Origin of the sequence: Roseateles sp., assembly GCF_039595595.1 — a bacterium.
GTDB lineage: Bacteria > Pseudomonadota > Gammaproteobacteria > Burkholderiales > Burkholderiaceae_C > Roseateles.
Window position 1 is genome coordinate 113371 of the sequence record NZ_JBCNLG010000006.1, and the last position, 55203, is coordinate 168573.

The window sequence follows — 55203 nt, forward strand, 5'->3', positions numbered from 1 at the left end:
GCGGATCGACGATCAGGACGCTGTCGAACAGTTGCCCGTGCGGCAGCGACAGGCTCAGCAGCGTCTCGCAGCCTTGCGCCTTGGCGGCGGCGACGATCAGCGCGTCGGCATAGGGCAGCGCGAAGCGGCTCTCGAGCGACCATGCCGACTCGACCGTCGCGTGATCGGTCGACCACGGCGCCCAGCGCTGGTAGCGGCGGACCTCGGCACGGGCATCGCCGTTGGGCATGGGCGGCGCGATGCGGGTGGTCACCGCGCGGTAGAAATCATTCAGCACCTGGCTCGAGGTGCGGCCCAGCCGCTGCTGCCACAGCACGCGCAGCCAGAGCATCGCCTGCGCGCGTCGCGCGGGCTCGGCGCCGTCCTCGCTCAGGATCAGCACCGAGGTGTCGACGAACACCGGGCAGGTCAGTTCGATGGACACGCCAGGGAGGGGGCCGGCCGAGGGGCTCACAGCAGCTCCCGGCCCGGGTAGGGCTGGCCGTCGGAAGACCAGGTGCGCTCGCGGTGCAGCCAGTCCTGCAGCGCGCGCTCGTAGGCGTCGTCGTGGCGCATCTTCTCGGCGAGCAGCTCGCCGACCAGGCGTGACACGCTCGTGTTGCGCCGCGCCGCCTCCAGCCTCGCCCACTCGGCGACGCTGTCTTCCATGGTGACGGTGACGTTCTTCATGAGGGCCGCAGCCTAACACGAAGTTCGTGTTGCACGAACTTCGTGTTCCGTGAAGCCCCTGATGCGCTCCTGCGCTCCTGGGCTTCAGCCGTGCAGGCGGAACTGGCCGACCACCTGCTGCAGGCTCCCCGCCTGCTCGCGCAGCGATTCGGACGCGGCCGAGGACTCCTCGACCAGCGCGGCATTCTGCTGCGTGACCTCGTCCAGGCGGCGCACGGCCTGACCGACCTCCATGAGGCTGGTGCTCTGTTCCTGCGTGGCTGACGAGATCTCTTGAATGATGTCCGTGACCCGTTGCACCGCGCCGACGATGTCGCGCATGGTCTCGCCGGCATCGCCGACCAGGCGCGCGCCCGCCTCGACCCGCTCGACCGAGGAGCCGATCAGCGCCTTGATCTCGCGCGCGGCCTCGGCGCTGCGCTGCGCCAGCGAGCGGACTTCGCCGGCGACGACCGCGAAGCCGCGGCCCTGCTCGCCGGCCCGGGCCGCCTCGACGGCCGCGTTCAGCGCCAGGATGTTGGTCTGGAAGGCGATGCCGTCGATGGTGCCGATGATGTCGGCGATCTTGCGCGAGGACGCGTTGATCTGGTCCATCGTGCTGACGACCTCGGACACCACCACGCCACCGCGATCCGCGACCTGGCTGGCGTTCAGCGCCAGCTGGCTGGCCTGGCGCGTGGCATCGGCGTTCATGCGGACGGTGTCCGTCAGCGCCTGCATCGTGGCCGAAGTCTGCTCCAGGCTCGACGCCATCTGCTCGGTGCGGGCCGACAGGTCGCTGCTGCCGGCGGCCACTTCGCTGCTCGACATGGCGATGCTCTCGGCGCTGGCGCGCACTGTCGACAGCGAGCGGCTGAGCGCGCCCTGCATTGCCGACAAGGCTTGCGCCAGCTGGCCCAGCTCATCGCGGCGGGAGGTGTCGATCTCGACGGTCAGGTCGCCCTCGGCGACGCGGCTGGCGGCGCCGACCATGTCGGTCAGCGGCTTGACGGTGCTGCGCGTCAGGTAGATCGCGATGACGATGCCAGCGGTCAGCGCGGCCGCGATCAGCACGATCATCGTCGTCAGGACCGCCTTGTAGGCACGGCGCGATTCCTCGACGCTCCGCTGACCGCCTTCGGTGTTGATGTCGACCAGCTTCTGCACCGCGCCGACCACCTCGGCGAAGGCGGCGCCGGACTCGCCGGAAACAGTCGCGAGGTACTCGCCGCGATTGCCGGCCTTGCGCGCGGCGATCAGCTTGTCCTGGATGGCGAGGAAGGCCGCGTACTTGTCCTTGGCCACCTTCCACTGGGCGCCTTCCTCCGGCGTGGAGATCATGGCCTCGTAGTCCTTGGCCAGCCCGGGCAGGACCTTCTCGCGCAGGTTCTTGATGCGGTCCTGCTCCTGTTCGACCTCCAGGATCACGTCCTTGAGGCACATGGACATCTCGGCGCGGCGCAACTCGTTGAGCTGGCCGCGCAAGGCATTGATCGAGTTGATGGAAGGAATCCAGTCAGAGCCCATCTCCTCGACGTTGCCCTGGATCACCTGGATGCGGGTGATCGCGACCACGCCCACCAGCACGGTCGCCAGCAGCACCGCCGCGAACCCCAACGAAATGCGTACGCCGACGCGCAGGTCAGAAATCTTCATGCTTCGCCGTCCTTGTCTTGAGCAAGCAGCAGCGATGCTAGATCGGCGCGCAAAAGGGCGAGCAGCGAAACAGCGGCGAAAGTGGCGGTTTATCCACGAGCCAGGGTTTGCCCCCAGTCACCGCGTGAAATCTGCGCGAGCCGGGCGGCGCGCGGCCGCCCGGTGCGGCCGGGTCAGCGCTTGAGCCGGAACTCCGCCGCCTGCGCATGCGCCTGCAGGCCCTCGCCGTATGCGAGCGTCGCGGCGATCGGCCCCAGCAGCTGCGCGCCGGCCTCGCTGACCTCGATCAGGCTGGAGCGCTTCTGGAAGTCGTAGACGCCCAGCGGCGAGGAGAAGCGCGCCGTCCCCGAGGTGGGCAGCACATGGTTCGGCCCGGCGCAGTAGTCGCCCAGCGATTCACTGGTGTAGGCGCCCAGGAAGATCGCGCCGGCATGGCGCAGCAGCGGCTCCCAGCGGTGCGGATCGGCGCTGGAGACCTCGAGGTGTTCCGGCGCGATGCGGTTGCTGATCTCACAGGCCTCCTCCATCGAGCGCGTCTGGATCAGCGCGCCCCGCCCTTCCAGCGACGCCCGGATCACGTCACGCCGCGGCATGCCCGGCAGCAGGCGCTCGATGGCGTCGCGCACCTGCGCGATGTAGGCCGCGTCGGGACACAGCAGGATGCTCTGCGCGAGCTCGTCGTGCTCGGCCTGGCTGAACAGGTCCATCGCGACCCAGTCCGGCGGCGTCGTGCCGTCGGCGAGCACGAGGATCTCGCTCGGCCCGGCGATCATGTCGATGCCGACCTGGCCGAAGACATGCTTCTTCGCGCTGGCGACGTAGGCATTGCCCGGGCCGGTGATCTTGTCCACGCGCGGCACGGTCGCCGTGCCGTAGGCCAGCGCCGCCACCGCCTGCGCGCCCCCGATCGTGAAGGCGCGGTGCACGCCGGCGACATAGGCCGCGGCAAGCACCAGCGGATTCTTCTCGCCGCGCGGGGTGGGCACGACCATCACGATCTCGGGCACGCCGGCGACCTGCGCCGGGATCGCGTTCATCAGCACGCTCGACGGATACGCGGCCTTGCCGCCCGGCACGTAGATGCCCACGCGATCCAGCGGCGTGACCTTCTGGCCCAGCAGCGTGCCGTCCTCGTCCCGGTAGCTCCAGCTTTCGCCGCAGGCCTGCTTCTGGCGCTCGTGATAGCGGCGCACGCGCTCGGCGGCCTGGGTCAGGGCCTGGGCCTGCGCCGCGGGCAGGCCATCGAAGGCGGCCTTCAGTTCGTCGCGGGTCAGCTCCAGCGCCGCGAGCGAAGCGGCCTGCAGCTGATCGAAGCGGGCCGTGTACTCGAGCACCGCCACGTCGCCGCGCTCGCGCACGTCGGCCAGGATCTCGGCCACGCGCGTCTCGATCGCGGCGTCGGTCTCGGCGGACCAGTGCAGCACGCGCTGGAACTGCGCGTCGAAGTCCGCGTCGGTGGTGTTCAGGGTGCGAAGGGTGGTCGTCATGGCGAACTCCGGATCTGTGCTCAAGCGGCGGGGATGGCCGAGCCGATCGCGTCGATCAGCGGCTTGAGGGCCTCGCGCTTGAGCTTGAGCGCCGCCTGGTTGACGACCAGCCGCGAGGAGATGTCCATGATCCGCTCGACCTCGACCAGCCGGTTCGCCTTGAGCGTGCTCCCGGTGGACACCAGATCGACGATGGCCTCGGCCAGCCCGGTCAGCGGCGCCAGCTCCATCGAGCCATAGAGCTTGATGAGGTCCACGTGCACGCCCTTGTCGGCGAAGTGCTGGCGCGCGATCGAGGTGTACTTCGTCGCCACGCGCAGCCGCGAGCCCTGGCGCACGGCGTTCTCGTAGTCGAAGTCGTCGCGCACCGCGACGCTCATGCGGCACTGCGCGATGCGCAGGTCCAGCGGCTGGTACAGGCCCTGGCCGCCATGCTCGATCAACACGTCGCGGCCGGCCACGCCGAGGTCGGCGCCGCCGTACTCGACATAGGTCGGGACGTCGGTCGCGCGCACGAGCACGACGCGCACCTGAGCCTGGTTGGTGGGGAGGATCAGCTTGCGGGAGCTGTCCGGGTCTTCCAGCACGGAGATGCCCGCGGCCGCCAGCAGCGGCAGGGTCTCTTCGAAGATGCGGCCCTTGGAAAGTGCCAGGGTGATCATGCGATGTCCTCGGTGAACGCGCGCCTCGCGACGAAGCGCTTCGGGCTGTTCAGCGGGACGGCAGCGGGGTTCACCGGACGGGCCACACCGCCACCCGCCTCACGGCCGGGTGGCTGTCAGTGATGGTGAGGCGCGCTGCCTTGCTGCGCGAACTCGGCGGGGGTCAGCGTCTTCATCGACAGCGCGTGGATCTGCTCGCGCATGCGATCGCCCAGCGCCTGGTACACGCGCTGGTGGCGCTTGATCCGGCTCAGGCCCTCGAACTCGGCCGACACGATCGTCGCGAAGAAATGGCGCCCGTCGCCCTCGACCTGGAGCTCGCTGCAAGCGAGACCCTGGGCGATGTAGCTCTGGACTTCTGCGGGGGTCGGATCGGCCATGATGGGGCGGGATTCTACCCGGGCGCTTTCAGTGACGGATCTTGTAGCCGCGGCGCAGCAGTTCCAGCGCGAAGGCCGAGACGATCGCCAGCGCGATCGCCACCACGCCCAGGCTGATCCAGGGCGAGGCGTCGCTGACACCGAAGAAGCCATGGCGGAAGCCGTCGATCATGTAGAAGAACGGGTTCAGGTGGCTCACGCCCTGCCAGAACGCGGGCAGCGAATGCACCGAGTAGAAGACGCCCGACAGGAAGGTCATCGGCATCACGATGAAGTTCTGGAAGGCGGCCATCTGGTCGAACTTCTCCGCCCACAGCCCGGCGATCAGCCCCAGCGAGCCCATCAGTCCGGCGCCCAGCACCGCGAAGGCCAGCACCCACAGCGGGTTGGCCATGCCCGGCGGCGAGAACCACACGGTGGCGATGAACACGCCCGCACCCACCATCAGCCCGCGGATCACGGACGCGCCGACATAGGCCAGGAACCAGGCCCAGTGCGACAGCGGCGACACCAGCAGGAACACCAGGTTGCCGGTGATCTTGCTCTGGATCAGCGACGAGGAGCTGTTCGCGAACGCGTTCTGCAGCACGCTCATCATCACCAGGCCGGGGATCAGGAAGCTGGTGTAGCCGACGCTGCCGTAGACCTTGACGTGGTCCTCGAGCACATGGCCGAACACCAGCAGGTACAGCACGGCAGTGAGCACCGGCGCGCCGACGGTCTGGAAGGCGACCTTCCAGAAGCGCAGCACCTCCTTGTAGAACAGCGTGCGCGCGCCTTCGAGGCGGATCGGGAAGTGGCTGGCACTCATGCGCGGCCCCCTTGCATGATGTCGATGAAGACGTCCTCGAGGTCGGCGCGGCCGATCTCCAGGTCCTCGATCGGGACGGCGGCCTCGCGCAGCGTGGCGAGGATGCCCTCGACCTCCGCCGCGTCGTGCGCGGTGATCTGGACGATGCGCCCGGTGCTGCGCGCGCGCCCGGCCAGCGCCAGCGGCAGCGCCGAGTCGGTCTTGAACTGCAGCATCGTCGACGCGGTGCCGGCCAGCAGCTCCGAGGTGCGGTTGAGGGCCACGATCTTTCCCTGCTTCAGCATCGCGATGCGGTGGCAGAGCGCCTCGGCCTCTTCCAGGTAATGCGTGGTCAGCAGCACGGTGTGGCCCTCGCGGTTCAGGCGCGCGATGAACTGCCACAGCGTCTGGCGCAGTTCGACGTCGACGCCGGCGGTGGGCTCGTCCAGCACGATGACCGGCGGGCGATGCACCAGCGCCTGCGCGACCAGCACGCGGCGCTTCATGCCGCCCGAGAGCTGGCGCATGTTGTTGTGGGCCTTGTCGGCCAGGCCGAGGTTGAGCAGCAGCTCGTCGATCCAGTCGTCGTTGTTGCGAACACCGAAGTAGCCGGACTGGATGCGCAGCGTCTCGCGCACGCTGAAGAACGGGTCGAAGACCAGCTCCTGCGGCACGATGCCGAGCTTCTTGCGGGCATTGGCGTAATCGTCGACGACGTCATGGCCCAGCACCGACACCTGTCCGCCGCTGGCGCGCGACAGGCCGGCCAGGATGCTGATCAGGCTGGTCTTGCCGGCCCCGTTGGGACCGAGCAGGCCGAAGAATTCGCCGGGCTGGATGTCGAAGCTGACGCCATCCAGCGCGCGGAGCTGTCCGGCGCGGTAGGTCTTGCTGACGTTGTGGAATCGCAGGGCGGGCGGACCGCCGGCCGGCGCAGGCGTGGCGGCCGGCTGTTGTGGGGGGCTTGCGGGCATGGGCGGCGATTGTAGGCAGCGCCCCTGTCCCGCGCCCGCCTGGGGTCATGACAGAATGCGGCCACTCGCCCCCACCACGCCCACGGGCCCATGGCCACCAAGAAGCCGCGCCGAACCGCCGAACGCATCCTCGAAGTCACGCTGGACCTCTTCAATCGCTTCGGCGAGCCGAACGTCTCGACCACGCTGATTTCGGCGGAGCTCGGTATCTCGCCCGGCAACCTGTACTACCACTACCCGGCCAAGGACGAGCTCATCAACGCGCTCTTCAACCGCTACGACAAGGCCCTGTCGGAGCTGCTGGCCGCGGTGCACAACGTGCGCAACGTGGAGGACGCCTGGCTGTTCTTCCACATGCTGTTCGAGCTGATCTGGCAGCACCGCTTCCTGTATCGCGACCTCAACGACCTGCTGTCCAAGAACCGCAAGCTGGAGACGCACTTCCAGCACGTGCTGGAGCAGAAGACCCAGGCGATGGCCGGTCTGCTGGGCGGGCTGCAGGCCAGCGGCGCGCTGACGATGCAGGTGCGCGAGGCCGTGCCGACCGCCAACGCGATGGTGGTGCTGCTCAGCTACTGGCTGAGCTACGAGTACGTGCGCGACCCGCGCAATGCGCTGGAGCCTGAACGCGCCGGCGAGGCGCTGATGCGCGGCGCCTTCCACGTGCTGGGGCTGCTGCTGCCGTATCTGGAGCCGGGCTCGCGGGATCACCTGTTCCAGCTCGCCGGCAAGTACCAGCCGGCCGGCGCGGGCACGGCCTGACCCCGGCGCGGGGCATCGGTAGCATCGCGGCCACTGGCGGGCCTCCGCAGAAACCCTGGATTCGTGCGAAGCCGGCCCCCCTGGTCGCGGTTGGCGCTGGAAAACGACACCCTATAAATTAGGGATATCGCATTCACCGACATCGAGGGACCGACTCCATGAAGCGCATCCTGATCTCCGCCGCCGTGCTGGCCCTGATCGCTCCGCTGGCGCAAGCCGCCACCGCCGAGAACGCGGACGCCAAGGCGCTGCGCGCCGAATGCGCGAGCCAGCACGCGGTGAAGTTCGAGCAGCCGGCCGACGCCAACGAGTACCGCTTCGTCTACAACCGCGGCGAGTACCGCGGCGAGGCCACCTCGGGCCAGGCAGTGGCCTGCGGCCAGACGCAGTACGCCGAGTACCTGGCCAGCGCCGATCCGGTCCGCGTGATGAATGCCTATCCCACCGCCGCCGGCCGTCCGCAGCCGGCGAAGAAGGCCGCCAGGTAAGGCGTCCCGCCGCAGCGACGAACGCCGCCTTCGGGCGGCGTTTTCCATGGCGCGGACAACAACGGTTGGACGGATGACGCGGACGCAGTGCCGGCGCTCAGTCCTTCGCCTCCCACGGGAGCATCAGCGCCAGCGTCAGCAGCTGCTGGAACTCGGGCTCGAAGTGGGCCACGATGCGCTCCGGATCGGGGCACAGGCCGGCATCGGCGATGAGCCCGAACTGCACTTGGCCGGCGTAGGTCAGGATGCTGATGCCCAGGCTCATGTCGCCGGCCTGCGGGGCCCAGAACATGACGCGCTCGACGGCCGCGCCGCACAGTTGCAGCGCCTGCGCGGGGCCCGGCACGTTGGTCATCAGCGCGGTTGCCTTGCGCGACAGCGTCTTGAGCATCGCGCGCTGCGCGGCCTTCTCGACCGCGCCGGAGGTCGCCATCAAGCCCAGCGACAGCGCCGGCTGCAGGCTGTTCTTCACCGCCTGCGTCCGCGCGTGGACCGCGTAGAGCCGCTTGACCGGGTTGGCGATGCCCACCGGCATCGGCAGCGGCACCATGCCGAAGCGATTGCCCAGTTGCCAGGCCGTCTCCAGCGGACGCAGATTGACGGGGACCAGCGCGCGGATCTCCTGGTCCTGGAGTTCATCGCCCTGCTCGCGCAGATACAGGCCGATCGCGCCGGCGACGCAGCTCAGCAGCACGTCGTTGACCGACACGTTCATCGACTTGCCCACCGCCTTGACCGCGTCCAGCGACAGCGGTGCCGCCCAGGCGACGCGCTTGTCGCGGCCGGCCTTGCCCTTGAGGCGGGTCTTGGCGTCGTCGGGCGCTTCGGTCAGCGCGGCGGCGTCCTGGAGCACCTGCCGGCCGAGCCGCTCGGCCGGCGAGCCGCCCTTGGCACCCTTGGCGCCCGGCACCGAGTGCTCCTGGATCTCGCGCACCGTCCAGGCGTTGATCGGCTTGACCATGGCATCGGCGAGCCATTCGGGCTCGGCGGCGTCGACGCCGTCAGCCGGCGGCGTGGATCTGCCGGCTTTCGGGCTGCCCGTCTTGCGGCCCTTCTCTTTGCCGCTCGTCTCCTTGGGCGCGAGCGGCGGCGCGCTCCCGCCATCGGTGATCGACAGCAGCACCGCGATCAGCGCGATGCCGTCCGCGATGCAGTGATGGACACGGGCGATCAGCGCGCTGCTGCCGTCGTAATGCTCGATCAGATGGAGCTGCCACAGCGGGCGCGAGGGATCGAGCGGCTCGGCGGCGAGTTCGGCGAGCCGGTCCTGCAGCGCGCCCTCGAGCGGCCGCCCGCGACGGCGCTTGAGCGTCTCGGGGACGACGTGGCGGGCGATGTCGACCTCGGTGTCCTCGACCCACCAGGCGCTGTCACCGGACTCGACGACGCGCTGCCGGAAACGCGGGAAGCGCAGCAGCCGCTCGGCCACGCGGGCGCGCAGGTCGTCGAGGGCGATGGCGGGCTTCAGGAACAGCACGCCGTGGATGACCATCCGGTTGGCCTCGGTGTCCAGTCGCAGCCAGGCGGTGTCGACCTTGGACATGGGCTCGGCGCCGCGGGGCAGTCCAGCAGCGGCCGGCCGCGGGGACCGGACGGTCCTGGCGGCCTGGACGGGCTTCGGTGCGGGCGCGGCGGATGTGGGCAATGCGGTCTCCTGGTCGGCGGGGGCGGCTGTCGCGGCGATGCAGCCCTGATGATGCGTCATCTAGAGAGGCGGCCCCAGTCCGGGTCGGGGGATGGGGTGGGTAACATCGCGGCGATCCGTCCTGATTGTCGCCAACGGGACGCCCTGCTCATCGCCACGGGAGACACACATGAGCCTCAAGGACCAGTTCGACGCGGCCGTCGCCGATTCCAAGACCCTGCCCGAGCGGCCGGACAACCAGACCCTGTTGCAGCTGTACGCGCTGTTCAAGCAGGCCACGGCCGGCGATGTCGAGGGTGACCGCCCCGGCATGACGGACTTCGTCAACCGCGCCAAGTGGGACGCCTGGAAGGCGCATGAGGGAAAGTCCAGCGATGACGCGATGCAGGCGTACATCGATCTGGTGGAAGGGCTGAAGTAAGCCGTCAAGCGCCGGCGCCAGCGCCGGCACCGGAGATTTCGGAAGGCCGCCCGAACAGGACGGCCTTTTTGCTTCTCGGCACAGGCACCGGAGGCCTTGACCGAGGCGCTACGGCTTGCGGGTCAGCCAGGCCTTCTGGGGCGGGGGGAGAGCCGTCATCTATGCGTCAGCTGCGCTCGCCGCTCATCCTTCGGCAGCCCGGCCAGGCGCTTCACCTCGGCATAGAAGCGCTCCCAGTCCTCGCCCTGCCGCTCGAACAGGCGCACGAAGTCCGGCACCAGGTCCGTGTAGCTGCCCTGGATCGCCAGCGCCGGCGTGTTCAGGCCCGCCACCCAGCGGTCGAAACGCGTGTCGCCGCCCCACTGGTCGCGCTTCATCGCCGCATAGTCGGCGCGCAGCTTCGCGAACGCCGCGGCCTTGCCCGCACGCTTCTCGTCGTCGCTGGCCGTGCTGCGGAAGACCTCCTGCAACTGCTCGCGCGTGGCCTTCAGCAAGGCCTGGACCTGGTCCTGCCGCTGTCTCGACAGCTCATCCTCCCGCAGCGCCTGCGGCCGGTCCTTCATCCAGCGCGCCACGCCGATCTGCTCGACCGCCGTGGCGAAGCTCTCGTTGAAGGCCGTGTCATCGCTCGCGTAAGCCACCTGGTGCGCGAGCTCGTGGAAGATCATTCGCGCCAACTGCCCTTCCGGATACCGGATGAAGGTGTTGAGCAGCGGATCCCCGCCCAGCCAGTTGCTCCATCCCAGCGACGAGTAGGCCGGCACGCCGTACACGTAGGGCTCGAGCCCCTCCTTGCGCAGCGATTGCGCCTCCTCCCGCGCCGCATCCGGCGAGAAGTAGCCGCGATAGCCCGCGCAGCCCATGACCGGATAGCACCAGGTCGTGAGCTGCAGGCTCAGTTCCGGCGTGGCCACGACGTTCCACACCGCCGCGCCGCGCTTGAGATCGGCATAGCGGCGGTAGCTGCCGTTGTCAGGCAGCTTCAACGCCGAGGAGGCGTAATCGCGGATCGACTGCGACAGCATCAGTTGCCGCCGCACCTCCGGATCGAGGTCCGGCTGCGCGAGCCACTCGTCGACCGGCTTGGCCGCGCGCACCAGCGACAAATGCCCCGACAGCGACTGCCCGTAGTACGACAGCTGCGCGCACCCGCCGAGCATCAGCAGCGGCGCGGCCAGCAGCGCCAGCCATGTCCACCGCGTCCACGCCGCCCGCCGTCCGGTCATCGCGCCTCCGCTCGCCGCAGGCCGCTCAGGCTGCGGCCACCTCGACCAGGCAGTCGTAGAAGCACGGCGCGCGGCCCATGTCGGTGAGCCGCTGATGCGTGACCTCGTTGACGTTGCGCCCGTCCGCGCCCAGCTTGCGCCACCAGATGCCCAGCCCATGCACGACGCCCTCGCGCGCGCGGCCGCTCACGTCCAGCCGGCACACGTAGCTGCCGCGATCGTTGAACACGCGCACCGCCTGGCCATCGGTCAGCCCTCGCGAGGCCGCGTCGCTGGCATTCATCTCCAGCACCTGCTCGCCCTCGATGTCGCGCAGACTCTTCACGTTCACGAAGGTGCTGTTGAGGTGGTTGCGCGCCGGCGGCGAGATCATCGCCAGCGGATAGCGCGCGGCCAGCGCCGGCGCGCTCGCGCGGCTCTCGTAGTTGGGCACGTAGTCCGCGCCGCGCGCGTCGGCCTTGCCATCCTGGGACGGGAATCCGCCTTCGGCGAACGGCGCCTCGGCCAGCGGCAGCTTGAACCAGCCGCGCTCGCGCAGCGCCCTCAGGTCGATGTCGTCGCGGAAGGCCTGCCGCAGCAGCGCCTCATCGTCGTCCTGGAAGGCCGGTTCGTCGAACCCCATCGCCGCCGCCAGGTCGCGGAAGATTCGCGTGTTGGGCCGCGCCTCACCCAGCGGTGCCACCGCGGGCTCGTTCACCAGCACGTCGGTGTGGCCGTAGCTGGTGTGGATGTCCAGGTGCTCCAGCTGCGTCGTCGCCGGCAGCACGTAGTCGGCCAGGTCGGCCGTGTCGGTCATGAAGTGCTCCAGCACCACCGTCAGCAGGTCCTCGCGCTGGAAGCCGGCCACCACCTTGGGCGACTCCGGCGCCACCGCGACCGGATTGCTGTTGTAGACGATCAGCGCCTCCACTTTCGGTCCGAATCCGGGCGAGGCCTCGCGCAGCAGGTCATCGCCGATCGTGCTCATGTTGATGGTCCGCGAAGGCCGGCCGCCGCGCAGCTCGGGGCGCTCCAGCGCCGGGTTCTTGAACGGCGCGAACCAGCCCGAGCTCGACAGCAGCATCCCGCCCGCCCGATGCCGCCACGCGCCCGTCAGGCACGGCAGCAGCGCGATCAGCCGCACCGCATTGCCGCCGCCGCGCACGCGTTGCATGCCGTAGTTCAGCCGGATCGCCGCCGGCGCCGCGGTGGCGTAGTCGCGCGCCAGGCCGCGCACCTCCTCGGGCGTCAGACCGCATTCGGCGGCCGTGCGCTCCGGCGTCCAGGCCAGCGCCCGCGCCTTCAACTCCTCCCAGCCCTGGACATGACGGGCGACGTAATCGTGATCGATCCAGTCGTGGGCGATCAGTTCGTGCATCAGGCCCAGCGCCAGCGCGCCGTCGGTGCCAGGCAGCAGCGCCAGGTGCTGGTGGCACTTGTCGGCGGTCTCGGTCTTGCGCGGGTCGATGCAGATCAGCTTCGCGCCGCTGCGCTTGGCCTGGTTCGCGAAGGTCCAGAAATGCAGGTTGGAGGCGATCGAGTTGCTGCCCCAGATCAGGATCAGTTTCGACTCGGCGAAGAACGGCAGATGCATGCCGACCTTGTGCCCGTAGGTCGCCGCCAGTGCCGCGCCACCGGCCGAGGCGCAGATGGTGCGGTCCAGGCAGGACGCGCCCAGCCGGTTGAAGAAGCGCCCCGCCATCGCCTCGCCCTGCAGCAGGCCCATGGTGCCGGCGTAGCTGTACGGCAGGATCGCCTGCGGATCGCGCGCCGCGATCGCGCGCAGCCGGCCGGCGATCTCCGCGATCGCCTGGTCCCAGCCGATGCGCTCGAAGCGCGGCGGCTCGTGCTTGGCGCTGACGCGCTTGAGCGGATGCAGCACGCGCTCGGCGTGGTAGGTGCGCTCGGGATAGCGCGACACCTTCGTGCACAGCGCGCCGTGGGTGCTCGGATGCTCCGGCTGCCCCTGCACCTTGACCACCTTGCCGTCCTCGACGGTGATGCGCAGGGCGCAGGTGTCGGGGCAGTCGTGGGGACAGGCGCCCTTCACCACCCGGGAGGGCGCATCGGTGCGCGATGAAGGCGTCCGGACGAGGGCCGGATCATCATGGCCGAGGGCCTGTGGCGGGGGGGTCACGGTCGGTTCTCAGAGGGGGGACAACGGGCGTCAACTATTGCACAAGCGCCACACCTTGCGTTTTCTTACGGAGCATCCCGACAACGCTGGACTCACGAAACGCTAAGCTCGCGCGTTGGGGGGCCGGAATAGGTCGTGTCGAGCCCCCTGGCGCCTGCCGTCCGGCGCGCCACAACATCTATCGCACCCTCTGGGAGCCTCTCTTGGATCGCCGCCAACTCCTCGCCTCCGCCAGCGCCCTGGGCGCGCTCGCCACCCTTCCGATCCCCGCTGCCGTCCGCGCCCAAGGCAAGCGCCTGGTGCTGGGCCAGTCCGCGCCGCTGACCGGCCCCGCCGCCCAGTTGGGCCTGCAGATGCAGGCGGGCGCCAAGCTCTTCTTCGACGCGCAGAACGCCGCCGGCGGCATCAACGGCACCACCATCGAACTGCGCACGCTGGACGACGGCTACGAGCCCGACCGCTGCAAGGCCAACACCGAGAAGCTGATCGCCGACGACGTGTTCGCGCTGTTCGGCTATGTCGGCACCCCGACCTCGCTGGCCGCGCTGCCGCTGGTCAACCAGGCCAAGATCCCCTTCGTCGCCCCCTTCACCGGCGCCGAGGCGCTGCGCGACCCCTTCAGCCCCTGGGTCTATCACGTGCGGGCCTCGTATTACGACGAGACCGCCCTGATCGTGAAGCAGCTGACCCACCTCGGCCTGATGCGGATTTCGGTCTTCCACCAGAACGACGCCTACGGCAAGGCCGGCCTGGACGGCGTGCTGCGCGCGATGAAGCCGCTGTCGCTCCAGCCGCAGGCCACGTCCACCGTCGAGCGCAACAGCGTCGACGTCGCCAAGGCCGTCAAGGACCTGGTGCAGACCGGCGCGCCACCGGAAGCGATCGTCATGATCAGCGCCTACAAGAGCTGCGCCGCCTTCATCCGCGCCGCCCGCAAGGCCGGCTACGGCGGCGTGTTCTACAACGTGTCCTTCGTCGGCACCCAGGCGCTGCAGGACGAACTGGGCCCCGACGCGATGGGCGTGGTCGTCAGCCAGGTCATGCCCTATCCGTTCGGCACGCAGGTCGGCGTGGTCCACGACTACCAGCAGGCCGCCACCAAGGCCGGCCAGAAGTTCAACTACACCGCCATCGAGGGCTACATCGGCGCCAAGGTCATCAGCGAAGGCCTGCGCCGCATGACCCGCCCGACCCGCGAAGGCCTGGCCGCCGCGCTGGACACGCTGCAGAACTTCAACGTCGGCGGCTTCAACGTGAATTTCCGGCCCAACCGGCACGTGGGATCGAGCTTCGTCGAGATGACGCTGCTGACCAGCGACGGACGCGTCAAGCGCTGATCGCCCCCGCCGCTGCCCCACCATTGGGCGCGCGGGTACACTGCTCCGACATCAGCGGCGCCGCCGTGAGCGGCGCCGCGGCTTTTCTGGCGGCGCCTCCTTGTCTCGACCGGACGGCGCCGCGGCCCTCGCGGCAAGCCCGACGCGCTGTCGCGACGACATCGGAGTGCCCGCACCATGAAGCTGATCGAACCCATCCTGGCCGACGCGCCTGCCATCGCCAAGCTGCGACGCGACCTGCACGCCCATCCCGAACTCTGCTTCCACGAGGATCGCACCTCGGACCTGATCGCCCAGGCGCTGAGCGAATGGGGCATCCCGGTCCACCGCGGGCTGGGCAAGACCGGCGTGGTGGGCACCATCCACGGCCGCGACGGCGGCGCCAGCGGCCGCGCGCTGGGCCTGCGCGCCGACATCGACGCGCTCCCGATCACCGAGCACAACACCTTCCCCCACGCCAGCAAGCACCCCGGCAAGATGCATGCGTGCGGCCATGACGGCCACACCGCGATGCTGCTGGCGGCGGCCAAGCACCTGGCCGCGCACCGCGACTTCGACGGCACCGTCCATGTCGTGTTCCAGCCGGCCGAGGAAGGCGGCGGCGGCGCCCGCGAGATGATCAAGGACGGCCTGTTCAGGCAGTTCCCGGTCGAGGCGATGTTCGGCATCCACAACTGGCCCGGCATGGCGGCCGGCCAGTTCGCGCTCAAGACCGGACCGGTCTTCGCCTCGAGCAACGAATTCAAGATCGTGATCAAGGGCAAGGGCGCGCATGGCGCGATGCCGCACCTGGGCACCGACCCGGTGGTCGTCGCGGCGCACCTGGTGCAGGCCTTCCAGACCATCATCACCCGCAACAAGCGGCCCATCGACGCGGGCGTGATCTCGGTGACGATGATCCATGCCGGCGAGGCCACCAACGTGATCCCGGAGCGCTGCGAGCTTCAGGGCACGGTCCGCACCTTCACGCTGGAGACGCTGGACCTGATCGAGCGCCGCATGCAGCAGATCACCGCCGCCACCGGCGACGCCTTCGAAGTGCAGTGCGAGTTCTCCTTCCACCGCAACTACCCGCCAACCATCAACCACCCCGCCGAGACCGAGTTCGTGCGCGGCGTGCTGACCGAGATGCTGGGCGCGCCCAACGTCCAGGAGTTCGAGCCCACGATGGGCGCCGAGGACTTCAGCTACTACCTGCAGGAAGTGCCGGGCTGCTACTTCCTGATCGGCAACGGCGACGGCAGCCATCGCGAGGGCGGGCACGGTCTGGGGCCCTGCATGCTGCACAACCCGAGCTACGACTTCAACGACGAGCTGATCCCGCTGGGCGGCTCGATGTGGGTGCGGCTGGTCGACGCCTGGTTCAAGCAGCCGCGGCCCGCGCGAGGCTGAACACCCCTTGCGACCACGCCGACGCGACAACCGCGACTCGACCACGACGACTTCCAGCACCACGCCCGATGACCGCACCGATTCAGCCCGACCAGGAAAAGACCGTCCGCGACGACACCCAGCGCTGGCTGCAGCGGGCGGTGATCGGGCTGAACCTGTGCCCGTTCGCCAAGAGCGTCGAGGTCAACCAGCGCCTGCGCACCGTGGTCAGCGCCGCCCGCACGCCCGAGGAGCTGCTGAAGGACCTGGCGCATGAGCTGCTGGCGCTCAACCGCGCCGATCCGGAGGAGACCGAGACCACGCTGCTGGTCCATCCCTGGGTACTGAACGACTTCCTGGACTTCAACGACTTCCTCGGCGCCGCGGACGCGCTGGTCGAGGACCTGGACCTGGACGGCGTGCTGCAGGTCGCCAGCTTCCATCCGGACTACCAGTTCGAGGGCACCGAGGCCGGCGACGTCGACAACTTCAGCAACCGCTCGCCCTACCCCACGCTGCACCTGCTGCGCGAGGAGAGCATCGAGCGCGCCGTCGAGACCATGCCCGACACCGACGCGATCTACGAGGCCAACATCGACACGCTGCGCCGCATCGGCCGCAAGGGTTGGGAGGCGCTGGACGTCGAGGCCAGGCTGCCGCTGGCGCAGCGCGCGCCGCGCGACGAGTGACGGTCCGGGGCGATGTCCTGATTTGACCGTGACCGGTCCGTCGGCGGCGCGACGGACCGCGCCGCCGACGGCACGATGGACCCCATCAACCACCCGATGGAGTCCTCGATGACCACCGCCTCTCACGCCGTCCCTCACGCTGCCTCTCACGCCTCCCCCGCCACCGCCGTCCTGCTCATCGACGTGCAGGAGTCGTTCCGCCACCGCCCCTACTGGAACGACACCGACTGGCTGCCCTTCCTCGAGCGCACCAACGCGCTGCTCGACGGCGCGGCCGCCCGCGGCCTGCCGATCGTGCGCATCCTCCACACCGATGGGCCGGCCACGGCCGACAACCCGTTCTCGCTGGTCAGCGGCCACGTCCGTCCGATGGACGAGCTGGCGCAAGTGCCGATCGCGGCGGAGTTCCTCAAGCGCCGCCACAGCGCGCTGGTCGGCACCGGCCTGCCGGTCTGGCTGACCGAGCAGGGCATCCGGCGCCTGATCGTCGCCGGCATCCGCACCGAGCAATGCTGCGAGACCACCACCCGCCACGCCAGCGACGAGGGCTGGACCGTCGACTACGTGACCGAGGCCACGCTGACCTTCCCGATCCCGCACGCCAGCGGCGCGGTCGTCGGCGTGGACGACATCAAGCTGCGCACCGAGGTGGCGCTGCAAGGCCGCTTCGCCGACATCGTGACCGTCGAGCAGGCGCTCGCCCGCGCTGTCTGAGCTTCGCTGCCGGCTCCGGCGCATACTGCGGCGATGTCCATTTCCGACGCCCTTCCCCTCGACGTCTGGATCCTGGTCGAGCGGCACACGCTGCTGCTCGACCTGGCCGGCGCCGCCGAAGCCCTGCGCCTGGCCAACCAGGCGCTGCGCCGGCGCGGCGAGCCGGAGGCGTTCCGGCTGCGCTTCTGCGGCGCCCGCGCGTCGGCGCCGAGCTCGGTCGGGCTGATGCTCACGGCGCTCGAGCCGCTGCCGTCGCTGGGCGAGCGCGACTGGCTGATCCTCAGCGGGCGCCGCCATCCGCATCCCGATGACAGACCGGATGGCGTCTCGGAGCGCGAGGAGGACCTGCGCATCGAGCGCTGGCTGCACCGCGAAGGAAGCGCGCTGCTGGCCGGTGGCCAGGGCCGGCTGCTCAGCATCTGCGCCGGCGCGCTGCTGGCGGCGCGCGCCGGGCTGCTCGACGGGCGCCAATGCACGACCCACCACGAGTCGCTCGATGCCTTGCGGGCGGCCGCCCCGCGCGCCGATGTGCAGGCGAACCGCGTCTTCGTGCTCGACGGCCCGCTCGCCAGCAGCGCCGGCATCACGGCCGGCATCGATCTGGTCCTCGCGCTGATCGCCGAGCACTGCGGCGAGGCGATCGCCGCCTCGGTCGCGCAGGTGATGGTGGTCTACCTGCGCCGCGGCCCGCAGGATCCCGAGCTCTCGCCGATGCTGGCGCACCGCCATCACCTGCATCCGGCGCTGCACCGCGCGCAGGACGCCGTCTGCGCCGATCCGCGCGCCGACTGGACCCTGGCCCGCATGGCCGAAGCCGCGCACGTCACGCCGCGGCACCTCACGCGGCTGTTCGCGCAGCACGGCGGCACCACGCCGCTGGACTACCTGCGCGCGATCCGCCTGGAACTCGCCCGGCGTGAAATCGCACGAGGGGTACGTCCCGCGCAGGCCGCGCTGGCGGCCGGTTTCAGCTCGGATCAACAGCTGCGCCGGACCCGCCGGCGCCTAACACAATCCGCATAACGCCCAGACGAGCGGGTTTCACCGAGTTCTGTTAACTTGCGCGCCCACAGTGAACGAGGAGCGGCTTTTGAACGATTGGCTGAAGCGACTGGAGGCCCTGGATCCGGCCCGTCTGGCGGGCATGCGCCGCGGGGTCGAGAAGGAGAGCCTGCGCGCCCTGCCGACCGGCGCCTCGCTGGCGCTCACGCCGCATCCGACGGCGCTGGGCTCGGCGCTGACGCATGAGACCGTCACCACGGACTTCAGCGAATCCCAGCTCGAACTCATCACCGGCGTGCATGCGTCCGCCGAGGCCTGCGAGCGCGAGCTCACTGAAATCCACCAGGCCGTCGTGCGCAGCCTGGGCGATGAATTGATGTGGGCGTCCAGCATGCCCTGCCTGCTGCCCGCCGACGAGACCATCCCCATCGGCCGCTATGGCGCCTCCAACATCGGCCGCGCCAAGAGCGTCTACCGCATGGGCCTGAGCCACCGCTACGGCCGGCGCATGCAGACGATCTCCGGCATCCACTACAACTGGTCGATGCCAGGGCTGAACAACGCGGACCACTTCGCGCTGATCCGCAACTTCCGCCGCCACTCCTTCCTGCTGCTGACGCTGTTCGGCGCCTCGCCGGCGCTGTGCGCGAGCTTCGTCGCCGGCCGCGAGCACGGCCTGCAGACCCTGACCGACGGCACGCTGCACATGCCTTTCGGCACCTCGCTGCGCATGGGACGGCTCGGCTATCAGAGCGATGCGCAAGCCTCGCTCTCGGTCAGCTACAACAGCCTGGACGGCTATGCCGCCTCGCTGCAGGACGCGCTGACGCGCCCGTACGCCGCCTATGAGAAGGTCGGCATCATGAGCCCGGGCGGCGAGTACAACCAGCTCTCGACCACGTTGCTGCAGATCGAGAACGAGTTCTACGGCACGATCCGCCCCAAGCGCACGATCCGCTCCGGCGAGCGGCCGCTGCATGCGCTGCGCGAGCGCGGCGTCGAATACATCGAGGTCCGCTGCATGGACCTGGATCCGTTCGAGCCGGTCGGCATCGCGGCCAGCACGATGCGCTTCCTGGACGTCTTCCTGCTGCACTGCTGGCTGACCGACAGTCCCAACGACACGCCGGACGAACTGGGCGCGCTGGCGCGCAACCAGAACCGCACGGCTTCGGCCGGCCGTGAGCCGGGTCTGAAGCTGGAGCGCCGCGGCGGCGAAGTGCTGCTGCGCGACTGGGGCCGCGAGCTGCTGGGCGAGTTCGCGCCGATCGCGGCCAAGGTGGATGCGGCGTTGGGCGGCTCGCTGTACCGCGAGGCGCTGGCGCAGGCCGTCGAGCGCTGGGACCGCCCGGATGAACTGCCGTCGGCCCGCGTGCTCGCGGCGATGCGCGAGCGGCACGACAACTCCCACCTCGGTTTCGTCGCGGCGCAGTCCGAGACGGCACGCCGCCATGTGCTGGAGCAACCCTTGCCCGACGGCCTGATGACGCGTTTCGAGCAATCGGCGCGCGCGTCGCTCGAGGCGCAGGCCGCGATCGAGGCGGCCGACACGGTCGACTTCGAGACCTTCCGCCAGCAGTACCTGGATCCGGCGCAGTTGCAGGGCTGATCAGCCGGGCAGCGTCGAGCTGCGCAGCTCGTCGTGCCGGCGCTGCAGCTCCTGGCGCAGCTTCTTGCGTTCGAGCGCCGCCTCCCAGCGGCGCTTCTCGTCCGGGGTCGTCGGCGTCAGCGGCGGCACCGGCACCGGACGGCTGTCCTCGCCCACCGCCACCATCGTGAAGAAGCAGCTGTTGGCGTGCCGCACGACCTGGTCGCGGATGTTCTCGGTCACGACCTTGATGCCGATCTCCATCGACGAGGTGCCGGTGTAGTTCACCGAAGCCAGGAAGCTGACCAGCTCGCCGACGTGGATGGGCTGGCGGAACATCACCTGGTCCACCGACAGCGTCACCGTGTAGCGCCCCGCATAGCGGCTCGCGCAGGCATAGGCGACCTGGTCGAGCAGCTTCAGGATGGTGCCGCCGTGGACATTGCCGGAGAAATTGGCCATGTCCGGCGTCATCAGCACCGTCATCGTCAGTTGATGCGAGGGGAGGTCCATGGCGCGCGATCCTACTCTCCCTTGTGGCGCTTGCCGCTGACACGCGCGTCGGTTAGGGTGGGCGCCAGGAGGTTCCATGGCCCAGGTCCAGCAGCCCAACATCGCGGAGACCCGCGGTGCCCAGATGTTTCCCGCGCTCGGCGTCGCCGACATCGCGCGGGTCGCGCGTTTCGGCCGCTTCCGGCGGTATTCCCAAGGCGAATGGGTGGTCCGCGCCGGCGACGCCGGCATGGGCATGCTGCTGATCCTCAGCGGCGAGATCACCGTCTCACAGCGCGACAGCCTGGGCCACGTGACGCCCATCCATCGCCATGGCCCCGGCGGCTTCCTGGGCGAGGTCGGGCAGCTCAGCGGCCGGCCCTCCTTCATCGACGCGATCGCCGAGACCGAGGTCGAAGCCGTCGACGTCAGCCCGCCGCAGCTGCGCGCGCTGCTGATCGCCGAGGCGGACCTGGGCGAGCGCCTGACCCGCGCCTTCATCCTGCGCCGCGTCGGTCTGATCGAGGCCGGCGCCAGCGGCGCGACGCTGATCGGCCGCGCGAAGGCCGCGCCGGTGATGCGGCTGCGCAGCTTTCTCGGCCGCAACGGCTATCCGCACCAGCAGCTCGAACCCGACCAGAACGACGACGCCCGGGCGCTGGCCGAGCAGTACATGACCGAGGGCGTGCAGATGCTGGTCATCTGCCCCGGCGGCGAGGTGCTGGTCGACCCGAGCGACGAGGAGGTCGCGCGCTGCATGGGCATCGTCGACATGCGCGAGCGCACCGAGCTGTATGACGTCGCCATCATCGGCGCCGGCCCGGCCGGCCTGTCGTCGGCGGTGTACGCCGCGTCGGAGGGGCTGTCGGTGCTGGTGATGGACTGCCGCTCGTTCGGCGGACAGGCCGGGGCGAGTTCCCGGATCGAGAACTACCTCGGCTTCCCGACCGGCATCTCCGGCCAGGCGCTGGCGGGGCGGGCCTTTGTCCAGGCCCAGAAATTCGGCGCCGACATGCTGATCCCGGCCAAGGTCACGTCGATGAGCTGCGAGCGCCACGGCGTGGACGACGAGTTGCGCCTGTCGCTCGAGGACGGCCGCACCGTGCGCGCCCGCACCGCGGTGATCGCCACCGGCGCGCGCTACAGACGGCCGGAACTCGAGGCGCTCAGCCGCTTCGAAGGCCGCGGCGTCTGGTACTGGGCCTCGCCGATCGAGGCCCGCATCTGCAGCCGGCAGACGGTGGTCATCGTCGGCGGCGGCAACTCGGCCGGCCAGGCGGCGGTGTTCCTCGCGAACCACGCGGCCAAGGTGATCATGCTGATCCGCGGGCCAGGCCTGGCGGCCACCATGTCCCGCTACCTGATCGACCGCATCCAGGGCACCGCCAACATCGAACTGCAGCCGCATCAGGAGCTGTGCGGGCTGGAGGGCGGCGACTCGCTGGAGGCCGTCTCCTGGCGCGACCGCCGCAACGGCAAAGAGCACCGGCTCTCGCTGCAGCATCTGTTCATGTTCATCGGCGCCGAGCCGGAAACCGGCTTGATCGCCGATTGCGGGCTCGAACTCGACCAGGCTGGCTTCATCATCACCGGGCGAGCCTGCGCCTGCCCACTGTCCGAGTACAAGCCGGAGTTGCTCGAATCCAGCATCCCGGGCGTGTTCGCCGTCGGCGACGTGCGCTCGGGCTCGGTCAAGCGGGTCGGTGGCGCGATCGGCGAAGGCGCGCAGGTCGTGGCCAGCATCCACCAGTACCTCGCCCGGCAGGACGCGGCGCGCGCTGAGCGCGTCAGCCAGCCCGCCGGCGTCCGCTCGCCGGCCTGAGCGGAGTTGCGGGCGCGGCGCCGCGCGCGCCTTCCGCGCCTTCCTTTCCTCGCCCCGGCGCGCGACTGGTCGGGTGCCGCCTCCCTCGGCTTGGCTCTAGAATGCGAATAATTGTTATTTGCAGGAAAGCCGCGCCATGCTTTCTCCCGAATCCCGCCGCCTCTGGACCTGGCCGATCGCGCTGGGCGTGCTGAGCACGTCCGGGCTGCTCACGGCGCTGGTCTCCGACGACTGGGGCGACACCTGGTCCTGGGTCGGGCTGGGCGTGCCGGTGCTGGTGATCGCCTGGTTTGCCTGGCGGCCCCAGCGGGCGGACTGAACTCCTGAGGACCCGACGATGCTGAGCTCGCGCGCCATCCGGATCTGGACCTGGCTTCACAAGTGGACCAGCCTGATCTGCACCCTTTTCATGCTGCTGCTGTGCCTGACGGGCCTGCCGCTGATCTTCCACCACGAGATCGGTCACCTGTTGGGCGATGAAATCGAGGCGCCCGAACTGCCCGCCGCGATGGACCGGCAGCGCGTCTCGCTGGACACCATGGCTCAGGCGGCCAAGGCGCAGCATCCGCAGCTGATCATCCAGTACGCCGGCGAGAACGAGGACGATCCGCGCCTGTGGTGGTTCACGCTCGCCGCGACGCCGGAGCCCACCTCGGACTACAAGTCCGTCGCCGTCGACGCGCGCACCGGCCTGGTCGTGCGTGAGTACCGCATCGGCGAAGGCTTCATGGACCTGATGTTCCGGCTGCACGTGGACATGTTCGCGGGCCTGCCGGGCAAGCTCTTCCTCGGCTTCATGGGCCTGCTGCTGCTGATCGCGCTGGTCAGCGGCGTGGTGCTCTACGCGCCGTTCATGCGCAAGCTCGACTTCGGCGCCGTGCGCAAGGACCGCTCCACGCGCGTGAAATGGCTGGACCTGCACAACCTGATCGGCATCGTGACGCTGGTGTGGTGCTTCGTCGTCGGCGCGACCGGGATGATCAACACCTGGGCCGAGCTGCTGGTCCAGTACTGGCAGTACGACAAGGTCAGCGCGCTGCTGGCGCCCTACAAGAACCAGCCGCTGCTCAAGGCCGAGGAACGCGCACCGCTGCAGGCCTCGCTGGACACGGCGATGCATGCGGGCGACAAGCGCAAGGTGTCGTTCATCGCCTTCCCGGGGACGGCGTTCTCCAGCCCGCACCACAACACCTTCTTCCTGAAGGGTTCGACGCCGCTGACCTCCAAGTTGCTGCAGCCGCTGCTGATCGATGCCCGCAGCTCGCAGCTGACGGCCGCGCCCGAGCTGCCGTGGTATTTGACGGCGCTGCTGGTGTCGCAGCCGCTGCATTTCGGCGACTACGGCGGCATGCCGATGAAGATCCTCTGGGCCTTGCTGGACGTGGCGACCATCGTGGTGCTGGGCAGCGGCCTGTACCTGTGGCTGCGCAAGCCGCAGGGTGCCCGCAAGAGCGCCAAGGGCGTGGCTGCCGGCGGCCTGGACGAGGCCAAATCTCCTGAAACCGCGGCCGCCTGATCGCCAGTCCGCACGATCATTTCCCCGCAATGCCTGAATCGCACAAGCCCGACTCTCCCAAGCACCAGATCGAGAGCCTGCAATCGAGCGGCCTGAAGGCGACGCTGCCGCGCATCAAGGTGCTACAGATCTTCGAGCAATCGAACCAGCGCCACCTCAGCGCCGAGGACGTCTACCGCCTGCTGCTGCAGGAGGGCGCCGACATCGGCCTGGCGACGGTGTACCGGGTGCTGATGCAGTTCGTCGAGGCGGGGCTGCTGGCGCGGCAGCACTTCGAGTCCGGCAAGGCGGTGTTCGAGCTCAACTCGGCGCAGCATCACGACCACATGGTCTGCCTGGCCTGCGGGCGGGTCGAGGAGTTCTACGACGCCGGCATCGAGCAGCGTCAGCGCGAGATCGCCGAGGAGCGCGGCTACGAGCTGGTCGAGCACGCGCTGGCGCTGTACGGGCTATGTTCGGATCCGGCGTGCCAGGCCAAGCGCCGGCGCTGAGCGGCGCGAAGGCCGGCGATGCGAATCCGCACAATCCGGCAGATCCCTGTTGAACACTGGATGGGCATACAGTACATTTCCACCCATCGCAGCCATTCACGGCTGCCACAGGAGATGGCAATGCAAATGCTCAAGCAAACGGTCTGGTCTTCGTTGAACAACGCGGATGCCTGGGTGGTGTGCATCGGCGTCATGTCCTGTCTGGGATTGGCGACGGGCCTGCTGGGTTGAGACCCTGGCGAGCCGGCGCCTCCGGAGTTCCGTTCGCGGAGCCGCGGTCCCCGCTCGAGGGGACCTGTCTTTTTCAGTTCTCAAGTCTTGGTCCGCTGCCCCTCACCGGGGCAGCGGATTTTTTTCGTCCGCGGCGTCCAACCCAGCGCTCTTCACGAACTCGACGAACGCGCGCAGCGGCGCCGGCAGGTAGCGCCGACCGGGGTAGTAGAGGAACGGACCGCTGAAGGACGTCCACCAGTCCTGGAGCACCGGCACCAGCGCGCCACTGTCCAGATGCGGGCGCAGCCAGTCCTCGAAGGTCTGGATCACGCCGCCGCCCGCGACCGCCACGTCGATGGCCAGGTCCAGCCCGCCGCCCAGCCGCACCACCAGCGGACCCGCGGGATCGACGCTGATGATCTCGCCATCGCGCTCGAACTCGTAGGCGGGCATCGCCCCGCTCGGGAAACGCCCCCGCAGACAGCGGTGGCCCAGCAGGTCGCGAGGATGCGCCGGCTCGCCGTGCGCCGCCAGATAGGCCGGGGACGCCACCGTCGCCACGCGCTGCCGCCGCGGGCCGATCGGGAGGGCGATCGTGTCCTGCTCCAGCCGTTCCTCATAGCGGATGCCGGCATCGCAGCCCGCTGCGAGCACAGCAACTGGCCGGCCCCGGTGTCTTCGGGCCGCCCAAGGACCGCGCCGCCGCTGTCGCGCTGCTGCGCGAGGCGATCGAACTGGGCGTCGACCACATCGACACCAGCGATTTCTATGGTCCGCACATCACCAACCAGATCATTCGCGAGGCGCTGCATCCCTACCGCGACGGTCTCACGATCGTGACCAAGGTCGGCGCCCGGCGCGGCGACGACGCTTCCTGGCTGCCGGCGCAGTCGGCGGCGGAACTCAGGGCGCAGGTGCACGACAACCTGCGCCACCTCGGCCTGGAGGTGCTCGATGTGGTGAATCTGCGCAGCATGCTCGATGTGCATGGACCGGCCGAAGGCTCGCTGGAACCGCAGGTCACGGCGCTGGCGGAGCTGCAGCGCCAGGGGCTGATTGCCGGCTCGACGCGCTCACAGCGGCGTGAGCACCGGCTCACCCGCTTCCCAGCGCCGGGCGTTCTCCAGGAACAGATCGATGGTCGCCTGGACCGACTCCGGCGACCAGCCGGCGATGTGCGGCGTGAGGATGACGTTGGGGAAACCCAGCAGCGCCTCTGGCGGCTTCGGTTCCGATTCGTAGACGTCGAGCGCGGCGCCGCCCAACTCGCCCGCCGCGAGCGCCGCTGCGAGGGCGGCCGTGTCGACCAGGCTGCCGCGCGCGATGTTGACGACATGCCCCTGCGGCCCGAGCGCCTTCAGCACCTCGGCGTTGACTAGGTGCTTCGTCGCGGGGCCGCCGGGAGCGGCCACCACGATGAAATCGGCCCATTGGGCCAGCGCCACCGGCGTGGCGAAGTACGGGCAGCCCAGCGCGTCATGGCGCTCGCGGCGGTTGTGATAGCCGACCTCCATGTCGAAGGCCAGCGCGCGGCGGGCAATGCGCAGCCCGATGGTGCCCATGCCGAGGATCCCGAGCCGGCGTCCGTTGACGCTGGGTCGCAGCGGCAGCGCGTCGCGCCAGATGCCGGCGCGCAGCGCCTGCTCCTGCTGCGGCAGCGCCCGCACCGAGGCCAGCAGCAAGGCCATCGCGTGATCGGCCACGCAGGAGTCATTGGTGCCGGCGCCATTCCACAGCGTGATGCCGCGCGCCTTGGCCGCGGCCACGTCGATCGCCTCGTAACCGGCGCCGAGCGCGGCAGCCGCGCGCAGCCGGGGCATCGCGGCGATCTCGTCGGCGCGCAGGCCGATCGCGCCGATCGTCAGGACGATCTCGACCTCCGCGCCCTGCTCGGCGACGGCCTTTGCGCGCGCCTCGGCGTCCGGCGCGTAGATCACGTCGTGGTGGGCGCGAAGCTGCGACAAATGGATTTCCGCCGTCGGCATCAGGACGAGCAGCTTGCGGCGGGGAGCGGGGGAAGGCGTGGCGGACACGGGAACCTCGGAAGCGAAGACACGGAAGGCGGAGGGCTCGCCGGCCATGATAGGAGCGGCCTCCGCCCTGACCACAGGGGCAGGCGCGCGTTTCGCACGAAGCGGCCTCTCGTGCCATGTTGATCTCCCACCTCCATGGCCTGAAGGAGCGCCGCGACAGGCTGCGGCCAGACCCCGGACAGGTTTCTGAAGGGCGGGGCGGGCATCCTGCGCAGCTCCGCGCGGGAGGCCTTCGAGGCAGGTCATCCCGCGCGCACTGCAGAACGAGAAAGCGACGCTCATGGACCGCCGCCACTACTATCCGCGCCCGGCCGTCGAGGCCGGCACCAACCGCTGGGACTGGGCCCTGCTGCCGCTGGTGCTCGCGCTGCTGGTCCTGCTGGCCTATGGCGCCGCGCAGATGGCCCGCCCGTTCGCGCTCGGCGATCCGCTGCCGCTGTCGCTGGACCCCTCGCACCTGCCCTACTACCTGCTGCGCACCAACCTGCGCATGCTGGCCGCCATGGTGCTGGCGCTGCTCTTCAGCGCGGTCTTCGCGGTGCTCGCCGCCAAGGTCCGCGCGGCCGAGAAGGTGCTGGTGCCCATGCTCGACATCCTGCAGTCCATCCCCATCCTGGGCTTCCTGTCGATCACGGTCACCGGCTTCATCGCGCTCTTCCCCGGCAACCTGCTGGGCGTCGAATGCGCGGCCATCTTCGCGATCTTCACCTCGCAGGCCTGGAACATGGCCTTCAGCCTCTACCAGTCGCTGCGCACCGTGCCGTCCGAGCTCGACGAGGCCGCGCGCGTGTTCCAGCTCTCCGGCTGGCAGCGCTTCTGGCGCCTGGAGCTGCCCTTCGCGATGCCCGGACTGCTGTGGAACATGATGATGTCCATGTCCGGCGGCTGGTTCTTCGTCGTGGCTTCCGAGGCGATCGCGGTCTCCGACCAGAGCATCAAGCTGCCCGGCGTGGGTTCCTACATCGCGCTGGCGATCGAGGCGCGCGACCTCGGCGCCATCGGCTGGGCCATCGTGGCGATGCTGGTGGGCATCCTGCTCTACGACCAGCTGGTGTTCCGGCCGCTGGTGGCCTGGGCGGACAAGTTCCGCTTCGAGGACAGCGGCGCCGACGCCGCGCCCAACTCGTGGATGCTGAACTGGCTGCGCCGCACCTCGCTGACGCGGCGCGTCGCGGCCTGGATCGTGGACCGGCTCGAGGGCAGCCTGATCTGGTTCCGCCGCCACCATGACGGCACCTCGATCCGCGCGTGGCCGCGCATCGCCAGCGCCACCTGGCAGCGCGCCTGGGACGCGGTGATCGCCGCGGCGGTGATGGTGGCGCTCTACCACCTGATCCGCTTCGTCCACACCGAGGTCGGCTGGGGCGAGGCCGGCCATGTCTTCGGCCTGGGCATGCTGACGCTGATCCGCGTGATGGTGCTGATCGCGCTGGCGGCGCTGGTGTGGGTGCCGGTGGGGATCTGGATCGGCATGAATCCGCGCTGGTCCGGCCGGCTGCAGGCGGTGGCGCAGTTCCTGGCGGCCTTCCCGGCCAACCTGCTGTTCCCGGTGGTGGTGGTGCTGATCGTGCGTTGGAAGCTCAATCCGGACGTGTGGCTGTCGCCGCTGATGATCTTCGGCACGCAGTGGTACCTGCTGTTCAACGTCATCGCGGGCGCCTCCAGCATTCCCGCCGAGCTGCGCCACGCGGCGCGCAACCTCGGACTGAGCGGCTGGCTCAAGTGGCGGCGCTACCTGCTGCCGGCGGTGTTCCCCAGCTTCGTCACCGGCGCGATCACCGCCAGCGGCGGTTCCTGGAACGCCAGCATCGTGGCCGAGTACGTCTCCTGGGGCGACACCACGCTGCAGGCCCATGGCCTGGGCAGCTACATCGCCGAGATGACCGCCAAGGGCGACTTCCCGCGGATCGCGCTGGGCATCGGCGTGATGTGCATCTTCGTGATGAGCCTGAACCATTTCGTCTGGCGGCGCCTGTACCGGCTGGCCGAAGACCGCATGCACCTGTGAGGACACCGGCATGACCGCATCCATCATCGAACTCCATGGCGTGGGCAAGCGCTTCCGCTCCGCCGACGGCCATCCGCGGCCCGTGCTGGAGGACGTGGACTTCCATCTGCGCGAGGGCGAGATCGTGGCACTGCTGGGGCAGTCGGGCTCGGGCAAGAGCACGCTGCTGCGGATCATGGCTGGGCTGGTGCCGGCCGACGCGGGCCAGGTGCGCTATCGCGGCCAGCCGCTGTCGGGGCCGGCGCGGGGCGTGAGCATGGTGTTCCAGTCGTTCGCGCTCTTCCCGTGGCTGACGGTGCAGCAGAACGTCGAGCTGGGTCTGGAGGCGCGCGGCGTCGCCAAGGCCGAGCGCGAGGCCAGGGCCGAGGCGGCGATCGCGCTGATCGGGCTGGGCGGCTTCGAAGGCGCGCTGCCGCGCGAGCTGTCGGGCGGGATGCGCCAGCGGGTGGGCATCGCGCGGGCGCTGGTGACCGATCCGGACGTGCTGCTGATGGACGAGGCCTTCTCGGCGCTGGACGTGCTGACCGGCGAGCGGCTGCGCGAGGACATCCTGGAGCTGTGGGAGGGCGGGCACATGCCGACGCGGGCGATGCTGGTGGTGTCGCACAACATCGAGGAGGCCGTGATGATGGCCGACCGCGTGCTGATCTTCGCGAGCGACCCGGGGCGGATCCGCTGCCAGCTGTCGGTGCAGCTGCCGCGGCCGCGCGATCCGGAGAGCGCCGACGTGCGCGCGCTGATCGACGAGGTCTATGCGCTGATGACAGCCGGCGCGGCGCGCCCGGCGCGCACGGCTGGCGCGGTGGACGCGGCGACGGCACCGGCCCCGCTGGCCGAGCGCCTGCCGGCGGCGGATGTGGCGCGGATGGACGGGCTGCTGGAGCTGCTCGCCGAATCGCCTTTCGACGGCCGGGCGGACCTGCCGCAGCTGTGCGAGGAGGCGGGCCTGCCGGACTCGGAGCTGCTGCCGGTCGCGCACGCGCTGGCGCTGCTGGGGCTGGCGCAGCTCGACAGCGGCGACCTGCAGTTGACGCCGCTGGGCCGGCGCTACGTCGAGGGCTCGCACGGCCTGCGGCGCGACCTCTTCGGCCAGCAGCTGATGGCGCACGTGCCGCTGATCGCGCACATCCGCCACAGCCTGGAGCAGGAGCCCAGCGGCGTGATGCCGGACAAGCCGGTGCTGCGCCTGCTCAGCGAGCACCTGGACGACGCCGAAGCCGATGCGGTGCTGCAGACCGCGGTGACGTGGGCGCGGCACGGCGAGGTGTTCGAGTACGACTACAACACTGGCGCGCTTCGGCTGCCAACGGGCGAGGACGACACGGCGACGCGTTGACGTGCTGGGCGGTGCGCGTGACGCGTGGCGGGTGCGAAACCGTGAAGGGGATGGGTAGAGTCGAGGCTTCGCGTCCTCCTCGAGCCTGCTCCGATGAAACGCCTTGCCCATTCCCGGCTGAAGTCCCACAGCACTGACCGCCTGCTGCGACAGGCTCTGCGGCACTGGCATGCCGACGCGGGCTGGCGCGCCATCCAGGAGCTCCAGCTGAGAGGCTCGCCGTCGCTGCTGGCGACGCTCACCGCGATGAGCGCGAGCCCGCGCGCACGTCGCCGGGCGGTGGCCTTGTCGATCGCCAGCCAGCTGACGCGCCGGGTGCAAGGCGAATGCACCATGTTCGCGGAGGCCGAGACCCAGCAACTGCTTCTGCGGGGTCTTTCGGACCCGCATCACGATGTCGTGCGCGCGGCGGTGAGCGGATTGGGGCACCGGCCGCATGCGGCCAGCGTGGAGGCGCTGCTGCGGCTCGCGACGAGCGCGGACAGCCAGATGCGCTGGCAGGTCGCCGTGGCGCTGGGTTCCTACGAAGAGCCAGAGGCGATCGAGGGCTTGATCCGGCTGTCCTCCGATCCATCGAACGAGGTGCGGGACTGGGCCACCTTCGGCCTGGGCACACTGCGCGACGACGACACGCCGGAGATCCGCGCGGCGCTGCGCCGCAATCTGAGCGATGACGATCTCGATGTGCGCGGGGAAGCGCTGGTCGGGCTCGCGCGGCGCGGAGACGACGGCATCGTCGAAGCGCTGATCAAGCTGCTCACGCCCGATTGCCATGTCTACGAGCTGGATGCCGCGGAGGCGCTCGCCGATCCACGGCTCGTCGAGCCGCTGCAGGCGCTGACCAAGGCCGCCGGCCGGTCATCCACGAACGCGTACTGGCAGGCGCGGCTGGATGATGCGCTGGAGGCCTGTTCGGGTCAGGCGGTGCCTGTTGGGATCCAGCAAAGCAATGACTCCTGACTGTCTGCCGCAGTTTGCACATCGGGGTCGACTCGCGCCAAGGTTGCACCTTCGTAGGGCTCATGCAACGGACCAAGGACAAAGCGAGCCCGCAGTTCACGCAGCATGATGTAAGGCTTGATGCAGCGGACATTGAAATCCTTGCAAACATCCGGGATCTTGACCTTCCTCTTCGACCCGGATGAACGCTCCATCGTCACCACGGCGTGCCCGTGCGCGACGGCAAAGGCGATGAGTGCGCTGTCGGCAGACTTCATGAATCCTCGCACGGCCTCACGGGTGAACTGCATGTCACGGGCCCATAGCTCGATCGAATGGCGTGCGCCAACAACCTCGGGATCCGTAGGCAAGAAGAAGCCTGGAGACTGGACCGCGACCCAAGGCGATATCTCCGGATCGGTTAGTTCATCACGCACCTCGACGACGCTGAACACCTGCCCGTCCGCGTGGCTATCGCTCAGCCATCGCCAGAAGGCGGGACAGAAGTCCATGCCGTAATGTTGGTTCTTTGCTTCGATGAGCACGTTTGCGTCAAGCAGGTAGGCCATGTCAGATCTCGATGTCCAGTGACCGACCGATCGCGTTGAAGGCGTCGGTGGAGTTGATGCCCAGCAGGCGGAAGGCCTCGGTGAAAGTTGTCTGTCCTTCCAGCGTGTGATTGATCAAGGACCACGCGAATCGCCGGCTCGCCCGGGCGGCCACTCGCGCGCAGAAGTCGGCGTCCGGTGGTCGCTCGAGCACCAATTGCCGGTCGGTCACCAGTGCGCTCAGCAGGTCGATTGCCTCGTCAGCCACGCCATCGCACCAGCGGGCAACCACGTCACCAGCCGCAGATGCGCGGTTGGGACGCGTGACGGCGGAGGCCCCCAACCACAACAGGGCGAGGTGCCGAGCCAATACGCGGAGCTGGGCGGCGGGTGCGAGCGCTTCGTTGATGAAGATCGCCGGCGCCCAACCATCGGCCAGCGTGATGCCATGGACGGCGTCCGTCTCGGGCCCGTCTTCCGGATCGTCTGACGCCACGGGGCCGACCATCACGAGGATGCCCGCCGACTCGGCCAGTTCTACGGCTGCCTCGACCAGGCTTGCGCGCCGTTGTGGTCCGTGGAACGAGCGCCCCGACGCTCCCAACAAGGCGCGTATTGATCCGGCCGCGAATCCATGCCTCGCTCCCAGTGGCACGCTGCCTACAAAGCCAAGACGATCCTCCTGCGTCTCGGCCAGGTAGTCTCGGTACCACTCCTGGCGCACTTCGCAGCGATGCAGGGTGGCTGCCAGGCGTCGGTCCGCATTCGGGCGAACGCCAATCAGCGCCTGCTCCGGCAAAGGTCCCAGCGGACTTGTTGGGCCGTGAGGGGCCCAGAGAAATGAGCCCATGTATTGATCGCATTGCATGGTGCGCATTGCACTGCGTCATTCGCCGAGGCGCGATCCTCAATTCATTGAGAGATTGGCCTCGCTCGAAACATGCAGCTTCAGGTGGAAGACGTCACCGCCCCTCCTCGATCGATGTCGTCTCGGCTGCCTTGGAATCGCCACTGGACGGCGTCGCCTGGCGCGGTTCAGCGAAGACTCTTGAGCGCCAGCATGTGGGAGCAGCGCCGGTCCGGCTCCGCAATATCTGCACCCCGCCTTCGCCAGCCGCACAATGAGCGCCTTCCCCCACTGCGCCGCAGCCTGCCCATGCTCCCCCGCATCAGCGAAGAGATCACCTTCCGCAAGCTCGAGATCCTGATCACCTTCCTGGAGAGCGGCAGCCTCGCGCGCGCGGCGGAGAAGCTGGGCACCAGCGCCGTCAGCGTGCACCGCGCGCTGCATTCGCTGGAGGCCGGCACGCGCTGCGCGCTGTTCCGGCTCGAGGGCCGCAACCTGCAGCCCACCGACGCCGCCCACGCGCTCGCCGACGTCGGCCGCGAGATCCTGCAGCGCATGGACGAGGGCATCAACGCCACCCGCGCCCTCGCCGGCTACGCGGCCGAGCGCATCCGCATCGGCTCGCTGTACTCGCTGACCAGCGGCACCGTGCCGTCGATGATCATGGCGCTCAAGACCCGCAAGCCCGACGTGCAGGCCGAGTTGATCCTGGGCTCCAACGCCGACCTCACCCAGCGCCTGCGCGACGGCACCCTCGACGCGGCCGTCATGGGCCTGCCCGATGGCGCCACCGACATCGAGACCCACGCCCTCTTCGAGGACACGCTCTACTTCGCCGCCCCGGCCAGCTCGCCCTACGCGCGCCGCGAGGCGATCGACCTGCAGGACTGCACCGAAGAGCGCTTCGTCAGCCTGCAGGACGGCTTCGTCACCTACAGCCGCTTCCTCGACGCCTTCCGCATCGCCGGCTTCGAGCCGCAGATCGTGATGAAGACCAACGACATCTTCTCGCTGATGAACCTGGTGGGCGGCGGCATCGGCTGCACGCTGCTGCCCGGCCGCGTGCGCGCCGTGCTCCCGCCCAGCGTCCGCCTGATTCCGCTGCAGGACCGCTACGCCGTGCGCCAGACCATCGCGCTGTGCTTCCTGCGCGCCCGCGAGCGCGATCCCAACCTGCTGGCGCTGCTCGCCGCCAGCCGCACGCTGCGCCTGAGCGGCAGCTGAAGCGCCCCCGCCCGCTCCGGACCGCTCCGGACCGCTCCGGACCGTTCCGCTGGCCGTAACCGTCGGGCGGCGCGGTTGATTGATCCGTCGCCGCGGCGCCCGTACCGTCCATGCCCATGGACCACATCCCCATGGACACCAAGGCCCGCGACCGCGCCGCCCGGCTCGCCGCGGCGCGCGACGCGCTCGGCGCGCGCCTGGCCGGCAAGCGCGTCGACACCGGCGCCATCGTCGACCTGCTCCACGCCGTGCTGCGGCCCGGCGACCGCGTCTGCCTGGAAGGCAACAACCAGAAGCAGGCCGACTTCCTGGCCAAGGCGCTGGTCCAGCTCGACCCGGCACGCATCCACGACCTGCACCTGGTCCAGTCGGTCATCGCGCTGCCCGAGCACCTGGACGTCTTCGAGCGCGGCATCGCCAGCCTGCTCGACTTCAGCTTCTCCGGCCCGCAGGGCGCGCGGCTGGCCAAGCTGCTCTCGGCCGGCCGGCTGCGCATCGGCGCGATCCACACCTACCTCGAGCTGTTCGCCCGCTACTTCGTCGACCTCACGCCCAAGGTCTCGCTGATCGCGGCGCAGGCCGCGGACGCGCACGGCAACCTCTACACCGGCCCCAACACCGAGGACACGCCCGCCATCGTCGAGGCCACCGCGTTCTCCGGCGGCATCGTGATCGCGCAGGTCAACGAGCTGCTGCCCGAAGGCGGCGCCCTGCCCCGCGTCGACGTGCCGGCGGACTGGGTCGACATGGTCGTGCTGGCGCCGACGCCGCATTTCATCGAGCCCCTCTTCACCCGCGACCCGGCGCAGATCAGCGAGATCCAGGTGCTGATGGCGATGATGGCCATCAAGGGCATCTACGCCGAGTACGGCGTGCAGCGCCTGAATCACGGCATCGGCTTCGACACCGCCGCGATCGAGCTGCTGCTGCCGACCTATGGCGAATCGCTCGGCCTGAAGGGGAAGATCTGCCGCCACTGGGCGCTGAACCCGCATCCCGCGTTGATCCCGGCGATCGAGGCCGGATGGGTGGAGTCGGTGCACTCGTTCGGCTCCGAGCTCGGCATGGAGGACTACCTGCGCGCCCGCTCGGACGTCTTCTTCACCGGGCCCGACGGCAGCCTGCGCAGCAACCGGGCGTTCTGCCAGGCGGCGGGCCATTACGCCTGCGACCTCTTCATTGGCTCGACGCTGCAGATGGACCTGATGGGCAACAGCTCGACGGCGACGCTGGGCCGGATCGCCGGCTTCGGCGGCGCGCCCAACATGGGCGCCGACGCGCGCGGCCGCCGCCATGCCAGCCCCGCCTGGCTGAAGGCCGGCCAGGAAGCGCGCGCCCATCAGCGCGGCGCCGCCGCCACGCCGCGCGGCCGCAAGCTGGTGGTGCAGATGGTGGAGACCTTCCGCGAGCACATGCAGCCCGCCTTTGTCGAGACGCTGGACGCCTGGGAGCTGCAGCGCCAGGCCGGCATGGACCTGCCGCCGATCATGATCTACGGCGACGACGTCACCCACGTCCTCACCGAGGAGGGCATCGCCAATCTGCTGCTGTGCCGCGACGACGCGGAGCGCGAGCAGGCCATCCGCGGCGTCGCCGGCTACACGGCGGTCGGACTGGGCCGGGACCATCGCGCCGTGGAAAACCTGCGCGACCGCGGCGTGATCCGGCGTCCCGGGGACCTGGGCATCGACCCGCGCCTGGCCACGCGCAACCTGCTGGCCGCGCGCGGCATGCGCGACCTGGTGCGCGCCTCCGGCGGCCTCTACCGCCCGCCCAAACGCTTCCGCAACTGGTGAGCGCCGAGCCCGCGCCCTGAGCTTCCGCCTTCACCCCGCACGACAGCACGACCACGACACGCCATGACGCCCATGCCACCCGGTCTTGAGACCCTCGACTTCCGCTTCGCCGGCACCCGCGCCGTGCCGTCCTTCGCGCCGGTGGTGGTCGGCGTGGTCGGCTCAGGCAATCTCGAGGTGATGCTCGAGCCCAGCGACGGCGCCGACTGCGCGGTCCGCGTCCAGACCTCGGCGCGCGGCTTCGCGCCGATCTGGCAGGCCGTGCTCGACGACTTCCACCGCCGCCACGGCCTGGCCGGCGTGCGCGTGTCCATCAACGACATGGGCGCCACGCCCGCCGTCGTCAGCCTGCGGCTCGACCAGGCCGTGCAGGAGCTGCGCCCATGACCGCCCAGTCCTATGCCGAATGCTCGGCGCGTGAGCGCCTGGCGCTGCTGCTCGATCCGGGCAGCTTCCACGAATGGCTGCCGCCGCAGGAGCGCCTGATGAGCCCGCATCTGGCGCAGCTCGGCGTGCCGTGCGCCTTCGACGACGGCGTGGCCATCGGCCGCGCCACGCTGGACGGGCGGACGGTGTTCGTCGCCGCGCAGGAAGGCGCCTTCATGGGCGGCGGCGTGGGCGAGGTCCATGGCGCCAAGCTCACCGGGCTGCTGCGCCGCGCGCGGCGCGATCGCCCGGCGGCGGTGCTGCTGCTGCTCGATTCGGGCGGCGTGCGCCTGCACGAGGCCAACGCCGGCCTCATCGCGGTCTCCGAGGTGATGCGCGCGGTGCTCGATGCGCGTGACGCCGGCATTCCGGTGATCGGCCTGATCGGCGCGGCCAACGGGTGCTTCGGCGGCATGGGCATCGTGGCGCGCTGCCTCGACCGGGTCGTGATGAGCGACGTCGGCCGCCTGGCGATGTCCGGCCCCGAGGTGATCGAGGCCTCCCATGGCGTCGAGGAGTTCGACGCGCGCGATCGCGCGCTGGTCTGGCGCACGACCGGCGGGAAGCACCGCTGGCTGACAGGCGATTGCGACGCGCTGGTCGAGGACGACGTCGCCGCCTTCCGCCGCGCCGCGATCGATGCGATGACGGCCTTGCCCGCCGCGCGGCCGGTCACGCCCGAATCGCTGGAAGCCGAGCACGCGCTGCTCGCCGCGCGGCTGGCGCTGCTCGATGAGCCGGTCGATGGCGACGATGCAGCCGCCCTGTGGCGGCGGCTCGGCGTCGAGGACGCGGCGCGGGTGCCGGACCTCGACGTGGCCGATGTGCTGCCGCTGCGCGCGCTGGCGCGCTGACCTTCGGGAGAGCAAGACATGGACTGGAACACCTTGGCCGCCACGCTGCTCGGTTCCGCCGACACGCTCACGCTGGACGGCGATTTCCTGCACGGCACGGCCGACTTCGATGGCCAGCCGCTCACCCTCGTCGGCACGACGCATCATGCGCCGATCGGCGTCCGGCTCGCGCTGGCGCAGGCGCGCGTGCTGCTGGACACCATCGCCCGTCATCCCGGCCGGACCATCCTGCTGCTCATCGACACGCAAGGGCAGCAGTTGCGCCGCCGCGATGAGCTGCTCGGCATCAACCGCGCGATGGCGCATCTCGGGATGACGATCGACCTGGCGCGGCGCCGCGGACACCGCGTGCTGGGGCTGATCTACGACCAGGCGCTGTCGGGCGGCTTCATCACCTCGGGTTTGATTGCCGATGCCTGCGACGCACTGCCCGAGGCCGAGATCCGCGTCATGCGCATCCCGGCGATGTCGCGCGTGACCAAGCTGCCGGAGGCCATGCTGGAGGAGCTCTCCCAGTCCAACCCGGTGTTCGCGCCCGGCGTCGAGAACTACGTGGCGATGGGCGGCGTGCGGCGGCTCTGGCGCGGCGATCTGCGCGAGGCGCTGCGGCAGGCGCTGGCCGACGCGCCGGTCGAGGACCGCCGCGCGATCGACGGCGCGCAGCGGGGCGGCCGGCGGCTCGCGGCCTCGGTCATGCAGCGCGTGCTCGACGCCGCCTGATCGCGGCCATCCTCTTCCCGGACCTTCCCGGACCTTCCCGGAGACGCCGTCATGACGCGACTTCACCGCCATCAATTGATCCGGCCGACGCCGGCCGCATGGGACCGCTTGTGCGCGAACGCGCGCGATCCCGTCGAGCGCGAATGCCTGACGCTGTGGTCCTCGCGCGGGCTGCCGCTGGTGGTGACGCAGCAGCGCTGCGGTGCCGGCTGCGGTGCCGGTTCCGATATCGGCAGCGATCCCGAATCGATCGCCGCGGGACTGTCCGCGCCGCTGCGCTGGGAATCGCGCCGCATCGGCGTGAGCCTGGCGCGCCGCGAGGTGCTGTTCTTCGACGAGTTTCCGGCCGTCCGCGCGCTCGCGAAGCTGCTGCCTTCACCGGCGCGGCCGGCCTGGGACGCGCTCTGCCGCGCGGCGCAGGCCGGCGGCGTCCAGCCGCGCGTCTACGGCAGTTACGGGTGGCAAGCCATGACCGGCATGGCTCACGTGCGGGCTGACTCCGACATTGACCTCTGGGCCGGTGTGACCAGCGCGGAGCAGGCCGACGCGACGGCCGCGCTGCTCGCCCATGCCGAGATCGCCGGGCTGCGCCTGGACGGCGAACTCGTCTTCGATGGCGACAGCGCCGTGTCGTGGCGCGAGTGGCTCACCTGGCGCGCGGGAGGCACGCGCTCGATCCTCGTGAAGTCGCTCGGCGGCAGCCGGCTCGCCAGCTCGCTGGGCGAGATCGTCCGCGCCATCAAGGCGGCGGCCTGACCTCCGATGCGTGCCTCGACAGCGCCCCCCGCGCTCGCAGTGCTCGCAGGGCTCGCCCTGAGCGCGGAGTCCATCGGCCGCGCCGCGGTGCTCGCGCTGCACGATGAGCTCGCGCTCTCACCCAAGCCCGGGCTGGTCACGCTGACCAGCAACGGCAGTCACCGCGACATGGACGCGCGGACCTTCCTGCGCAGCATGTCGGCGCTGCGGCCCTACTTCGTGGAGATCGCCGGTCTGGGCGCGCACGGCGCGCCCTTCCCCGATCTGGAGCAAGCCGGCCTGCGCGCGGAAGCTCGCATGCTCGCGGCCACAGGCGGCGTCAACACGCATCGCGGCGCGATCTTCCTGCTCGGCCTGCTGTGCGCGGCGGCGGGCGCGGTCGCGGCGGCCGGTTGGCCGCCGACGCCGGCCTCGATCCGTTCCACCTTGATCGATCGCTGGGGCGAAGCGCTCCGCCAGCGCGCATCGCGCCCCTCCTCGCTGCCGGGCGGGATCGCGGCCCGCAAGCTCGGCCTGCGCAGCGCGTCGGAGGAAGCGGCGCTCGGCTTCCCGGCGGTCTTCGACATCGGCGTGCCCGCGATGCAGTCCGCGCTCACGCGTGGTCTACCGGCCGAGCACGCGCGCCTCGACGTCTTCTTCCATCTGATGGCCGTGCTCGACGACAGCAACCTCGCGCATCGCGGCGGGCTCGATGGATTGCGCTTCGCGCAGGACGCCGCGCGCGAGTTCCTCGCACTCGGCGGCGCGGCGCATCCGGACGCGATCCCTCGCGCCGAGCGGCTCTCGCTCGCGTTCGAAGCCCGCTGGCTGTCGCCCGGCGGCTCGGCCGACATGCTCGCCGCGGTCTGCTGGATGCGCAGGATCGGCGCACTGGGAGCGGTGATGTGAGCGTCGCCATCGTCTTCAGCGGTCAAGGGAACCAGCATCCGCTGATGCTGCCCTGGCTGCGCGAGGACGAGCGGCTCCATCAGATGCGCTCGATCCTCGGCGTGGACGATTGGCGGGCGGCCCTGTCCGACTCCGCCTGGAGCCGCGTCAATGCGCACGCGCAGGTGCTGCTCACCGCGACAGGTCTCGCTGCGTGGGCGCAGCTGCAGCTGGCGATGAGGGCCGCATCGATCGAAGCCGGCGCCGTGGCCGGCTACAGCGTGGGCGAACTGGCGGCCTGCGCCGCTGCGGACGTGTTCAGCGCCGATGAGGCGATCTCCCTCGCGCGCGATCGCGCCGCCTTCATGGACGCGGCGAGCGCGCGGGAAGCGGGCGGCCTCAGCGGCATCACCGGCATCGATGCGAGAACGCTGGACGCCCTGCTGAACGGCACGCGCGTGAGCGTGGCCATCCGCAATGGCGAGGACACCGTCGTGGCCGGCGGACCGCTCGACGCCCTCGACATGCTGGAAGCCGCCGCCGCCGCGCGAGGCGCGCGCTGCACACGGCTGGCGGTCTCGGTCGCCTCGCATACGCCGCTCATGCGCGAGGCCGCCGAGGCTTTCGGCATCGCGCTGTCCGCCTTGCCGTTGAAGGCGCCCTCGCGGCCCCTTTTCGACAGCGGCGCGAACCGGGTGTGGCGTGCCGACGAGGCGCGATGGGGCCTGGCGCGCCAGATCGCGGCGACCGTGCGCTGGGACGAGGTGATGGACCAGCTCGCCGCGCGCGGGCCATGCTGCGTGCTCGAGATCGGAGGCGGTCAGGCGCTCGCGCGGCTGTGGCAGCAGCGTCATCCCGCCATCCCGGCCCGCTCCGCCGACGAGTTCCGCACGCTCGACGGCGTGCTGACCTGGATCGCCCGCTGCGCGGGCTGAGCGCCCGGGTTCACCCTTGATCGTTGCAGCGTCCGTAACGGTCTCTTGAAGTGCTTGATTGAAGCGGCATCGCGCCACCGATACCGTCCGGCCCACAAGAGATAAGGCGGCTGGCGCCGGACATGCCGGCGCGCCCCCAACCGGAGACAAGCATGACGATTCACTGGATGTCGATCCTGCCGCTGGCAGCCATGTTCGTGGTTGCCACGGCGCTGCCGATCAACATGGGCGTACTGGCCTTCGTCGGCGCCTTCCTGGTCGGCACGCTGGTGGCCGGGATGAACGCGAAGGCCATCATGGCCGGCTTCCCCGCCGACCTCTTCCTCACGCTGGCGGGCATCACCTACCTCTTCGCGCTGGCGCAGAACAACGGCACGATCGACTGGCTGGTGCGGCTCGCGGTGCGCGGCGTGCGCGGCCGCATCGCGGCGATCCCGTGGATCATGTTCCTGATCGCGGCGCTGCTGACCTCGGTCGGCGCGGTCAGCCCGGCGGCCGTCGCGATCATCGCGCCCATCGCCCTGGGCTTCGCCGCGCGGCACGGCATCAACCCGCTGATGATGGGCCTGATGGTCATCCACGGCGCGCAGGCGGGCGGCTTCTCGCCGATGAGCATCTACGGCGGCATCACCAACAAGATCGTCGCCAAGGCCGGCCTGCCGCTGAGCGAGATGACGACCATGCTCGCGAGCTTCGGAGTGAACTTCGCGGTGGCGCTGGGCCTGTTCATCGCGCTCGGCGGGCCGGCGCTGGTGCGGCGGGGCCGCGTCGCGGAGGACCCCGACATCGCGCCCATTCCTCCAGTGGCGCGCGCGCAGGGTGGCCCGCAGGTCTTCGGCGACGCCGAGGCGGCGTCCTATGGCGAGGGGCAGCGCGTCGCGGCGAACCGGTCCTCGATGCTGGGCCAGGTGCAGACGCAGACCTTCGCGCGCACCGACTTCCATCAGGTGATCACCGCGCTGGGCCTGCTGCTGCTGGCGGTGCTGACGCTGGGCTACAAGCTGGACATCGGCTTCGTCTCGATCACCATCGGCCTGGCGCTGAGCCTTCTGCAGCCGCGCCTGCAGAAGAGCGCGCTGGGCCAGGTGTCGTGGCCGGAGATCATGCTGATCGTCGGCGTGAGCACCTATGTGGGCGTGATGGAGAAGATGGGGACGATCGCCTACGTCGGCAACAGCGTCGCGGACCTGACCTCGCCGCTGATGGCGGCGCTGCTGCTTTGCTTCGTGGGGGCGGTGGTGTCGGCCTTCGCGTCGTCGACGGCGGTGCTGGGCTCGCTGATTCCGCTCGGAGTGCCTTTCCTGACCGGCGACAACGCCGCCATGGCGATCGGGTTCATCGCCGCGATGGCGGTGTCATCGACGATCGTGGACGTGAGCCCGTTCTCGACCAACGGTGCGCTCGTGCTGGCCAATGCCAAGGGCATGGACCGCGACCGCTTCTTCCGGCTGCTGCTGCTCTACGGCGCGGCGGTCACCGTGATCGCGCCGGTCGCCGTCTGGGGGCTGTTCGTGGTGCTGTGACGCTCACCCGTCGACGAAGGCCGCTGCGATCATCTCCCCCGCGTTGATCGGCGACGGCTCGTCGACGCGCGGGGTGTAGATCATGTCCCCGGCGCGGATGGCGCAGCCGCTGAGCACGCAGATGCCGTCGCGCTTGGAGGGGACCATGTCCCAGATCTGGTAGCCGTAATGGCAGGCGCCGGGATCGGACCAGGAGATGGCGGCCGTGCGCGGCGTGGGGCGGTCCAGCACGTGGATGGTCGGCGAGGCGCGCGTGATGCCCGCCCGCGAGGGCGAAGCCAGCAGCCCCTCCGGCACGCCGCCGTTCCCGAGCCATGACACCGTGCGCAGCCAACCGTCGCGGGTTGGGTCGCTTGCGAGATCCCTGTGCATGCCGCACCGCCTTTCACGTCCGCCGACAATCCGGCGTCAAAGCCTGAAATAATTCAACGGGTGATGAATATAACAAAGGCGGGCAAGGCATGAGCAAGACCCCGAAGTCAGCCGGGGCGCCGCGGCGGCGCGGGCGGCCGAGCGCGGACTGTGCGCCGGGCGCGGACCACCTGCTGAGGACGGCGCGGCGCAGCTTCGCGCTGCGCGGCTACGAGGCCACCAGCGTGCGCGACATCGCGCGGCAGGCGGATGTCGATCCGGCGCTGATCGCGCACCACTTCGGCTCGAAGGAGGCGCTGTGGCTGGCGGTGGTCGAGCAGATCCGGGTGCTGCTCGATCCGATGCTGAGCGCGACCGCTGCGCTGCGCGGGGACGCGTCGCTGGGGCCGCGCGAGCGCGTCGAGCGCTGCCTGCTGCTGTTCATCGACCGGGTCTTCGAGCATCCGGACATCGGGATCTTCTTCTCGACAGCCACGACCGAGGAAGGCGAGCGGCTCAACGTGCTGGTGGACGCGATGGTGCGGCCCTTCAACGCGGTGTGCCTGCCGCTGTTCCAGGACGCGATGGATGCAGGTGAGCTGCATCGCTGCGATCCGGCGCTGCTGTTCTCGCTGCTGATGCACGGCATCAGCAAGACGGTCGCCTACAGCCATGTGCTGCGCGCGGTGTCGCCGCTGCCGGACGATCCGGCGCGCTTCAAGCGCGAGCTGACGGACGTGGCGTTGCGGCTGCTGCGCTGAGCGCGGCGCTGAACGCGGCGTTCAGCGCCGCCTTGAATGGGCGGCGCTCGACGGGCCGCGCTGTATCGGCGAGCATCGAATCGTCTTTCCGCTCCCCGCCGGATACACAGGCATACGGAACCCGTATCGCGACCAGGCCGCGATCTGAAGAATCCGCTCCATCGCAGCCCCGCGCTGCCTGACTGGAAAGGACTTCCCCATGCGATCGATCCTCCGCCGCTCCGTCTTCCCGCTGGTGCTCGCCGGCGCCGCCACTGCCGCGACCGTGCTGCTGTCACTGCCGCCGATGTCGGGCACGGCGGCCGCGGCCTCGCTGCTCGGCGGAATGGGCATGGACGGCAAGCCCGCGCCCGCCTTCACCGGCATCGACACCTGGATCAACAGCCCGCCGCTGACGATGGAGGGCCTCAAGGGCAAGGTGGTGCTCGTGGACTTCTGGACCTACACCTGCATCAACTGCCTGAATCAGCTGCCTTACGTGAAGGCCTGGCACGAGAAGTACAAGGACCAGGGCCTGGTCGTCGTCGGCGTGCATTCGCCGGAGTACGAGGAGGAGCGCTCCACCGCCGGCCTGAAGGACGCGATCACGCGGCTGGGCATCCGCCACGCCGTCGCGCAGGACAACGACTTCAAGACCTGGAAGAGCTACAACAACCGCTTCTGGCCGGCGCTGTACCTGATCGACAAGCAGGGCAAGGTCGTCTACTCGCACTTCGGCGAGGGCGCCTACCAGCAGACCGAGGCGCAGATCCAGGCGCTGCTGAAGCAGCCCTCGTGAGGTTGAACGCCGTCAGGGGCGGCGCTGCGCCGCCCCTCAATCGCGCCCTTCCACGGCCATCGAGAGCACGTAGCCCTCGCTGCGGACGGTCTTGATGTAGCGCGGCTCGCGCGCGCCGTCGCGCAGCCGCTGCCGCAGCCGGCTCACGAGCAGGTCGATCGAGCGCTCGAAGAGCTCCGCCTCGCGCCCCTGCGTGAGGCCGAGCAACTGATCGCGGCTCAGCACGCGCTGCGGATGGTCGAGGAACACGCGCAGCAGCCGGTACTCGGCGCCGCTCAGCGGCACGACGGTGCCCTCCTGGTCGACCAGGTGGCGCTCGATGGTGTCCAGCACCCATTCGCCGAAGGCCAGCCGCGGCGACTCGTCGCTCGATCGCATGTTGGGCGGCAGCATCCGCGCGCGCCGCAGCACCGACTTGATCCGCGCCAGCAGCTCGCGCGCCGCGAAAGGCTTGGCCAGATAGTCGTCGGCGCCCATCTCCAGGCCCAGGATGCGGTCGGCCTCGTCGCCGCGCGCCGTCAGCATGATCACCGGCGTCGCCTTGTGCTTGCCCGCGCGCAGGTCGCGGCACAGCGACAGGCCGTCCTCGCCAGGCAGCATCAGGTCGAGGATCACCAGGTCGAAGGGCCCCGCCGTCTCCAGCGCGATGCGCATGTGGCGGCCGGTGGGCACGGCGGTCGCGCGCAGGCCGTTGCGGGTCAGGTAGGTGGTGAGCAGCTCGCGGATCTCGCGGTCGTCGTCGACGATCAGGACGTGATCCAGGGTGGGTGCGGTCGTCTGCATGGCGGTGGCGGAACGCTTCGAACGGGATGACGCGCAATGTACCGGCCGCGCCTCGTCCCCACACCGTCGCAGGCAATGTTGTGTCTCCCGCCCGCGCCGCGGATACACGGAAATACAAAGCCGCCCACAGGCGCTCGCCGCGCGCCTATAAACCAGCCTGCGGCGCCACGCGCCGCGCCCTTCATCCGGAGACCCCCGTGAGCCGCGACACCGATGACTTCCTCGCCCTGCCTCTCCACGACCGCCTGGGCCACGTCCGGCGCGCGCCGGCGGCATGCGCATGAGAGCGCCCCGCACGCTCTTCGCGCGGGTCTTCTGGCTGATGGTGCTGGGGATCGCGATCGCGCAGGCGCTGGCCTATGTCGCGATCCGGCAGGAACGGTCGATGGCGCTGCGCGCGCTGATGATGTCGGGCGTCGAGCGCGACATCGCCACCGGCATCGCGGTGCTCGACCGGCTGCCCGCGGGCGAGCGCGCCGCCTGGCTGGACCGGCTCGAGCGGCCCAACTACCGTTTCGCGCTCGCTGACGAGATCGATCCCCAGGCGGGTCCGGTGGACCCGTCCGATTTCAGCGCCGCCTTCGTCGACGCGCTGACGCAGGCGATGGCGCCCTTCCGGCTCGAACGCGCCGCGCAGGTGGGGCCTCGGCAGTACCAGTTGCTGGTGCGTCTGAGCGACGGCGCGCCGGTGACCGTCCACGCGCGCCGCGTCGACATGCCGGTGCCCGAGTGGGTGATGTGGGTGCTGGGCGCGCAGCTCATCGTGCTGGCGCTGTGCACCTGGACGGTGGTGCGGCTGGTCACGCGACCGCTGAACGCGCTCGCGGCGGCGGCGGATGACCTCGGTCCCGACCTGACCCCGCGCCTGATTCCCGAAGGCGGCCCGGCCGAAGTGGCACGCGCGGCCCGCGCGTTCAATGCGATGCAGCAGCGGATCGCGGGCTACACGGCCGAGCGGGTCGAGATCCTGGCCGCGATCTCGCATGACCTGCAGACGCCCATCACGCGGATGCGCCTGCGCGCGGACCTGATGGCGGACGAGGCGCTGCGCGACAAGTTCCGCCAGGACCTCGACGCGATGCACGCGCTGGTCCGGGAGGGCGTGACCTATGCGCGCACGCTGCACGGCACGTCCGAGCCATCGACCCGGCTTGACGCCGATGCGCTGCTGGCCAGCATCGCCGGCGACTACGAGGATGCGGGTGAGGCCGTCACGCTGAGCGGCGAGGCAGGCGCGCCCATCGTCGCGCAGCCGCAGGCGCTGCGGCGCATCGTCGTGAACCTGGTGGACAACGCGCTGGCCTTCGGCGGAGCGGCGGAGATCGAAGTCACGCGCAGCGCCGCGCAAGACCCGGCCCCGCGCCTGACGATCGCGGTGCTCGACCGCGGGCCCGGCATTCCAGAGGACCAGCTCCAGGCGGTGTTCAAGCCCTTCCACCGGCTGGAGACCTCCCGCAATCGCGAGACGGGTGGCACCGGGCTCGGGCTGGCGATTGCCCAACAGCTGGCCACCGCGATGGGGGGAGCGCTCTCCCTGCGCAATCGGCCCGAAGGGGGCCTGGAAGCCCGCCTCACCCTCCCCGCGCCCACCCTGGCCATGCTGTCCACGGCTTCTGTGGACAAGTCTGTTGGCTCAACGGGCAGGGATGCTGCAAGCCGTTGATTCGTCACGGAAAACATTGCAGTGCTGCGAAATGAGGCAGTGGGCTGGAAGAGCCATGGAATGCCGTTTTCGAGCGCTTCACGGCTATCCCCGCGGACTGTGGACAAGTCTGTTGGCTGCCTATGCAGGGGTTCTACAACCTGTTGTCTTCAAAGGGAAAAGCTTGCAATGCCTCAAAACAGGGCAGTTGGATAAACCACGCGGAGAGTCGGCGTCAGGTCTTGACACCCATCCGGAGATCCGCTTGGCAAGCCGTGTTCCCGAATCAGAGTTGCCCACAGTTCCCACGGGTTGTGCACTGGCCCCTCGGACTGTCCACGGCCTCTGTGGACAAGTCTGTTGGCTGCCCGGGCAAGGATGTCGCAAGTGCTTGTTCCCAGAGGGAAATCGTTGCGGTGCTGCGGAATGAGGCAGGCCGCCCCTTTTCCCGCCGAAGGGCGAGCCGCGCCCCGGGATCGGACGATGCCAATACCGCCAATCGCGTCGCGCAGAGATCAGCGGCCGGTGTCGTCGGTGAGCCGGTCGACGATCAATTGCAGGCCCTTGAGCACCGGCGCCATGTCCGAGGCGTATTGCGCTTGAACGATCGCGCCATCGACCGCGAGCGCGAGCGCGGCCGCGAGCTTTCGGCGCTGCCGAGCAGCGGGCAGCAGGCCGGCGATCGCCTCGGTCATCTCGTCCTTGTGGCGCCGCGTGACCTCGACGACCTCGGGCAGCGCGGGACCCATCTCGCCAACACCGTTGAGGAAGGCGCAGCCGCGGAAGCCGCCCAGCGCCTGACCGTTGAACCATTCCGCCATCGTGGGCGCCAGGGCGGCGACTCCCTTCGACGCGCCGCCATGGCGCAAAAGCGCGCCATTGAACCAACGCATCCAGCGTTCGTGCCGCAGGTCCAGGTAGGCCAGGATCAGATCGTTCTTGCTCGGGAAGTGCCGATAGAAGGTGACCTTCGTGACACCGGACGTGGCGATCACGCGGTCGATGCCGGTGGCGCGGATGCCCTCCGCGTAGAACAGGTCGTGCGCGGTACGCAGGATGCGGTCTCGGGCAGGCAGCTCGCTGAGGTCCACGCCCGGATCGATGTCATCACTTGAGTTCATGGGGGTATTGTAGACAGACCTGTCTACACTCGCCAGAATGGGTCACGTAGACAGACCTGTCTACATTCACCGATGAAAGGCCAACGATCATGGAAACCCGCCCGCCCCTGCCCCCATTCACCCGCGAAACCGCGATCCAGAAGGTGCGCCTGGCCGAGGACGCCTGGAACAGCCGCGATCCGGCGCGCATCGTGCTGGCGTACAGCCCCGACACCCAGTGGCGCAACCGGGCGGAATTCCCGCGAGGCCGGGCACAGGCGCAGGCCTTGCTGGAACGCAAATGGGGCCGCGAACTGGACTACCGCCTCATCAAGGAGCTCTGGGCCTTCGACGGCAACCGGATCGCCGTGCGCTTCGCCTACGAATGGCACGACGACGCCGGGAACTGGTATCGCAGCCACGGCAATGAGAACTGGGAGTTCGATGCGAATGGCTTGATGACGCATCGTCACGCGAGCATCAACGACCAGCCGATCAAGGCGGAGGATAGGAAGTTCCATTGGCCGCAAGGGCGCCGGCCGGATGACCATCCGGGTCTGAGCGACCTGGGCCTCTGAGGCCCGCGACGGTCTCAGTCTTCGATCAGGCCGAGGAAGTGGTCGAGGATCACGAAGTGGTCCTCGAACATCCGCGATTCCATCGCCGCCAGTTCATCGCGGTGGAACCAGCGCGCCTCCTTGACGTCATCGCAGCCGACGACCTCCGGCAGGGTGCCCATCTCGCCGAACTTGAAGTGGTGCGCCATCGTGATCAGGCGTCCGCGCGCGCTGCGCAGCGGATCCTCGAAGGTCGCCACGCCGTGCAGCGCCGCCAGCACCGAGGCCGGCAGCAAGGGAAAGCGCGTCTCCTCGATCAACTCGCGGATCGCGCAGGCCACCAGCTTCTCGCCGCGGTCGAGGTGGCCGCCGGGCACTGCCCAGAGGTCTTCGCCGAAAGGCCCTTTGCGCCGCACCAGCAGCACGTGATCGCCGACGGTGACGACCGCATCGCCCGTCATGTAGGCCACCGCGGTGTACTTCTTGCGGTAGGCCGCGACGGCGGCGTGCTCGGCCTTGCGCTTCGCGTACTCCGGCAGCCGGCTCCAGGCCTGCAACCACGCCCGGACCGGCGCGCTGACATAGGGCGCCATCACCGTGAGCGCGGCATCGGGGTCGTCGGCCTCGAAGAACACCTGCCGCATCGCCGTCGCATCGATGTCGGCCAAGCGGTCCACCAGTTGCTGACGCCAGCGCGGGAAGTTGTGGAGGTAGTAGCTGGTGTGGTCCTTCTGATGTCCAACCAGCACGATGTCGGCGTCCTCGCCCGCGATCGCCTGCACGCCCATCATCACGGCGGCGTTCCAGCGCTTGTCGTCGAAATAGTCGCGCACCGGCAGCACGTGCAGCCGCTCGCGCTGCGCCGGCGCCAGGTTGGCGAGCAGCATCTGGCGGCGCTCCTCGTGCACGAAAGGATTGCGCGGATCGCGCGCCCGGTGCGACGAGCCCAGCACCGCGATCACTTCGTCCGCCAGGCCGAAGGCGGCCTGGAACAGCGCTTCCTGGCCAAGGTGCACCAGTTGCCAACGGCCGACGACGACAGCGACGGTCTTGCGGGTCATGCGAGGTCCTTCCAGATCGAGAGGTTCAGCCGTGCTTCGCCGCGATCGGCAGTTGCCGGCCGCTGCCGAAGGCCCGGGCGCGCAGCCGCACGATCGGCGGCGCCTGGCGGCGCTTGTATTCGTTGCGGGCGATCATGCCCTTGATCCGCGTGATCAGGGCCTGACCTTCGTCGCTCGCGCGCAGCGCCGCGACCGCCGCCTGCGCGGTGTCTCGCTCCTCGGGCGCCAGCCGCTCGCCCTCGATCAACAGCTTGAGCACCTCGTCCAGCACCTCGTAGGGCGGCAGGCTGTCGGTGTCGCGCTGATCGGGCGCGAGCTCGGCGCTGGGCGGCTTGTCGAGGATCGCGGCGGGGATGATCTCGCGGCCGGCCGTCTCGTTCAGGTGCCGGCTCAGCGCGAAGACCTCGGTCTTGTAGAGGTCGCCGATCAGACCCAGTCCGCCGTTGGTGTCACCGTAGAGCGTGCAGTAGCCGACGGCGATTTCGCTCTTGTTGCCAGTGGTCAGCAACAGCGGGCCGCGGGCGTTGGAGACAGTCATCAGCAGCGTGCCCCGCACGCGGGCCTGCAGGTTCTCCAGGGCCAGGCCGGTGGGGCGAAGCGCGAGCGTGCTGGCCGCCATGGTGTCGGCGACCTGGCGGACGATGTCCTCGATCGGGCAGACCTCGAGCGGGATGCCGAGGTTGGCGCATAGCGCCTTGGAGTCCTCGACGCTGCCCGTGGAAGAGAAGCGGGAGGGCATGGTGATCGCCATCACGCGGTCCGCGCCGAGCGCCTCGACCGCCAGCGCGAGCGTCAGCGCCGAGTCGATACCGCCGGAACAGCCGACGACGACGCGATCGAAGCCGCAGCGGCGCGCATAGTCGCGCAGGCCCAGCACGATCTGGCGGCGATAGAACGCCAGGGTGTCCAGGCCTGCATGGGTCGGCGGCAGTGGACCGCCGTCGCGCATCGCGAAGGTGCCGCGGTCGGTCTCGAAACGCAGGGTGAGGAGGTCCTCGGCAAAGCGCGCCGCCTCGAAGACGACGCCTGGCTCCGGCTCGATGGCGAAGGACGCGCCGTCATAGACAAGCTGGTCGTGACCACCGATCTGGTTGACGAAGACCAGTGGCAGCCGATGCCGCCAGCACGCGGCGCGGAACACCGCATGACGCAGCTCGCGCTTGCCGACATGGCTGGGGCTGGCGTTGATGGACACGACCAGATCGGGTGCCGCGTCAGCCAGACGCTGGAAGGGATTGATCGCGTAGTCCTTGCCGTCGTCGTTCCAACCGTCCTCGCAGATCATGAAGCCCACCTGCGCGCCGGCGATGCGCAGCACGCGCGCGACATCGGGGCCGGGCTCGAAGTGACGGCGCTCGTCGAAGACGTTGTAGGTCGGCAGCAGCTGCTTGTGATAGTCGAGCAGCACCTCGCCATCGCGGATCACCAGCAGGGAGTTGCGGTAGGCCTTGCCGGTGCCCGGATTGCGCGTCGGCACGCCGACCACCCAGTGCAGGCCGCCGACTTCACGCGTCGCAGCGAGCAGATGATCCATGGCGATATCGAGGCGCTGACGGAAGTCCTCCTCGTCGAGCAGATCGGCGGGGTAGTAGCCGGTCAGCGAGAGTTCGGGGAACACGACGAGGTCGGCGCCGTCATGACGGGCGCGGCGCGCCGCATCGAGATGCAGCGTCAGGTTGCCCTCGAGGTCGCCAATGGTCGGATTGATTTGCGCGATGGTGATCTTGAGCATGACTTCGCTCCTCAGCGGGCCTTCACATGAAAGACCTGCCGCAAGTAGTTCAGGAAGGTCTCGTCGTCGCAGAGCGTCTTGCCGGGCGCGTCCGAGAGCTTGGCCACGGACTGGCCATTGCAGCGGACCAGCTTCATGACGATGTTCAGCGGCTTGAGCCCAAGGTCATTGCTCAGATGCGTGCCGATGCCGAAGCCCACCGGCACGCGCGCCGCGAAGTGCCCATGCAGCCGGAAGGCTTCATCGCAATCCAGCCCGTCGCTGAACACCAGCCGCTTCGCGCGCGGATCGATGCGCAGCGCCGCATAGTGCGCCAGCGCCTTCTCGCCCCAGATCACCGGATCTCCGCTGTCATGCCGCAGGCCATCGAACAGCTTGGCGAAATAGAGATCGAAGTCGCCCAGGAACGCGTCCATGCCGATGACGTCGGTCAGCGCGATCCCCAGGTCGCCGCGATATTCCTGCACCCACCCTTCGAGCGCCGCCCGCTGCGACAAGCGCAGCTGCACGCCGACGGCCTGATAGGTCTGCAGGTACTCATGCGCCATCGTGCCGATCGGGATCAGCCCATGGCGCCGCGCGAGTGCCACATTCGACGTGCCCTTGAAGACCTCGGGGATCTCGCGCTTGAGGGTCGCGACCACCTCGTCCTGCCAATCGCCCGAAAAGCGTCGGCGCAGGCCGAAGTCGAAGAACTCGAACGGATACGCCTGCGCGCCCTTCGGCCAGCACCGCCGTGCGATCGGCACCGCACAGCCGGCGGAAGTACAACTCGTTGACGATGGCGAGCACGAAGATCTCGAAGCCCATCACGTGGACCTGCGGCCCCTTCGCGACGATCACGAGCTGCCCCGCCTCGGCGCCCTCGCCCGGCCGCGCCTCGATGAAGCGGCGCTGGAACCGGAAGATGCGCAGGAAGTCGATGAAGTCCGGCTTCATGAAGCGCAGGCCGCCCAGGTAGGCGAGCTCCGCGTCGCTGAAGCCCAGCGTGCAGAGATGGTCGAGCTCGCGATTGACCGCCTCGCAGAGCTCGCTCAGCGGAAAGGCGGGCGTGTTGCGGCAGACGAAGCGGTACTCGGCGTCATTCGCGGGGAAGGCATGCAGCAGCGTCTGCCACATGGTGAACTTGTAGAGATCCGTCTCGAGCAGCGAGCGGATGACAGGCGTGTCGTTCATCGTGTCGCTCCGTCTCAGGCCGACAGCGCGCCGAGCGCCTGTGCCGCGGTCATCGACCTCACGCCCAGGCCGCGCGCCCGCTCGATGAAGGCCTTGGCACCGGCCTCGAAGCCGCCGACCGGACTCATCGCGTCCTCGATCAGCACGACCCGGGCGAGACGCTCCGGGCTCATCTCGGCGAAGAGGTCTTCCGCCGTCGCGGCGACGCAGTGGCTGCTGGCCTCCCCAGCGATGAAGGTCAGGCCCGGGAAATCGACGATGCGGTCGACCAGCGCGCGATGGGTCTGCGTGCGCGGGTCGCCGGCGACCGGCACCTCGGCGCGCACGGCGCTGTACTGCTCGGTCATGGGGTTCAGGCCCTTGAGCACCTTCTCGACGGTGCGCAGCCGCGAGGCCTCCCAGCGGCCGAGCGCGGCGGCGAGCTCGTCATGAATGTTGTGGCCCCAGGTGCCGACCACGCAGTGCGCGGGCCAGACCATCAGGATGTACTTCTTCGGGCCGGCCTCGAGCGCGTCGAGGTAGGCCAGCACCTGGTCGCGCAGGGCCGGATCGCGCGGTGAGAAGCGGCCGGCGCGGACGTCCTGCGCCTTGATCTGCGTGAACGGCGCCACCGGTTGCGCCACCGCGTCGGCACCGGCCGCACCGTCCTGTTGCCAGAACGCCGGGCGCTCGATCGCGTAGACCGGATGCGAGTCCAGCGTCACCACGATGTCCGCGATCGCGCCGGCCGCCTGGTCCACCAGCGCGGCCAGACGCTGCAGGTCCGCCTTGGCGCCGGTGACGGGCAGCGCAGCGCCGGTGATGTCGCAGAAGTCGTTCTGCGGATCGACGATCAACAGTTGGGCGGTCGTGGCCATGAGCTACTCCGTTCGTATCGTTCGGGATGTCGTGGCGCCAGCATAACTCACTTAGTGCCGTTTTGCACGAAGTGAGGAAAGGGAAGGCGATAGGAAGTGAGTGCGGATGAAACGGAAGGTTTCTGCTTCAGATGCTCTTATTCTTCGTTGTGCGTTTGACGATCGGCCCACCCGATCGCCATAATTCGTGCCTTCGCGCACTAACGAGAATTCCAAGCCGTGGATGTCGAACGCCCCATCGTCACCGTCGATATCGTGCTGCTCACGCTGCTGGACGGCGCGCTGCATGCGGGGCTGACGCAGCGCGACAAGGCGCCGGCGCTCGGCGCCTGGACGCTGCCCGGCGGCTGGGTTCACGTCGACGAGGACCAGGACGCCGATGATGCGGCCGTCCGCATCCTGCGCGACAAGGCGGGCATCGTGTCGCCCTATCTGGAGCAACTGAAGACCTTCTCCGGCATGCATCGCGATTCGCGGGGATGGTCGCTGTCGGTGAGCTACTACGCGGTGGTGCCGGGCCAGTTGAACGCCGCGGGCGAGCGCTTCCGCTGGGCACCGGTCGACGGCCTGCGCTCGCTGCCCTTCGATCACGCGCAGATCCTGCGCACGGCGGTCGAGCGGGTGCGCTCCAAGACGCTGTATTCATCGCTGCCGGTGCATCTGATGCCGGCCGAGTTCTCGCTCGGCGAGCTGCAGCGGACCTACGAGCAGGTGCTGGGCGCGGAGCTCGACAAGCGGAGCTTTCGCCGGCGGATCGAGGAGCTCGACGTGATCGAGGAGATCCCCGGCGCGTTCACGAGCGGCGGCAGCCACCGGCCCGCGCAGCTCTATCGCAAGAAGACGCATGCGCCCGCGCTGAAGGTGGCAGCGAGCAATCTGACGGTGAGTTGAGAGGGAGCTCTGATGACGCAACCATCCAATCAGACAGCGCTTCACTGGCTGTCCCTCGTCTACGCCGGCGACATCACCGGCACCATGGACCGCGCCAGGCCTGCCGCGGCCTTGCAGCTGCTCGAAGAGAACCCCGATCTGATCGAAGACGATCCCTACCTGGCCTGCGCTGCCGGTGACGAGTCCGTGCTGCGGCGAACCACCGCGCAAGACCCGGCCTGGGTGCATCGCGCGGGCGGCCCGCTGCGGCTTGCGCCGCTCGTCGCGATCACGCATTCCAGCCTCATGACGCAGCCGGTCCATCGCGAGCGGCTGCGCGCCTGCGCGGGATTCCTGCTCGAGGCCGGCGCTTCCCCGAATCAATCCGTCGGCAGCCGCTGGCCTCCCGCCTCGCTCGAGGCGCCATCCGAGACCGAGCATCTGTCGGCGCTGTATGGCGCCGCGGGCCGGAACCACGATCCCGAGCTGACGAAACTCCTGCTCGATGCGGGCGCCGATCCCAATGACGGCGAGTCGCTCTATCACTCGCTGGACCGGCCGGCCTGCACCCGGCTGCTGCTGGAGGCTGGCGCCCGCGTCACGGGATCGAATGCGATGTATCGCGTGCTCGACCTCGACGACGTCGAGACCTTGCGCCTGCTCCTCGCGCATGGCGGCGAGGCGAACGAGCGGCCGCTCGGCGCGCCGACCTCGGACTGGGGCTCGCCGCTGCTGTGGGCCATCCGGCGCCGGCGCTCGCCGGCTCACATCGCGGCCTTGCTCGATGCCGGCGCAGATCCCCGGGCGTCGACACCAGCGGGCCTGAGCGCGCATGCGCTGGCGCTGCGCTTCGGTTTGACCGAGGTCGCCGAACTGCTGCGCGCGGCAGGCGGCGGCGGCAAGCCGTTGACGCCGGCCGAAGCCTTCATCGCCGCCTGCGCGCGAGGCGACGAGGCCCAAGCCCGGTCCCTCCTGGCGGCGCATCCCGGTCTGATCGACAAGCTCGACGACGCCCAGCGGCGACTGCTGCCGGAACTCGCCGCCGACGGCGCGCGGGACGCCGTGATGCTGATGGTCCGTCTCGGTTGGCCCCTGGAGGTGCGCGGCGGCGATTGGGACGCCTCGGCGCTGAACCATGCCGTGTTCCGCGGCGATGCGCGCCTGACCCGCTTCCTGCTCGAACACGGCGCCGACTGGCGGGCGCGGCACGGCTTCGGCGACAACGCGATGGGCACCTTGTCGTGGGCCTCGCTCAACGAGCCCGTGGACGACGGCGACTGGCTCGGTTGCGCGCAGGCCCTGGCCGCGCACGGCATCCCGGCCTCATCGCCCGATCCGCAGGAGGCGGACGGCGTGCTCGTCGGTGACCAGCCCTACGCGTTCTCGGACGAGGTCACCGACTTCCTGCTCGGTCCTGACGCGCCTCAGCGCTCGAGGTAACCGAAGGTCCCCTGATCGCGGACTTCCTCCGCCGCGAGCCGCGCCGCCTTCATCGCGTGCCGGTACAGCGACATCGCCAAGCTCACGCGCCGCACGCCGGCCTGGCCGAGCTCGCGCACCGTGAACGAGCGGCCCGGGACGCCGGCCATGAAATTCACCGGCCTGGACACCGACGCGCACACCCGCCGCACCGCATCGAGGTCCGGCAGCAGCGGCGCGAACAGCACGTCCGCGCCCGCGCGCTCGAAGGCCTGCAGCCGCCGGATGGTGTCGTCGAGATCGTGGATGCCGTGCAGGAAGTTCTCCGAGCGCGCCGTCAGCACGAACGGGAACGGCAGCGCGCGGGCCGCCTCGGCCGCGGCGGCGACGCGCTCGACGGCCAGGTCGAAGTCGAGGATGGCCGCCCCGCCTTCGCTCGATGAGTCCTCGATCGAGCCGCCCGCGGCGCCCGCCTCCGCCGCGAGGCGGATCGTCAGCGCGCAATCTTCAGGCCGGTGACCGAAGCCGTTGCCCAGATCGGCGCTCAGCGGCAGCGGCGTGGCGCCGGCCAGCAGGCGCACGTGGGCGAGCGTCTCGTCGCGAGTCAGTTGGCCATCGCGCTTGCCGGCGGCCTCGGCCGCGGCGGCGCTCGACGTCGCCAGCGCTGGAAAGCCCGCCGCCTCAAGCATCCGCGCCGAGGCGATGTCCCAGGCGTTCGCGATGACGAAGGGCTCGGGACGCTCGTGCAGCGCGCGCAGCGTGGCGGCCTTGTCGGCCAGGCTTGGAGTGGGTTGGCTCATGGGGCGCCTCTTCG

Annotated in this window: 53 protein-coding genes and 3 pseudogenes (1 of these 56 only partly in view); 32 read left to right on the forward strand and 24 right to left on the reverse strand. The window is 69.6% G+C overall.

The window, feature by feature from the left end; all coding sequences use genetic code 11:
• The 8 genes from ABDW61_RS10035 to ABDW61_RS10070 all read right to left on the reverse strand — a co-directional run.
• Positions 1-454, reverse strand: the 5' portion of a protein-coding gene (locus ABDW61_RS10035) for a PIN domain-containing protein (RefSeq protein WP_343638329.1). It extends 65 nt beyond the left edge of the window; the window shows 454 of its 519 coding nt (coding positions 1-454); it begins with the start codon at positions 452-454; its stop codon lies off the left edge, out of view.
• Positions 451-669 carry a CopG family transcriptional regulator gene (locus tag ABDW61_RS10040; RefSeq protein WP_088408424.1) on the reverse strand — a complete coding sequence of 73 codons (219 nt, stop codon included), beginning with the start codon at positions 667-669 and terminating at the stop codon, positions 451-453. Before ABDW61_RS10040 ends, ABDW61_RS10035 begins: the two co-directional genes overlap by 4 nt.
• Before the next feature lie 84 nt (positions 670-753).
• A complete protein-coding gene (locus ABDW61_RS10045; protein ID WP_343638331.1) occupies positions 754-2304 on the reverse strand; it encodes a methyl-accepting chemotaxis protein in 1551 nt (516 codons plus the stop codon).
• Between the two features lie 173 nt (positions 2305-2477).
• Positions 2478-3791: a histidinol dehydrogenase gene (hisD, locus tag ABDW61_RS10050; protein WP_343638332.1), complete on the reverse strand. Its 1314-nt coding sequence runs from the start codon at positions 3789-3791 to the stop codon at positions 2478-2480.
• Between the two features lie 20 nt (positions 3792-3811).
• A complete protein-coding gene (hisG, locus tag ABDW61_RS10055) occupies positions 3812-4453 on the reverse strand; it encodes an ATP phosphoribosyltransferase (protein WP_343638334.1) in 642 nt (213 codons plus the stop codon).
• 116 nt (positions 4454-4569) lie between these two features.
• Positions 4570-4833, reverse strand: coding sequence for a BolA family protein (locus tag ABDW61_RS10060; RefSeq protein WP_343638335.1), 264 nt, complete (start codon positions 4831-4833; stop codon positions 4570-4572).
• 28 nt (positions 4834-4861) lie between these two features.
• Entirely contained in the window at positions 4862-5644 is a 783-nt protein-coding gene (locus tag ABDW61_RS10065; protein ID WP_343638336.1) for an ABC transporter permease, read from the reverse strand.
• On the reverse strand, positions 5641-6597 hold the full coding sequence (locus tag ABDW61_RS10070) for an ABC transporter ATP-binding protein (protein ID WP_343638338.1): 957 nt from the start codon (positions 6595-6597) through the stop codon (positions 5641-5643). The genes ABDW61_RS10065 and ABDW61_RS10070 overlap by 4 nt, the downstream gene beginning before the upstream one ends.
• 90 nt (positions 6598-6687) lie before the next feature.
• On the opposite strand from ABDW61_RS10070, the gene ABDW61_RS10075 reads away from it, so the two are divergent.
• Both ABDW61_RS10075 and ABDW61_RS10080 read left to right on the forward strand, forming a co-directional pair.
• A complete protein-coding gene (locus ABDW61_RS10075) occupies positions 6688-7359 on the forward strand; it encodes a TetR/AcrR family transcriptional regulator (RefSeq protein WP_343638340.1) in 672 nt (223 codons plus the stop codon).
• Between the two features lie 158 nt (positions 7360-7517).
• The gene (locus tag ABDW61_RS10080) at positions 7518-7847 is read left to right on the forward strand and encodes a hypothetical protein (protein ID WP_343638342.1); all 330 of its coding nucleotides are present in this window, start codon (positions 7518-7520) and stop codon (positions 7845-7847) included.
• 97 nt (positions 7848-7944) lie between these two features.
• Here the strand turns inward: ABDW61_RS10080 and ABDW61_RS10085 are convergent, their stop codons facing one another.
• Entirely contained in the window at positions 7945-9390 is a 1446-nt protein-coding gene (locus ABDW61_RS10085) for a wax ester/triacylglycerol synthase family O-acyltransferase (protein ID WP_343638344.1), read from the reverse strand.
• 271 nt (positions 9391-9661) lie between these two features.
• On the opposite strand from ABDW61_RS10085, the gene ABDW61_RS10090 reads away from it, so the two are divergent.
• On the forward strand, positions 9662-9913 hold the full coding sequence (locus ABDW61_RS10090) for an acyl-CoA-binding protein (protein WP_343638345.1): 252 nt from the start codon (positions 9662-9664) through the stop codon (positions 9911-9913).
• 155 nt (positions 9914-10068) lie between these two features.
• Here ABDW61_RS10090 and ABDW61_RS10095 read toward each other — a convergent pair whose 3' ends face one another.
• Together ABDW61_RS10095 and ABDW61_RS10100 are read right to left on the reverse strand one after the other, a co-directional pair.
• Complete coding sequence (locus ABDW61_RS10095) at positions 10069-11139, reverse strand: aminopeptidase (RefSeq protein ID WP_343638346.1); 1071 nt, start codon at positions 11137-11139, stop codon at positions 10069-10071.
• Positions 11140-11164: 25 nt separating this feature from the next.
• Positions 11165-13171: a molybdopterin oxidoreductase family protein gene (locus tag ABDW61_RS10100; protein WP_343638546.1), complete on the reverse strand. Its 2007-nt coding sequence runs from the start codon at positions 13169-13171 to the stop codon at positions 11165-11167.
• A gap of 323 nt (positions 13172-13494) precedes the next feature.
• On the opposite strand from ABDW61_RS10100, the gene ABDW61_RS10105 reads away from it, so the two are divergent.
• From ABDW61_RS10105 to gshA, 6 genes are all read left to right on the forward strand, one after another.
• Complete coding sequence (locus tag ABDW61_RS10105) at positions 13495-14592, forward strand: ABC transporter substrate-binding protein (RefSeq protein ID WP_343638547.1); 1098 nt, start codon at positions 13495-13497, stop codon at positions 14590-14592.
• A gap of 177 nt (positions 14593-14769) precedes the next feature.
• Positions 14770-15984 (forward strand): M20 aminoacylase family protein, encoded by a 1215-nt coding sequence (locus ABDW61_RS10110; RefSeq protein WP_343638348.1) that lies wholly within the window; start codon positions 14770-14772, stop codon positions 15982-15984.
• 68 nt (positions 15985-16052) lie between these two features.
• A complete protein-coding gene (locus ABDW61_RS10115; protein WP_343638350.1) occupies positions 16053-16652 on the forward strand; it encodes a DUF1415 domain-containing protein in 600 nt (199 codons plus the stop codon).
• A gap of 108 nt (positions 16653-16760) precedes the next feature.
• Positions 16761-17366 (forward strand): isochorismatase family protein, encoded by a 606-nt coding sequence (locus tag ABDW61_RS10120; protein ID WP_343638352.1) that lies wholly within the window; start codon positions 16761-16763, stop codon positions 17364-17366.
• 33 nt (positions 17367-17399) lie between these two features.
• A complete protein-coding gene (locus tag ABDW61_RS10125; protein WP_343638354.1) occupies positions 17400-18389 on the forward strand; it encodes a helix-turn-helix domain-containing protein in 990 nt (329 codons plus the stop codon).
• Between the two features lie 67 nt (positions 18390-18456).
• Positions 18457-19977 (forward strand): glutamate--cysteine ligase, encoded by a 1521-nt coding sequence (gene gshA, locus ABDW61_RS10130; RefSeq protein WP_343638356.1) that lies wholly within the window; start codon positions 18457-18459, stop codon positions 19975-19977.
• Here the strand turns inward: gshA and ABDW61_RS10135 are convergent, their stop codons facing one another.
• A complete protein-coding gene (locus tag ABDW61_RS10135) occupies positions 19978-20469 on the reverse strand; it encodes an acyl-CoA thioesterase (RefSeq protein WP_343638358.1) in 492 nt (163 codons plus the stop codon).
• A gap of 76 nt (positions 20470-20545) precedes the next feature.
• Between ABDW61_RS10135 and ABDW61_RS10140 the strand changes: the two genes are divergently transcribed.
• The 4 genes from ABDW61_RS10140 (at position 20546) to fur (ending at position 24277) form a co-directional block, all read left to right on the forward strand.
• Positions 20546-22270 (forward strand): FAD-dependent oxidoreductase, encoded by a 1725-nt coding sequence (locus tag ABDW61_RS10140; RefSeq protein WP_343638360.1) that lies wholly within the window; start codon positions 20546-20548, stop codon positions 22268-22270.
• A 136-nt stretch (positions 22271-22406) separates the two neighbouring features.
• Positions 22407-22589: a hypothetical protein gene (locus ABDW61_RS10145; protein WP_343638362.1), complete on the forward strand. Its 183-nt coding sequence runs from the start codon at positions 22407-22409 to the stop codon at positions 22587-22589.
• Between the two features lie 21 nt (positions 22590-22610).
• A complete protein-coding gene (locus tag ABDW61_RS10150; RefSeq protein ID WP_343638549.1) occupies positions 22611-23786 on the forward strand; it encodes a PepSY-associated TM helix domain-containing protein in 1176 nt (391 codons plus the stop codon).
• Positions 23787-23815: 29 nt separating this feature from the next.
• Complete coding sequence (gene fur / locus ABDW61_RS10155; RefSeq protein WP_343638364.1) at positions 23816-24277, forward strand: ferric iron uptake transcriptional regulator; 462 nt, start codon at positions 23816-23818, stop codon at positions 24275-24277.
• A gap of 333 nt (positions 24278-24610) precedes the next feature.
• Here fur and ABDW61_RS10160 read toward each other — a convergent pair.
• Positions 24611-25150: pseudogene (locus tag ABDW61_RS10160) on the reverse strand (LysR substrate-binding domain-containing protein); the annotation flags it as partial.
• Here ABDW61_RS10160 and ABDW61_RS10165 point away from each other — a divergent pair.
• Positions 25147-25548: pseudogene (locus ABDW61_RS10165) on the forward strand (aldo/keto reductase); the annotation flags it as partial. The pseudogenes ABDW61_RS10160 and ABDW61_RS10165 overlap by 4 nt on opposite strands.
• A gap of 15 nt (positions 25549-25563) precedes the next feature.
• On the opposite strand, the gene ABDW61_RS10170 reads toward ABDW61_RS10165, so the two are convergent.
• Entirely contained in the window at positions 25564-26475 is a 912-nt protein-coding gene (locus tag ABDW61_RS10170; protein WP_343638550.1) for an NAD(P)-dependent oxidoreductase, read from the reverse strand.
• Between the two features lie 328 nt (positions 26476-26803).
• Between ABDW61_RS10170 and ABDW61_RS10175 the strand changes: the two genes are divergently transcribed.
• From ABDW61_RS10175 to ABDW61_RS10185, 3 genes are all read left to right on the forward strand, one after another.
• Complete coding sequence (locus tag ABDW61_RS10175; RefSeq protein WP_343638366.1) at positions 26804-28531, forward strand: ABC transporter permease subunit; 1728 nt, start codon at positions 26804-26806, stop codon at positions 28529-28531.
• A gap of 10 nt (positions 28532-28541) precedes the next feature.
• Entirely contained in the window at positions 28542-29867 is a 1326-nt protein-coding gene (locus ABDW61_RS10180; protein WP_343638368.1) for a nitrate/sulfonate/bicarbonate ABC transporter ATP-binding protein, read from the forward strand.
• A gap of 246 nt (positions 29868-30113) precedes the next feature.
• Complete coding sequence (locus ABDW61_RS10185) at positions 30114-30827, forward strand: HEAT repeat domain-containing protein (protein WP_343638369.1); 714 nt, start codon at positions 30114-30116, stop codon at positions 30825-30827.
• Here the strand turns inward: ABDW61_RS10185 and ABDW61_RS10190 are convergent.
• Both ABDW61_RS10190 and ABDW61_RS10195 read right to left on the reverse strand, forming a co-directional pair.
• Positions 30785-31375, reverse strand: coding sequence for a DUF4411 family protein (locus tag ABDW61_RS10190; protein WP_343638370.1), 591 nt, complete (start codon positions 31373-31375; stop codon positions 30785-30787). The two genes, ABDW61_RS10185 and ABDW61_RS10190, sit on opposite strands and share 43 nt — an antisense overlap.
• 1 nt (position 31376) lies before the next feature.
• Positions 31377-32231 carry a hypothetical protein gene (locus ABDW61_RS10195; RefSeq protein WP_343638371.1) on the reverse strand — a complete coding sequence of 285 codons (855 nt, stop codon included), beginning with the start codon at positions 32229-32231 and terminating at the stop codon, positions 31377-31379.
• A gap of 279 nt (positions 32232-32510) precedes the next feature.
• Here ABDW61_RS10195 and ABDW61_RS10200 point away from each other — a divergent pair, with 279 nt between their 5' ends.
• From ABDW61_RS10200 to ABDW61_RS10240, 9 genes are all read left to right on the forward strand, one after another.
• A complete protein-coding gene (locus ABDW61_RS10200) occupies positions 32511-33425 on the forward strand; it encodes a LysR substrate-binding domain-containing protein (protein WP_343638373.1) in 915 nt (304 codons plus the stop codon).
• 116 nt (positions 33426-33541) lie between these two features.
• Positions 33542-35221, forward strand: a complete 1680-nt coding sequence (gene mdcA / locus ABDW61_RS10205) for a malonate decarboxylase subunit alpha (protein WP_343638375.1) — start codon at positions 33542-33544, stop codon at positions 35219-35221.
• Between the two features lie 63 nt (positions 35222-35284).
• Complete coding sequence (gene mdcC, locus ABDW61_RS10210; protein ID WP_343638377.1) at positions 35285-35608, forward strand: malonate decarboxylase acyl carrier protein; 324 nt, start codon at positions 35285-35287, stop codon at positions 35606-35608.
• On the forward strand, positions 35605-36501 hold the full coding sequence (locus ABDW61_RS10215; protein ID WP_343638378.1) for a biotin-independent malonate decarboxylase subunit beta: 897 nt from the start codon (positions 35605-35607) through the stop codon (positions 36499-36501). The genes mdcC and ABDW61_RS10215 overlap by 4 nt, the downstream gene beginning before the upstream one ends.
• A gap of 18 nt (positions 36502-36519) precedes the next feature.
• The gene (locus ABDW61_RS10220) at positions 36520-37221 is read left to right on the forward strand and encodes a biotin-independent malonate decarboxylase subunit gamma (RefSeq protein WP_343638379.1); all 702 of its coding nucleotides are present in this window, start codon (positions 36520-36522) and stop codon (positions 37219-37221) included.
• 51 nt (positions 37222-37272) lie between these two features.
• Entirely contained in the window at positions 37273-37977 is a 705-nt protein-coding gene (gene mdcG, locus ABDW61_RS10225; protein WP_343638380.1) for a malonate decarboxylase holo-[acyl-carrier-protein] synthase, read from the forward strand.
• A gap of 39 nt (positions 37978-38016) precedes the next feature.
• The gene (gene mdcB, locus ABDW61_RS10230) at positions 38017-38865 is read left to right on the forward strand and encodes a triphosphoribosyl-dephospho-CoA synthase MdcB (RefSeq protein ID WP_343638381.1); all 849 of its coding nucleotides are present in this window, start codon (positions 38017-38019) and stop codon (positions 38863-38865) included.
• The gene (locus ABDW61_RS10235) at positions 38862-39779 is read left to right on the forward strand and encodes an acyltransferase domain-containing protein (protein ID WP_343638382.1); all 918 of its coding nucleotides are present in this window, start codon (positions 38862-38864) and stop codon (positions 39777-39779) included. Before mdcB ends, ABDW61_RS10235 begins: the two co-directional genes overlap by 4 nt.
• 152 nt (positions 39780-39931) lie before the next feature.
• Positions 39932-41302: an SLC13 family permease gene (locus ABDW61_RS10240; protein WP_343638384.1), complete on the forward strand. Its 1371-nt coding sequence runs from the start codon at positions 39932-39934 to the stop codon at positions 41300-41302.
• Positions 41303-41305: 3 nt separating this feature from the next.
• On the opposite strand, the gene ABDW61_RS10245 is transcribed toward ABDW61_RS10240, so the two are convergent.
• Positions 41306-41674, reverse strand: a complete 369-nt coding sequence (locus tag ABDW61_RS10245) for a DUF3331 domain-containing protein (protein ID WP_343638386.1) — start codon at positions 41672-41674, stop codon at positions 41306-41308.
• 89 nt (positions 41675-41763) lie between these two features.
• Between ABDW61_RS10245 and ABDW61_RS10250 the strand changes: the two genes are divergently transcribed.
• Together ABDW61_RS10250 and ABDW61_RS10255 are read left to right on the forward strand one after the other, a co-directional pair.
• Positions 41764-42414 (forward strand): helix-turn-helix domain-containing protein, encoded by a 651-nt coding sequence (locus tag ABDW61_RS10250; RefSeq protein WP_343638388.1) that lies wholly within the window; start codon positions 41764-41766, stop codon positions 42412-42414.
• Between the two features lie 325 nt (positions 42415-42739).
• Positions 42740-43192 carry a thioredoxin family protein gene (locus ABDW61_RS10255; protein ID WP_343638551.1) on the forward strand — a complete coding sequence of 151 codons (453 nt, stop codon included), beginning with the start codon at positions 42740-42742 and terminating at the stop codon, positions 43190-43192.
• Between the two features lie 36 nt (positions 43193-43228).
• On the opposite strand, the gene ABDW61_RS10260 is transcribed toward ABDW61_RS10255, so the two are convergent.
• Positions 43229-43975 carry a response regulator gene (locus ABDW61_RS10260; RefSeq protein WP_343638389.1) on the reverse strand — a complete coding sequence of 249 codons (747 nt, stop codon included), beginning with the start codon at positions 43973-43975 and terminating at the stop codon, positions 43229-43231.
• 280 nt (positions 43976-44255) lie between these two features.
• Between ABDW61_RS10260 and ABDW61_RS10265 the strand changes: the two genes are divergently transcribed.
• Entirely contained in the window at positions 44256-45638 is a 1383-nt protein-coding gene (locus ABDW61_RS10265) for an ATP-binding protein (RefSeq protein WP_343638390.1), read from the forward strand.
• Positions 45639-46132: 494 nt separating this feature from the next.
• Here the strand turns inward: ABDW61_RS10265 and ABDW61_RS10270 are convergent, their stop codons facing one another.
• Complete coding sequence (locus ABDW61_RS10270; protein WP_343638392.1) at positions 46133-46738, reverse strand: TetR/AcrR family transcriptional regulator; 606 nt, start codon at positions 46736-46738, stop codon at positions 46133-46135.
• An 89-nt stretch (positions 46739-46827) separates the two neighbouring features.
• On the opposite strand from ABDW61_RS10270, the gene ABDW61_RS10275 reads away from it, so the two are divergent.
• Positions 46828-47295 carry a nuclear transport factor 2 family protein gene (locus ABDW61_RS10275; protein ID WP_343638393.1) on the forward strand — a complete coding sequence of 156 codons (468 nt, stop codon included), beginning with the start codon at positions 46828-46830 and terminating at the stop codon, positions 47293-47295.
• Between the two features lie 14 nt (positions 47296-47309).
• Here the strand turns inward: ABDW61_RS10275 and ABDW61_RS10280 are convergent, their stop codons facing one another.
• From ABDW61_RS10280 to ABDW61_RS10295, 4 genes and pseudogenes are all read right to left on the reverse strand, one after another.
• Positions 47310-48335, reverse strand: coding sequence for an NUDIX domain-containing protein (locus ABDW61_RS10280; RefSeq protein ID WP_343638395.1), 1026 nt, complete (start codon positions 48333-48335; stop codon positions 47310-47312).
• 25 nt (positions 48336-48360) lie between these two features.
• Positions 48361-50067, reverse strand: a complete 1707-nt coding sequence (locus ABDW61_RS10285; RefSeq protein WP_343638396.1) for an NAD+ synthase — start codon at positions 50065-50067, stop codon at positions 48361-48363.
• A gap of 11 nt (positions 50068-50078) precedes the next feature.
• Positions 50079-51243 (reverse strand): annotated as a pseudogene (gene pncB, locus ABDW61_RS10290) (nicotinate phosphoribosyltransferase).
• A 14-nt stretch (positions 51244-51257) separates the two neighbouring features.
• The gene (locus ABDW61_RS10295; RefSeq protein ID WP_343638397.1) at positions 51258-52100 is read right to left on the reverse strand and encodes a cysteine hydrolase; all 843 of its coding nucleotides are present in this window, start codon (positions 52098-52100) and stop codon (positions 51258-51260) included.
• Positions 52101-52319: 219 nt separating this feature from the next.
• Here ABDW61_RS10295 and ABDW61_RS10300 point away from each other — a divergent pair, with 219 nt between their 5' ends.
• Together ABDW61_RS10300 and ABDW61_RS10305 are read left to right on the forward strand one after the other, a co-directional pair.
• On the forward strand, positions 52320-52991 hold the full coding sequence (locus tag ABDW61_RS10300) for an NUDIX domain-containing protein (RefSeq protein WP_343638398.1): 672 nt from the start codon (positions 52320-52322) through the stop codon (positions 52989-52991).
• 12 nt (positions 52992-53003) lie between these two features.
• Positions 53004-54410: a hypothetical protein gene (locus ABDW61_RS10305; RefSeq protein WP_343638399.1), complete on the forward strand. Its 1407-nt coding sequence runs from the start codon at positions 53004-53006 to the stop codon at positions 54408-54410.
• Here the strand turns inward: ABDW61_RS10305 and ABDW61_RS10310 are convergent.
• Positions 54395-55189, reverse strand: a complete 795-nt coding sequence (locus tag ABDW61_RS10310; protein ID WP_343638400.1) for an isocitrate lyase/phosphoenolpyruvate mutase family protein — start codon at positions 55187-55189, stop codon at positions 54395-54397. The two genes, ABDW61_RS10305 and ABDW61_RS10310, sit on opposite strands and share 16 nt — an antisense overlap.
• Positions 55190-55203 lie beyond the last annotated feature (14 nt).

Coding starts and splice junctions, on each gene's coding strand:
- mdcA (WP_343638375.1), top strand. CDS start 33,542: ATGGACCACATCCCCATGGACACCAAGGCCCGCGACCGCGCCGCCCGG.
- ABDW61_RS10135 (WP_343638358.1), bottom strand. CDS start 20,469: ATGGACCTCCCCTCGCATCAACTGACGATGACGGTGCTGATGACGCCG.
- ABDW61_RS10270 (WP_343638392.1), bottom strand. CDS start 46,738: ATGAACTCAAGTGATGACATCGATCCGGGCGTGGACCTCAGCGAGCTG.
- ABDW61_RS10065 (WP_343638336.1), bottom strand. CDS start 5,644: ATGAGTGCCAGCCACTTCCCGATCCGCCTCGAAGGCGCGCGCACGCTG.
- ABDW61_RS10090 (WP_343638345.1), top strand. CDS start 9,662: ATGAGCCTCAAGGACCAGTTCGACGCGGCCGTCGCCGATTCCAAGACC.
- mdcC (WP_343638377.1), top strand. CDS start 35,285: ATGACGCCCATGCCACCCGGTCTTGAGACCCTCGACTTCCGCTTCGCC.
- ABDW61_RS10245 (WP_343638386.1), bottom strand. CDS start 41,674: ATGCACAGGGATCTCGCAAGCGACCCAACCCGCGACGGTTGGCTGCGC.
- ABDW61_RS10240 (WP_343638384.1), top strand. CDS start 39,932: ATGACGATTCACTGGATGTCGATCCTGCCGCTGGCAGCCATGTTCGTG.
- ABDW61_RS10180 (WP_343638368.1), top strand. CDS start 28,542: ATGACCGCATCCATCATCGAACTCCATGGCGTGGGCAAGCGCTTCCGC.
- ABDW61_RS10195 (WP_343638371.1), bottom strand. CDS start 32,231: ATGCGCACCATGCAATGCGATCAATACATGGGCTCATTTCTCTGGGCC.
- ABDW61_RS10120 (WP_343638352.1), top strand. CDS start 16,761: ATGACCACCGCCTCTCACGCCGTCCCTCACGCTGCCTCTCACGCCTCC.
- mdcG (WP_343638380.1), top strand. CDS start 37,273: ATGACGCGACTTCACCGCCATCAATTGATCCGGCCGACGCCGGCCGCA.
- ABDW61_RS10200 (WP_343638373.1), top strand. CDS start 32,511: ATGCTCCCCCGCATCAGCGAAGAGATCACCTTCCGCAAGCTCGAGATC.
- ABDW61_RS10185 (WP_343638369.1), top strand. CDS start 30,114: ATGAGCGCGAGCCCGCGCGCACGTCGCCGGGCGGTGGCCTTGTCGATC.
- fur (WP_343638364.1), top strand. CDS start 23,816: ATGCCTGAATCGCACAAGCCCGACTCTCCCAAGCACCAGATCGAGAGC.
- ABDW61_RS10125 (WP_343638354.1), top strand. CDS start 17,400: ATGTCCATTTCCGACGCCCTTCCCCTCGACGTCTGGATCCTGGTCGAG.
- ABDW61_RS10250 (WP_343638388.1), top strand. CDS start 41,764: ATGAGCAAGACCCCGAAGTCAGCCGGGGCGCCGCGGCGGCGCGGGCGG.
- ABDW61_RS10085 (WP_343638344.1), bottom strand. CDS start 9,390: ATGTCCAAGGTCGACACCGCCTGGCTGCGACTGGACACCGAGGCCAAC.
- hisD (WP_343638332.1), bottom strand. CDS start 3,791: ATGACGACCACCCTTCGCACCCTGAACACCACCGACGCGGACTTCGAC.
- ABDW61_RS10040 (WP_088408424.1), bottom strand. CDS start 669: ATGAAGAACGTCACCGTCACCATGGAAGACAGCGTCGCCGAGTGGGCG.
- ABDW61_RS10095 (WP_343638346.1), bottom strand. CDS start 11,139: ATGACCGGACGGCGGGCGGCGTGGACGCGGTGGACATGGCTGGCGCTG.
- ABDW61_RS10110 (WP_343638348.1), top strand. CDS start 14,770: ATGAAGCTGATCGAACCCATCCTGGCCGACGCGCCTGCCATCGCCAAG.
- ABDW61_RS10115 (WP_343638350.1), top strand. CDS start 16,053: ATGACCGCACCGATTCAGCCCGACCAGGAAAAGACCGTCCGCGACGAC.
- ABDW61_RS10280 (WP_343638395.1), bottom strand. CDS start 48,335: ATGACCCGCAAGACCGTCGCTGTCGTCGTCGGCCGTTGGCAACTGGTG.
- ABDW61_RS10275 (WP_343638393.1), top strand. CDS start 46,828: ATGGAAACCCGCCCGCCCCTGCCCCCATTCACCCGCGAAACCGCGATC.
- ABDW61_RS10080 (WP_343638342.1), top strand. CDS start 7,518: ATGAAGCGCATCCTGATCTCCGCCGCCGTGCTGGCCCTGATCGCTCCG.
- ABDW61_RS10215 (WP_343638378.1), top strand. CDS start 35,605: ATGACCGCCCAGTCCTATGCCGAATGCTCGGCGCGTGAGCGCCTGGCG.
- ABDW61_RS10070 (WP_343638338.1), bottom strand. CDS start 6,597: ATGCCCGCAAGCCCCCCACAACAGCCGGCCGCCACGCCTGCGCCGGCC.
- ABDW61_RS10190 (WP_343638370.1), bottom strand. CDS start 31,375: ATGGCCTACCTGCTTGACGCAAACGTGCTCATCGAAGCAAAGAACCAA.
- ABDW61_RS10060 (WP_343638335.1), bottom strand. CDS start 4,833: ATGGCCGATCCGACCCCCGCAGAAGTCCAGAGCTACATCGCCCAGGGT.
- hisG (WP_343638334.1), bottom strand. CDS start 4,453: ATGATCACCCTGGCACTTTCCAAGGGCCGCATCTTCGAAGAGACCCTG.
- ABDW61_RS10260 (WP_343638389.1), bottom strand. CDS start 43,975: ATGCAGACGACCGCACCCACCCTGGATCACGTCCTGATCGTCGACGAC.
- ABDW61_RS10310 (WP_343638400.1), bottom strand. CDS start 55,189: ATGAGCCAACCCACTCCAAGCCTGGCCGACAAGGCCGCCACGCTGCGC.
- ABDW61_RS10145 (WP_343638362.1), top strand. CDS start 22,407: ATGCTTTCTCCCGAATCCCGCCGCCTCTGGACCTGGCCGATCGCGCTG.
- ABDW61_RS10140 (WP_343638360.1), top strand. CDS start 20,546: ATGGCCCAGGTCCAGCAGCCCAACATCGCGGAGACCCGCGGTGCCCAG.
- ABDW61_RS10045 (WP_343638331.1), bottom strand. CDS start 2,304: ATGAAGATTTCTGACCTGCGCGTCGGCGTACGCATTTCGTTGGGGTTC.
- ABDW61_RS10075 (WP_343638340.1), top strand. CDS start 6,688: ATGGCCACCAAGAAGCCGCGCCGAACCGCCGAACGCATCCTCGAAGTC.
- ABDW61_RS10175 (WP_343638366.1), top strand. CDS start 26,804: ATGGACCGCCGCCACTACTATCCGCGCCCGGCCGTCGAGGCCGGCACC.
- ABDW61_RS10305 (WP_343638399.1), top strand. CDS start 53,004: ATGACGCAACCATCCAATCAGACAGCGCTTCACTGGCTGTCCCTCGTC.
- ABDW61_RS10170 (WP_343638550.1), bottom strand. CDS start 26,475: ATGCCGACGGCGGAAATCCATTTGTCGCAGCTTCGCGCCCACCACGAC.
- ABDW61_RS10285 (WP_343638396.1), bottom strand. CDS start 50,067: ATGCTCAAGATCACCATCGCGCAAATCAATCCGACCATTGGCGACCTC.
- ABDW61_RS10255 (WP_343638551.1), top strand. CDS start 42,740: ATGGGCATGGACGGCAAGCCCGCGCCCGCCTTCACCGGCATCGACACC.
- ABDW61_RS10295 (WP_343638397.1), bottom strand. CDS start 52,100: ATGGCCACGACCGCCCAACTGTTGATCGTCGATCCGCAGAACGACTTC.
- ABDW61_RS10265 (WP_343638390.1), top strand. CDS start 44,256: ATGAGAGCGCCCCGCACGCTCTTCGCGCGGGTCTTCTGGCTGATGGTG.
- ABDW61_RS10220 (WP_343638379.1), top strand. CDS start 36,520: ATGGACTGGAACACCTTGGCCGCCACGCTGCTCGGTTCCGCCGACACG.